Source organism: Paenibacillus sp. IHBB 3054 (assembly GCF_051594305.1).
Classification (GTDB): Bacteria; Bacillota; Bacilli; order Paenibacillales; family Paenibacillaceae; genus Paenibacillus_AQ.
In genome coordinates this window covers 1-57,671 of the sequence record NZ_JBOFBG010000035.1, presented here as the reverse complement: position 1 = coordinate 57,671, position 57,671 = coordinate 1, and the positions used below count along the sequence as shown (strand labels likewise).

Below are 57,671 nucleotides of genomic sequence, written 5' to 3'. Positions count from 1 at the left end.
CAGCTGGTGATGTGTGGTCCGTTCAGCGATGCTCCTGGCGGGATGGTCATTATCCGCGCGAAATCGCGCGAAGAAGCAGTGGCCATTGCCGAACGTGACCCTTACATCCTCTCGGGCGTCCGCAGCTACGAGCTGCGCACCTGGGACCTGTCGCATGAAGGCAACAAGCATATGGGCATAGCTGAGGATTAACGAAAGTGCCGGTTAGATAAAGCTGCGCAGCGAAGGTGCTTTACGGACCTTGTAATTTTGCTCGTACGCATAAGCCAGCTTGATCAGCATAGGCTCCTGGTAGGCCTGCGCCGAGAAGGTAACGCCGAAGGGGGCGCCTGCCGATGTATAGCCGGAAGGCACGACGATGGACGGATATCCCGCTCTTGAGGTAATCCGCGCACCGAAGTCGGCCGGGAACAGCAGAGCATCCAGCCGGTGCTCGCTTATGGTGGCGTCGATGCCCTGTTCCTTGCAGAGCTTAAGGTCAGTGGCGCGGTCGCGCAGGTATTGCGGTTCCGTCAAGGTGCCGGAAGAGGTGTATTCAGCATCAATCAGCGTGGCTTGCCCGAACCTTAGCGTTTCGACCGGATGGGCATGATTGAAGTCGATAATGTCCTTCAGTGTGCGCATCGGAGCGCCTGGACCCAGACGGGCAAGATAGGCATTGATGGAGGTTTTGAATTCATTCAGCACAACGGAGGAGTATTTGATCTCGCGTGCGGTCTTAATCTCAGCCGGGTCGATAATTGTCGCTCCAAGCTCACGCATTCTCTCCACGGAAGCGTTGAACAATGCCAGCTGCTCTTCCGTTAATTCTTCGAAATAATAATCCCGCGGAATCCCAATGCGCGCCCCCTGCAGCCCGTTCGGATCGAGGAAGGCGGTATAATCTTCATGCAGTCTGCCCACGCTTGTTCCCATGGCGGCATCGCCGCTGTCCTTGCCGAGCATTGCATTCAGCAGCAGTACGGCGTCGCGGACGGTTCTTGCCATAGGTCCTGCAGTATCCTGTGTATTGGACAGCGGGAGGATGCCGGAGCGGCTGATCATGCCTACGGTCGGCTTAATCCCAATGATCGAGCCGAGATTACCGGGGTTGAGGATGGAGCCGGAGGTCTCCGTTCCTACGGACACTGTGCAGAAGCTGCAAGCTACCGCAACCGCAGAACCGGCACTGGAGCCGCCTGTAGGTGTGGATATGTTATAAGGGTTCAGCACCTGTCCGCCCCGGGAGCTGTAGCCCGAAGGCATGCCGTTCGTCATGAAATTGGCGAATTCGGTCATGTTGGCTTTTCCCAGAATAACAGCCCCGGCTTCGCGCAGTTTAGTAACGATATAGGCATCCTCCCCGGCAAAAGAATCCGCCAAAGCCAGCGATCCCGCACTGGTATGCATTTTATCCCCTGTATTGATATTGTCCTTCAGTAAGACCGGTATGCCGTGCATCGGCCCCCGGGGACCCTGCTGCGAACGTTCTACATCCAGAGATTCTGCGATGAACAGTGCATCCGGATTGATCTCCAGCACGGAGTTGATCGTCAGGCCATTTTTGTCATGGTCGGCAATGCGTTCAAGATACATGAGCACCAGCTGCTTCGAAGTGATCTCTCCGGCAGCAAGCGCAGTTTGAATCTCCGTTATTGTAGCCTCTACGATTTCAAAACTCATACAGGTTCACACTTCTTTCTCTCTTTGGTTTGTCGTTCTCCTTCATCTAACCATAGTTTGCCGTGTCTTGATAGCGTTCTTTTTACGACTCCCGGGACATGCGGATTTCGGGCTGTTCTAGATAGTGTGGTTAGAGTGTTCCAGATGTTGGGTAATAAATGCTAACAAAAATTTAGCGTATGCTTTCGAAGCGATTTTTGTCGAAGCCAATTCAGTGAAGTAACGCTCACAAAAATTTAGGAGGACAACATCTTGAGAAAATGGACAACATTCGTACTAGGAGTAACGCTGGCAGTCAGCCTGTCGGCCTGTGGTAACAATGAGGCTGCCGAAAAATCAACGAATGCTGCCGCAGCCGCCTTCTCTGCTGCTCCGGCACCGGAAGCAACAGAGAAGGCGGCTGCGGAGCAAACTGCAAATGAGGGGACTCCCACTGTAGAAGAGCTTATTCAGAAGACGGCAGATGCAAGCCAGGAACTGAAGAGCTTTGCGATGGAATCGCAGATTTCACAGAAGATGAGCATGACCCAAGGGGAGACGACCCAGGATCAAAACGTTGAAATGACCATGAAATCAGAATATATGAAGGACCCACTGCAAATGCATCAGCTGATCCAGATAAATCTGGCGGGGCAAGGAGAGCAAAAGATGGAGCAGTACATTACTGATGCCGGTTCTTTTAGCTTGGTCAATGGACAGTGGATAAAAATGCCTGCTGAAATGACTGAGCAAGTAATGTCTGCTATGCAGCAATCGGCCAGTCCAGAGAAGCAGCTGGAACAATTTAAGTCCATCACAGAATTTACAAAGGTCACTGAGGATGGCGAGGATTACGTTCTAACCGCTGAGGTATCAGGGGACAATGTGAAGGAACTGGCGAAAAGCTATATGAACCAGAGCGGCAGCGCGGACCCGCAAATGACGGCTTTAATGGATCAGATGGACATTAAGAGTATGACAATCGTCTATGGAGTTAATCAAAAAACATACCTGCCCACCCGCACGGATGTGGATATGGTCATGGATATGACCGCTGACAGCCAGAAAATCAGCATAGATATGAAGATGAAAAATGAGATCGGGCAGCATAATGAAATCAAGGCCATCGAGGTCCCGAAGGAAGCTTTGCAGGCAAAGGAAATACAGACGCCTTCAGCAACAGCAGCAGCAAAGTAACAACCGCGGCTGCGACAGAGTAAATAATAACAATCGCAAGACAAAGCAAAGCCCGGCAAAGGTCATAAGAACCTTTCCGGGCTTTGCTTTGTTGATTAAATAGGGGCGAATATATGGCTATTCTGCCGGGACAGGGACAAAACCTTCTTCCGCCAGATACTCTTCAGCTTCCTGGATTGTCTCGAAGGCCATCTCGAGCTGAAGCCCGGCGTAGAGGTACCAGAGATCTTCCTCCAGCTTCAGGCTTAAGGTATGGTCGTCTCCATTAACCCAAAGTGAATCGGCAACTGTGGCAGTTTTCTTTTTTCTTTTGCCCGGTGTAGTGACTTCCGGGATATACATGGACAAAGAGGTGATCGACGCATCCAGCAGCTCGCGCAGTTCAGACTCCGAATAGTCGCGGATATTCACAAGACCTTTGTCATCACTTTCGTAGCCTCGCAGGAGCCCGGCGAACACGTAGCCGTTGCCGTTAGGATGTAGGTGGGAAGCGACAGTTTTCTTCTCATGGCGGCTCTGCTCGAAGTGATAATTCACCCGCCCAAGCGATACATTGCGCCGTTCAAGCTGGGGGTAGGAATCAAGAATAGCTATTTTCTGTTCAAAAGTAAGCATATACAGCCTCCGGTTCACGGTTTATTGTAAGTGATTATACCATGTGGAGGAGCGCCGGACTACTTCTTGCACAGGCTCGTGTCAGGGTGTCAGGGCGCCAGCGGTAGTGTCAGCACGAAGCGGCAGCCTTGTTCCTGGCCGCTGCCCAGCACCAGCGTTCCGCCCATCGCTTCGGCGAGTAGACGGCTGAAGGTCAGACCGAGGCCCAGTCCGCGCAGCGTGCTTTGCTTGTCGTTGCTGCGGAAGAAGGCTTCGAAGACCTTATCTCTATTATCATGCGTAATCCCTATTCCATTGTCCGCCACAGTAATTTCGGCGTGTCCGGCTGGAGCCAATAGGAGGCCGATAGTGAGCTGGAGGCTGCTTCCCGGTTTCTTGGCCTGCACGCTGTTATTCAATAAATTGACGATAATCTGCTGGATGCGCAGCGGATCACCCCGCAGGAACAGGGATTTCTCCGGCATGTGCAGCAGAGGTTCGTTGACATCTGCGCTCTGTGTCAGCTTCCATTGATAGATGATTTCCTCGAGCAGCGGAACTGCATCCAGCCTGTCGTGGCGGACAGCGACAATACCGGCAGTCAGAGCGTTGTAGTCGAGCAGGTCAGCGACCATACGCTGCAACCGGCTTGCTTCCAGCAAAGCGATATCAAGAAATTCCCCGGCTTCCTCCCCTTCAACCACACCTTCACGGACGGCATGGACCAGCCCTTTGATCGAAGTGACCGGTGTCTTCAGCTCATGGGAGACTCCGGCCAGCATGACTGCTCGCGACTGCTCGAATTGCTGCAGCTTTCCCGCCATCTCCTGAAAGGACATCAGCAGCTCGTGAATCTCACGTTCCTTGGCCCCTGTCTCCAGAACAATGTTATACTGGCCGCCGCTGATTTGTGCGGCGGCGGCGGCCACATTCTGAATCGGTTTGGCCAGCTTGCTGGAGAGGAGGTAGATGGTCAGCCAGCTTAAGATGATCAGAAAGACGACGAGAATCAAGAAGAAGGTTATCTCTTCCTTCGGGATATGGCGCAGGGAACGTTTGGACTGCAGGACAATGACCTGCCCTAGCGCTTCACCGTCTCCTTGGATTTGGGCAACAGCAGCTTTGAACTCCGGGCTGCGGGAATCGTTTAACGTATCATTGAGCTTATGCCGCATCGCTTCCTCGCTGAGCGGCGGCTCGGAGAACAGCAGTTGTCCCTCCTTATCTGTAATGATCACGCACATTTCCACTGTTAATTTGAAGAAGCGCTTGCGGTCCTCAACGAGCTTGCTCAGAGTCGGACTGATGTTCATGTTTCCGTCCGTGCCGACACTGCGGTCGGCGATCTCCTGGGCCAGCAGACCGGTGGTCTGCATGCGGTTGTTCATCGCTTCCTGCTGAATCCACCAGAAAGTGACGAGTGCGGTGAGCAGCAGTCCGATGCTGATAATCAGCAGGTAGCGGACAGTCCAATAGAAGAGGATGGAGGTGCGTTTCTTCAGGTTGTCCATAATTGATACCCCGTTCCTCTGAGCGTGCGAATCTCCCCTTCATCCGCCGGCCAGTGCGAGAGTGCCTGGCGCAGTCTTTTGATCGACAGATCTACGGCACGGTCGCTGCCCTCATAGTCCATTTCCCATACCTGCTCTATCAGCTGTTCTCTAGTGCAAATTTGATTCGGGCGTTCAGCCAAAAATAACATCACCGACATGTCGCGCGGGCTGAGGCTGACCTCGGCACCGTTCAGGAAGAGGCTTCGTGCCGAAAAGTCGATGAACAGACTGCCGAAATGGCGTTTGCGGCTGCCGTCAGACCACTGGGAAGGGCGGCGCAGCACTGCATTTACGCGGGCCACTACTTCTTCCGGGATAAAGGGCTTGGACATATAATCGTCAGCGCCGCCGTCCAGTCCGGCCAGCCGGTCATTGATGCCGTCCCGGGCTGTCAGCATGATGACAGGGCAGCTGCTCTTCTCGCGGATCAGGCCAAGCAGCTCGAAGCCGTCCATGTTCGGCAGCATAATGTCGAGCAGGATCAGAGCGGGAGGGGAAACTTCAAAGGCTTCCAGCGCGGCGCGTCCGTCGGCGGCGCGGGTTACGTGGAAGCCGGCTTTTTTGAGATAGGCACTAAGCACCCGGGCAATGGCTTCCTCATCTTCAACAATTAGAATCGACTTCATATCTAGTGCCTCCTTGAACACGTCCGGCAGGTTGACTGCCATACGGACAGCGGCTGCAGTTTAATTAAAATTTACGACAAGTTTACCACATTGTGCAGGCATGTGCTTTGACTTATTCCCGACATATTGCTTTGTTAGAATGGGAAACAAGCCTAACAGGGCGCATAGAAAATGGATGGAGGGAATAAGGATGAACAAAAAAACATGGGTCTGGATTGCCACAGGAGTCGTTATCATCGGAGCCGTTACGGCCTTTGCCTTCTTGAACAAGAGCTTGGGCAATAACGTTGAAATCGAGTCTGTTATTCCTGCACAGGAACAGGGAACGAATAGTGCGGGCACGGCTGCCGCGAACGCAAATGCAAATACGAGTGGAGAAACAGCTTCCGGTGCTGCTGTTACAGCGGAACAATTGAACGGGGCCTGGAGTATTGCTGACACTTCCAAAGTCTATTGGTCGGTGACGACCTCCAAAGAGACAGTGAATTTTGTAAATGAAAAAGTTCAGGGAACCTGGAATGTGAATCTTGAGGATGCCGCCGCAATGACCGGGGAAGGGACTCTGGAGATGAGCGCGCTGGATTCCGAAAACGCTCAAAGAGATGAGCATGTCAAAAGCGATGATTACCTCGCGGTAACGCAGTTCCCGCAGTCGACCTTCACCGTGAAGTCGTTCTCCGAACTGCCGGCAGAATGGACGGAAGGCACCGCAGTACCCGTGGAGATGCAAGGGACACTTACGGTCAAAGGGATTGAGAAGGACGTGACTTTCCAATCACAGGCCGTATACAGCGGAGGACAGCTTCTGCTGTCGGGAACAACAACCGTAACGTTTGAGGATTTCGGCATGGTAAGTCCACACTCCATCGTATTGGATACGGAGAACAATCTCGAAGTACGCCTGGAACTTACACTTACTAAATAGAATATACAGAGTCTATCACGACTGCTTGTGCCTATCGCTCTTATAAGTGGAAGTCCACTTCAGTGCAGGGCTATAAAAGGAAAAGAGCAGGGTTTCTCCCGTTATTGGAGAAACCCTGCTCTTTGTTTGTGGTTCAAACACTTGCTTTAAGAAGAGGAGGGGCTCGAACAAGTTCTCAAACTTTGAGAGTCACTTATTCTATCCCCGGAAATTTGCATCGTCCGAAGTGGCGAGTGCTGGAACCCGGCGTGCAGCCCTCCAGCGGAGCGGCGTACGTACAAGCTGGAAACCACACGGATCCCGCTCAATCAAAGGTATTGCTACCTTTGAAATGGCCATTCTGAGCGGATCCCGCTCAATCAAATGTATTACTACCTTTGAATTGGCCCTAACGCGCGGATCCCGCTCAATCAAAGGTATTGCTACCTTTGAATCGGTTCTACCGCCCGGACCGACCTGCGCGTTACGGATATAAGGCCGGGCTGCTCTGACTAATGCCCGTCTTCCGCTGCTTCTCCATCGCCGGTGGTCTTATCAGCCGCATCTTCCTTAGGGGGAATGTTCTTCTTTGGTATGCCGTCCAGGCCATATTCCCAATCGTACGCGTCAAATATTTTCCGTGCAACCGGTGCGGCACTGCTGGAGCCGAACCCGCCCTCCGGAATAACAACCGCTACAGCAAGCTTAGGATTCTCGCGCGGAGCATAGGCAATAAATACCCCGTTATCACGCAATTCTCCTTTACCCAGCTGCTGTGAGGTTCCTGTTTTGCGGGCAAAGTCATAAGGGAAATCATTAAATGCAGTAACATCACTGTTCATACCCTTTTTGATTTCATTCCAGTAAGATTTATTAAAGGTTGTTACTTCATCCAGTACCTCGCGTTTGAACTGTTTAACCACGTTGCCCTTGGCATCGGTGATTTTGCTGACCAGCTGCGGCTTGATCCGCACTCCTTCGTTCGCCAGTGTCGTTACGTATTGGGCGAGCTGCAGCACCGTGTAGCGTCCTTGCTGTCCGAAGGAAGCATACACCAGCGCAGCTTGGTCACTACCGGCAGCCTTGGTATCGGTATAGTTGATCTGTCCGAGATATTCATTGGGTAGTCCGCTTTTTGTAGATACACCGAGGCCGAATTCCTTCATATATTTATCCCAGACCTTGACACCTTTTTCATGGTATTTCTCATAAAGCTTTTTGCCGATCATTTCCACCATGAACGCATTGGAGGATTTCTCAATCGCTTTGGCAGGGGAACTAAAATATCCGTAAGCATGACCGCCGGCATTGCGGACGGTTGTTTCGTGTCCGGCTCTGCCGAAGGTCGCGCTGCCTTTGTCCGTGTAGGTCGTGCTTGTCGTAATGAAACCTTCGTTCAGGCCGATCAATACGGTCAGCGGTTTGATGACGGAACCCAGGAAGACTGTCGAATCGAAGTTGTGTCCGGACCGGCCTGATGCAATCGGCGAAATAGTGCCGTTACGATAGTTAAGCATCATCTTGTTCCACAGCTCATCCGGCATGGTTCCTTTAGTCCACAGATTGGTGTCATAATCAGGCATGCTGGCCATAGCTACAATATTACCGGTATCGACTTCCATGGCAACAGCGTAGCCGGTCTTGGCGTCGGGATGAACCTTTCCCTGTACCGGATTTCTGTGCACCCATTCAATCTGATCCAAGATAGCCTGCTCTGTCTTCAGTTGAATATTTTTGTTGATCGTGGTCCACAGGTCATTTCCTTTGACGGGTGGAACCACTTCCTCAATGCCTTCGGCTATGTTCTGTGCATTAACGCCTACCATCAGATATCCGTTGCGCCCGCGCAGCTCTCTTTGATACTGAAGTTCAAGGCCGTCGTACCCGACGAACTCATCGTCCCTGTAAGCCAGACCGGGGTCTCCCTCATTTTTCATCGCCGCCAGGATATTTCTATAAATATCCATGTCCGTTTTTTTGAACGGCTTGATATATCCAATCGTTTGTGAAGCTACCGTATCCTTGTCATAATGACGTTCATCCTCTTCACTTACCGTGAGATTGGGGTATTTGTCCTTGTGCTCCATGAAGTAGGCCACTTCTTTATTCGTCAGACCGCGTTTGATCGGACGCAGCATAAAGCCGGAATAAACTTTGGAATCCAGGTCCATGGCTTTCAGCACTGCTTCTTTGGTTATTACTTCATCTTTAGGTACCTTGGCCCCATGTGTTGCGAAATCAGCTGCAAGATCGGCTGCAAGACGGTCTGCCTTGGCGACGGCCTCTGGAGTACGGGCAGTTTTTTTGGTCTTCTTGTCCGTCGAGGTTTCGGAATATTCTTTTGTTAAAGTAAAATATAAGGTCTGCACCGACGTCGAATAGGCCAGTTTCTCTCCAGCCTGGGCATAAATAGTCCCTCTGATTGAAGCAAGCGGTACACTTTTCGTATCCCTGCTTGTTTCCTCATCTTTGAGGGTAGGTCCTTCGACAAACTGTAGAATGGCAAGACGGACAATAATAATGCAGAATATAATAAACGTGCTGAAGAAAAACACATTGATGCGCAGACTAAGCGACTGGTTCGTTTTTTGGTCATCAGATAAAGAATCCGATTTGAAAATAGACTTCACATGCAGCCTCCCCTACAGATTAAATTGATCCTGTTTGCAGATAGATTATTGAATGAAAATAAGACTTTACCATATTGTACCACAATATACCATCTAGTTTAAAAACGGATAACTATAGGAGGAAAAACGATGATTGAAGTAGCAGCGGCGATTATACATAATAAAGAAGGGCAGATATTGATTGCCCGCAGGCGGCAGGGCAAGTCGCAGGCCGGATTGTGGGAATTCCCCGGCGGCAAGCTGGAGGCCGGCGAAGATGTCCCGCAATGTCTGCGAAGAGAGCTGATGGAGGAGTTGAATATCACCATACGTCCCACCGGGGCTTACGGGGTCAATGAGCATAACTATGGCAGTGTACAGATCATGCTGATTGCCTGGAAAGCGGAGTTTCTGGAAGGGGAGATCAGTCTCAGCGATCATGATGAGTACAGCTGGGTGCTGCCTGCTGAACTGGAGAGTTTTGTTTTTGCTCCGGCCGATGTTCCTTTTGTAGAAAGATTGCTGGAAGAGTCCTGCTGATGCTGAGCTGAGCCGATATATAATTGAAAGGGAATACTGGAACCCGAAGAATACATAGAATATTTGCGCGCGAAGTTGCGCGAAGAAACGGCGGAGTACTTCAAGGCCGAAAGCGATGAGCATGCACTGGAGGAACTGGCCGATATGCTTGAGGTCATCCACGCTTTGGCACAAACTCATGGAGCGGACAGCGAAGTTCTGGAGAACATTCGTGCAGAGAAGGCGGAGCGCCGCGGAGCATTTAAGGAACGGATTTTGCTGCTGCAGCTGGAGGAAGCACACTAGCGGACAATGAGGGAGTTGCCGCATGATTTTTGGTGAGGAGGTACATCCCATGTTCAAAAAGAAAGTGACTTTTACGCTATGCATTATTTCTGCAATTATACCCATTGTGTTTTACATCTACCTTTACCCGCGGATGCCGGATTTTGTGCCAATTCACTATGATGGGGATGTAGTTGACCGGTTTGTAGACAAAGGGAGCTACGAGGTGCTGTTGATCAGTTTGTTCGGCTGGTGCGGTTTTGTGTTTATCCGGCTGCTGCATTGGCTGCTGCGAAAAGTGTTCATGCGCAGCTACATTGAGAATCTCGCTGTTGTGCACCGGACCTGGAATGCGGCAACGCTGCTTGTGACAGTGGGTTGCTCCGCGACTAGTATATGTGCGCTGCTTGCTATGGCATAGGCGCAACCCTAACTCTTTTACAGGAGAAGAGCAGTTTGATAGAATCAAAGGGACTAGCAATAGTCCCAAGGAGGAGATATTAGTGTCAGTGGATAACGCTTACAAAGTAAAATGGGGCATTCTCAGCACGGGCTGGATTGCCCACCAGTTCGCTACAGACCTGGCTCATGCCAGTAACGGGACCGCTTATGCCGTGGGATCACGTACGCAGGCAAGCGCTGATGAATTCGCCAAAAATCACGGCATCCCCGTGGCCCATGCCACTTACGAAGATTTGGTGAGCGATCCGGAAGTGGACGCCATCTATATTGGCACACCTCATCCGTTCCATAAGGACAATGTGCTGCTTGCGCTGCGCGCCGGCAAAGCCGTGCTGTGCGAGAAACCGTTCACCGTGAACAGCAGTGAATTGGAAGAAATTGTGGCGTATGCCCGCGAGCAGAAGCTGTTCCTGATGGAAGCCATGTGGAGCCGCTATATTCCTGCGAACGTCAAGGTCAGAGAATGGTTATCTTCCGGAAGGATCGGTGATGTTCGTCTGGTAAAGGCAGATCTCGGCTTTCGTTCCGACTGGAATCCGGAAGGACGTCTGCTGAACCCGGCGCTCGGCGGCGGTGCGCTGCTGGATGTCGGCATCTATCCGATTTCATTTGCTTCAATGCTCTTTGGGCCTCATCCAGAAACCATCTCCAGCACCGTACATATCGGTGATACCGGGGTGGATGAGCATTTCTCGCTGCTGCTGTCCTATGGCGACGGCAAAAGTGCTTCGCTGAATGGCGGTATCCGTCTCAAAATGTTGGAGGAAGCCCATGTATTCGGGACAGAAGGCCATATCCTTGTCAAAGGAACACTGGTGAATCCTAAGTCAGCTGAGCTTTACATCGGCGGTGAGCTGGTCGAGACCTTTGAGGATGACCGTACTTCGATCGGATATTCCTTTGAAGCCGAGGAAGTGGGACGCTGTCTCCAGGCCGGACTTACGGAAAGCCCGGTGATGACGCTCGATGAGTCCGTAGCCATCATGAAGCTGCTGGATCAGGTCCGTGGACAATGGGGACTTAAGTATCCTGGTGAATAAGATAGCAATACTGTTATAACAGATTGGCGGCCCCCGGAGAATGTTCACATCACTCCGGGGGCCGCTGTATATCGGGAGGCGGACAGGATCTTCCCTATATTCGGAAAGATCATCGGCAAATATACTTTTTTACATCCTGCACCTTCAGTACCTTAACATTTCCCTTGAGCAAAGATCTATCACTTATTATCCATGTATGATCTTTGGAGTTCCTTCTGCGGATCGCCAGGAAATTGTAAGGACTTCCCGCGTAGATTTTAAATCCTTTGCTGAGGCAGCGGGAGCAGAACTTTACGCATTCATTCCGGTTTAGATCTGGAAAATCCACCTGCTCCAAAACAGCACGCTTGATGAGTAAAGTTGCCCCTTGTACCAGAGAAACATATTGATCAGCCCGTTTGGGATAACGGAGCAGGAGCAGTTTTTTACCGTTCAGGTACATGAAGTGGGCGCGTTTGCCGACAATATCGGCATTGGTATCCACCATGCGGCGGCGGCTGCCGGACAGATAGCCAGGGGCGTAATAATCATCATCGTCAAATTTGGCAATCAGCCCGTATCTGGCCATTTTCACGCCATAATTCAGGCAGGAACCCAGCGAGACATTCCCGGGCAGGCTATACACCCTCACATTAGGATATGGCAACGCGGCCCTGATATAATCGCTTAGCTTCAGGCTTGGATGATTCAAGATCACGATCAGCTCTTTATTCCTGTAATTCTGTCTGTCGTAATTGTGGAAAAGGGTGTCCATATTTTGTCTCCGTTTGGTGCACGTAATGATCGAAACCGCATCCTTCTCGTAAGCAAGATATGGAGAAATCATGAGTGGATATCCTTGGGCTTTTTCTGCACAAACTTTTTGTAATTTTTTACAGACGGAATCGTTTTATGATGAGCAATCAGTTCTTTATCGCTGATGATCCAGGTATGATTAGAGGAGTTTTTCCTGCGGATGGCGACAAAGTTGTATTTTCCTGCGGAATACACCTTGTAGCCCATTTTTTTGCTCCTGATGCAAAATAGATCGTCTTCCCCAACATTTCGATCCGGAAATTTCACTTTGCTTAATACGTTGCGCTTAATGAAAAGAGTAGCTCCCGGGAGTTTGCTTACGGACCGGTTCTCATCATGTGGAAAGCGGAGAATCAGTGTTTTGGAGCCCTGCAGATACATATAATGCGACCGCTTGCCAATTACGTCGGCTTTTGTTCTGCGCAAGGCCTGCAAACTATCCGTCAAATAATAGGGGGCGTAATAATCATCATCATCAAATTTGGCAATATAGCTGTATTTTGCCTTCCGCACAGCGAAGTTTAGACAAGCGCCGAGAGAGGTAGAGGCAGGGATCCGGAAAATGTGTACATTGCGGAGCTTTTTGGCCTGCTTATAGTAGGACTCAAGCGGAATCTTATTGTTGTTCACGATGATGATAAGTTCTTTTGTCCGGTATTTCTGTCTATTGAAATTATTAAACAAGTTACGCAAATAACCTTGGCGGTTCGTGCAGGTGATAATGGAAACTCCCTGCTTGTTTAAAGAGCCTGCGGCACCGGCTTCCATTACATCGCTCCCTTTATCCGTTATCTTCCTTTACTATATATATGTGCACGGACAATGGCGGTAACGGCAGATGACGCGACAATGTACAGCCTACTAGGCATAACGTTAATATTTAGGAAATCATGCAAAGGAGCTACTGCTATGGGATTAGATATGGATCGTTATCAAGGCTGTCTGCAAGGGTTGGCGGTTGGAGATGCACTGGGGACCACAGTGGAATTCAAGGCCCCCGGCACGTTTGTGCCTATGGAAGATATCATAGGGGGCGGCGTGTTTGAACTGCTGCCCGGACAATGGACGGACGATACTTCGATGGCGCTCTGCCTGGCGGAAAGTCTGCTGGCGAAGCAGGGCTTTGACGCTGCTGATCAGATGCAGCGCTATACAGAGTGGTTCCGCGAGGGTTATCTGAGCAGCACGGGGGAATGCTTCGATATCGGCAACGCTACGCGGGCGGCACTGCAGCATTTCGAGGGCACGGGGGAAGCTTACAGCGGATCGGAGGATCCCCGTTCAGCCGGGAACGGCTCGATCATGCGCCTGGCACCGGTGGTCATGTACTATGCGGAGCATCCGGCAGATGCCATAGACTTTGCGGCACGCAGTTCAAGGACAACCCATGCCGCAGAGGAGTGTCTGAGCGCATGCCGCCTGATGGCCGCCTACATCCTCGCCGGGCTGCATGGCTGGCGCAAGGAAGAAATACTGGCCCCTGATGCATTTGCCGAATGGTTTCAGCGGGACCTGCTGACACCGCATCTTGCCGACATTTATACCGGTTCTTATAAGCGGAAGGAACCTCCGCAAATTCAAGGTACAGGTTATGTCGTTGAATCGCTGGAAGCAGCGCTGTGGGCATTTCACAAATCGGCAAGCTTCGCCGAAGGTGCACTGCTCGCCGTCAATCTGGGGAATGACGCCGATACTACCGGCGCAGTCTACGGCCAAATTGCCGGAGCCTATTATGGTCTAAGCGGCATCCCGGCGGGCTGGGCCGGCAAGCTGGCGATGCAGGAACTGATTAGCGACTACGCCGGGCGGCTGTTTACAGAGCGCACGGAGAGATAAGCGGGATGGGCAGGCGTGGAAAAACGCCCCCCTGTCAGAAGGGCAGGGGGGCATACGCATACCTATCGGCATGGGAATTCTTGTTTATATTATGTAATCCTAGATGTAATAGAGCATGTCTTCAAACTGGAAGAGCTCTGGGGAAGCAAGGATTTAGAATTGAAAGTAGGGCCCTAAAAGCCCGCAGCGGGTTCGTTTACTCGTAACGGACTCAGGAGGCGCTATGGAGAGTAAAATCCTTGTTTATTCTCTTTTGCGGACCCAGGTGACCTTATCAGCTCTGCATTCTATCTAAAAACGGCCAGCAGGGAGAAATAACTGCGCTGGAGTCCGTTTTCCTCCTGTAACAGGCTAAAAGCCCCAAATAAGTGAAACTCGGTCCGTTCGTACTCAGAGCCAGGAATACACTTTCCGGACGCACACACACGCCTTCGGAAGAAGAGCGAAGTCTTTGAAACATCGAGACGTAAGCCTCCACCGAAAAAACTACCTAGTGGCGAAACGCCTTTCTCCGCGTGTGATCAGAAAATGGTACTGTACCCATGATTCCTTAGGGCATACAGCGGCAGATTTTGGCGGGGAAGCGGTTTGAAGACATGCCCTAGACTAATTGGTCAATCTGGCTGCCCGGAGGGATTTTTTCCTTATTTGCTTCTGCATAGATCTGTATTTCCGGCGTAGATGAAGCGCCTTCGGCTGCCGGGTCCTTCTTGTCTTGCACGTCCGCAGGAGATTCGTTCGGACTAACTGGCGAAGGGGCTGAATGTACAGCTTCTGTCATTTTATCCTGGGCGCTTTTAGCAATGTTCATGAGTTTCTGATCCAGATTGGAAGCTTTTTGGAATAGTCTTGCAGACTTCACAGGGTTACTGTTTTCCAAGGATTTCGCTTCAGTACGCAAAGTGATTTGCGCCATTCTCACAGAACCGCTTTGCTTTAAATCATTATGGGCGGATATAACGCCGTTCAAGGTGTACGTTGTATAGGCAAGCTGCTGTTCCTCAGGCGTTTGTTTGTCCGGGCTCCACGATTTTTGGGAAAGCTCCTCCTCCTTCTTTTTTTTAGTGTCTTCATCTAAACCTTGTGTCTTGCGTTGGTTTTCGAGAGAATTCATTCGAATTTGCTCGTCCAGCTGCTGAATTTGCTCATCCAGGGAAGCAAGCTCGGCCTGAACCACCTCGGGACTATCCCCTCTTTTAAGGGCGTTGCCCACATACTCGGAACGTCTGTCGATCAGGGACTGCTTTTGCTCGGTCAATTGATTAATTAGCTTTGTCTGCGGATTTGCTGGAATCTTCATGTCTGGACCGGGCTTCTGTTCTGCCCCCTTCCGCTGTAGCCGACCGTGATCGACTAATGGAAGGGGCGAACGCTGAATAGAACGCGATACATTCATACGGAACCGCCAATTTGTAGATGTATATACTAAATAAAGTTAAAGATATGTATATATATCGGTCTTATCTGCCGTTTTGTTAATTAGTAAAGGGGGCTTATAATGAAAGTAGCAGTTCAGGAATAATATGAATCATAATGGCTTAAGCAGGGGATGAGAGGGCGTAAAGTGAAAACAATATTGCTGAAGTATCTGACCAGATTCACATCTCTTAATGAAGAAGAGCAACAGGCAATTGTTGAGGAAATTCATATTGAGGAATACAAAAAAGGGACAACGCTCCTTAGACAAGGAGATGTCCCCACTAAATGTTATTTTGTAATGAAGGGCTGTGTGAGACAGTACTCCATAGATCAGGCGGGAAAAGAGTCTACAACTAATTTCTACACAGAAGAACAAGGCATTTCAAGTTTCAATCGTCATAAACATGATAAGTCATCCGAGTATTCTTTAACATGTCTGGAAGACTCCATATTGGTCGTTGGTGATCTTGATACCGAACAGGACATGTATCATAAACACTCCCAATTGGAGTCCATGACACGCAGGATGGTAGAGGCAAACTTTGGTGAAGTCCAAGAGGAATTCGCTGCATTTATCGGCTCTACACCTGAAGAACGCTACAAGACACTTTTACTGAAACGGCCTTATTTAGTCGATCGTGTACCCCAGCATCAGTTGGCGAGTTATCTTGGGGTTACCCCAGAGTCACTAAGCAGAATAAAAAAACGGATTAATCAGGAGAAGATTTGATCATCAGCCATATCCCAAACCCCAGTTCTCCAACAATCATTGGCACATTAAATACAAATTCAAGGACCGTAATGATCTCATCGTATTGTGGAAGAAACGAGTTGCAGAAGTGAATGATAATATATCCTGCTGCAGCAATTAACAATAAGATGCCGATGACTTTAGGGATGGTGTCAGATCGGAAAGCGACATAACCCACAATCATTAGATGCCCGCCAAAAATGATCAAACCGACCGACCAAATCAATTCAAAAGCTTCCAAAAACAGCATCACATATCCCTGTAGTTGACTGGTTGTAAATAATGATAAATAGTCTGCGCCGTTCGAGAGAAGCATCACTAATAGCAAACTCAGTATGGCAATTCCCAATATAGCCGAATAGATAAGACGGAACCATGCACCGAGTAAGGATAGCTTTTTATCAATGGGCTTCAGGATAAGATAGAATGCCCAGGCAACTACGATGTCACAGATCAGGATAAGGAGCCAGCCAAAGATTTCAGCCCTGAAAAGCATATTGGATGACCTGAGATTGTTCAATGTAGCACTGGCATCGCCTTGTACAACCAGACTTCCATGAACATAACCATAGGAAAAATATGCTGCAATCGCCATGATGATAAGTGATATACCGGCAGTTAGAGCTGTTTTCCGCAGTCCCAATCCTTCTTTAACTGGGGTAGTCATAATTTAACCTCCTTGTTTACATTGTTGATTTCATTGTAAACGGCTAATTATGACGGAGCATTGACTTAAATCAAGAGCTTAATGGAACTGCTTAATCACAACATTTTTAAAGACCGCGGTTCCGCCTTCTGAGAATAAGGTAATGCCTTGATCGTTTAATTCCGGGAAAATGAGACTGGAATGCACGATGATACCCTCATCAATAAAGACTTCGACGCTTGTTTTATCGACAAAAATTTTCAGATGAACCTTCTTCTGGCTGGCATCGAATGGAGACGTGCTTTCCAGATATTGTCCACTCGTGTCAGGATTTCCTGTATAAGCCCGATTGACGTAGGTGTAACCGCCCTCTACAGAAACTCCGACATCTGCATGACGGCTTTTATCGGTGGATTCCCGGAGTCTAAATCCCATATTGTTGAGCTCAGACCAGGACATATCGGCCTCAAGCTCATACGAGTTTCCTGTGAACGGAAGTGTTGTAGAGCCATTTACTTGGATTTCTTTATAGGAGACGGTTGAATCTGCCACCTTACTTAGGGCTTCAAGCGGTTGTGAGGCCAGATGATAATTGCCGTTGCCAGTCTGTTTGAGCTCAATTTGACGAACAATAGAGTCCATTCCGTTAAAGCCTTCGTGCAGCGTCGGCGTATTATGGGGATATTCCCAATTGTTCATCCAGGCTAAAGCGTAACGGTGAGCAGGGGGACCGCTGTTAGTCCCGTCTTCAAAGGTTACAGCACCATACCAATCAAAGCCATAGTCCAGCCACTGTGGTTCCTGCAGATCAGGGACAAATGTCTTTCCGTCAAAAGCTCCTGTCCAGTAAGCGTAGGTGTTCGGCTTCCCTGATGATTTCCCATTGGCGCTGGCCCCAAGCACCCATTTAGAGGTCCCGTCGTCCGCAAGCATCACGTACAGATCGGGACATTCCACAAGCCCGATATTCTCCGTTACAAAACCGCTTGTATAGTGCCAGTCTTTTAAGTTCGGAGACTCGTAAAAGCCTATTTTTGTGCCTTCTGCCAAAGTCATGATCCATTTGCGGGAATGCTCATTCCACATGATTTTCGGGTCTCTAAAATCAGCTGTCCCCGGATTCGGCAGAACAGGAGCGTTGCTGTACGCCTTAAATGATTTTCCCCGGTCGGTGCTATACCATAAATACTGCTCTTGTTCTCCCCCTTCGGAGGAGGGTTGTGTCACAATCGCGACCAGAGCCCCCTTTCCGAAACCTGAGGTACCTGCCTCGTCCACAACAACCGAGCCTGACCAGACATCGCCATTCGGATTACTATATTTGGGGATGGCGATGCCTTCGTCCTTCCAATACACCAGATCTGTGGATGTGGCATGCCGCCATTCCGTGCCATTCCCACTCGGATAATCACCGTTATACAAATAATAGTAATGGTAGGCTCCATCGTAATAAATGGGCCTTTGCGGGTCGTTTTTCCACTTATCTGGTGTTGTGAAATGATAGCTGGCCCGTAAGGTTGGCTTTGGATCAGAATCCTCGTCTTGCTTCAGTGGATTGCTCTTTGCCAAATAATAACCCGCTAATCCCAGAGTGATCACAAAGCTTAAACCAATAATCCCTATAACGAGCTGTCGTGTAAACGTCCGCTTATGGCTGCTCAAATGGATACCTCTTAGTTAACCGTTAATTGTCCTTGTTCCAGAACGCTGTCTTTAACTACCGAGGTCTTCGAGCCTTTAATGTTCAACAGGAAGCTTGGGGCGAAAGTGGATTGCTGGTCCTCATACAAACCTCTGTTAGTCATATAGCTTGTGATTACCACGTTATTTCCTTTAGCTTGCGGGATCGCGAAGTGAGAGTAAGTCCAGGTAACATCACTAGGATCAAGGTCCATATGCAGTACAAGCCCGCTTTTGTTCAACGGTTTGTAAGGACCCGTCAATGAATCTGCTACATAACCGAGCATATATACATCATTAGCGCCGATTCCATCAATGGTCATTTTGGAGCCTCGGGAATCGGTGAACAAATACCATTTGTTATTCATTTCAAATAAGTTCGCGCGTTCAATTTCATCCGTTACGGTATTGGAGGCAATTAGCGGCTTCATCACTTTTTTGAGCGAGTAATCATCATTCAACTCAATAATACCCAGTGCGCCGTTCGCTAAGGTCGCAAGAGATTTCTTAGGACTGGACAACAATTTATTTTTTTCAGCTTCGAAGAAAGGTTTGTTACCTCCATAATAAGTTCTGATGTCTAGCGATTGTTCTCCCTGGTAACCCGTTTCCGTTCCGGTATTGGCTTCAAAAACAAGATATTTATGACCGTTATCTTCCACATAGTGTGGGTCTCTTAACGTGTGGTTATCGTCATAGTTGCCTTCACCGAATGCTTGATCCACATTTTGATAGAACTTGCTGTCTCCGTCAAAGATTGATTTGAGATCTTCCACGCCATCCACTTTCAGCGTATCCGTATCAGGCTTGGACACATTCACTTGAGCAGTCGTCAAGGTTTGCTTGCCGAAAAAGTTATTCGCCGGATCCCAGCCTTGGCGGTTGGTATAGAACAAGCGGACTTTGCCTTCCTTGGTTAAGGTTGCGGAACCGGACCATTCTTCGGCTTGGTTATTTAGAATCGGATCGTTTGAAACGTATTTATCACTATTTTTAAATACTCTGCCGGCATTTTTCCAGCTATCAATCGAGGTGTCGCCTACTTTTTGATAGAACATGTATACGAAGGTGTCCCATCCTTTTTCAGGATCTCCCGCTAAAGCGAACACGATATGGTAGCCATTATATTCGGCAACGGTTCCGTCTGCGTTCTGAAGCGGCCAGCTGTCCCAAACATCCAGATCAAGGGCATTGCCAGACTCATCCACTATTTTTGCAGTAGGAATGTTTTTGATGGTGGAAGCATCAAACGAAGGGATTTGAAAATTCTCGCTTTTTTGTTGTTCCGGTATTTTCATCATGTCAGCGCGGGTAATGTGGGAAAAACCAAAGTCTTCTTTGTAATTCTTGCTGTTATCTTCTTTGGCCAAAGCTGAAGCCCCGCCACCTGTAAGTAAAGCTGCTGTAAAGGTTACTGCTGTTGCTTGTCTTACCATCTTTTTGATATTCATTCTCCCGGTCTCCTTTTGGTTGCTAATTATTGTTGTTTTTAAACAGAAAAAAAGACCTAAAAATACCATTGGGGATACATAAAACGCATCGATTCCCAAACGGATTTTTAGGTCTTGCCTGCTTAACAGTAACAATCCCGACATATTTTGTTGTCGCGTTAATTCTATAATTTTATAACGGGAAATGGCTATAGACTGAAATTCCTATTTTTTTGAGGATAATACTAGGGGTATTCGATATTGTTTTGATATCAAGGGTCTAAAGTCCTGTATTATTTGATTTCAATATATTACCATCCATCGACCGTGTACAGATCCGATTGATTTCCATGGCGATAAATACCAGCTGGCTGTCGATGAAAGTATACCCGTAATCTTCTTCAACCTGATCGCCAACCTCCTTGGCCTGCAAGTAGGCCCGGGCGTAGCGTTCTTTGGCAATTCGTACAATTTCAGGGTTCAACTCATTGAGAAGCTTGCCAGTTTCATCAGATTTCAGGATGTTTTCAAGCTGAGTCACCAGACGCTCGTAATTGGCGGAACCTCTTTTAAGCGTAACACCGGCAGCTTGTTCCACACCTTCAGCAATATCACGGATCATTGCCGCCATTTCGGCATCTGTTCCGTGAGCTCCGGCGTTTTTCCAGGCAGTATGGATATGCATGGCGATGTATCCGACCTCGTCCTCGGGAATTTCGACCTGCAGGGTTTCATGGATAATGTTTTTGGCCTGTTGTCCAATCTGGAACTCTCTCGGATATAAAATGCGGATTTCATCCAGCAGCGTATTCTGGATCATCGTTCCTTTCGCGATCCGCTCCAAAGCGAAGGAGAGGTGATCTGTCAGTGCAATATGAATATGCTCATTAAACGTCACTTCCAGTTCACGTTCAGCATACGAAATAATTTGTTCGGACGCGGTAATCTCTTCTTCAGGCAGTGTCCCCAGCATTTCCTGCAAATGGCCGTATTGATCCGGGTCATCCATAATGAACACTTTTTCAATAAGGGACGGATCTATAATATCGTTTTTCCCTTTCTGAAAAGCAATACCGGAACCCATGACAATCTTTTCCTCTCCAAGGTCGTTTACTACAACCGCGTTGTTGTTCAGAATTTTTTTGATTTTCATGTTATTCTCCTATGCTTGTTTGTTCCTTAAGAAGTCGCTTGTCAACCCCAAGAATCCAGGTGGCCGTAAAGGCTGTTATTGCTGCCAGTAGAAAACCAATCAAATAATGGATAAGATTCATCTGCCCGAGCTGGACGGTAAAGGCGATCATTGGAATCCCGGTTAAGCCGAACGAATCAGCTGCCACCTGATAATAAGCTACATAAGCTCCTCCGGCGGCACCTCCCAAAGCAGCGCCTAAGAAGGGGCGGCCAAGCTTCAGGTTGACGCCGAAGGTGACCGGTTCGGTGATGCCGAGAAAGGCGGTGATTGACGCGGGCAGGGCTATTTTTTTCAATGCTTTGTCACGGGTTCTGGCATACACGGCCAGTCCGGCTGCAGCTTGGCCGATATTCGCCATAGACCAGATGGGAAGCAGGAAATTGACGCCGACGTCCGGATTGGTGATCAATCCGATTTCAATTGCCTGAATGCCATGATGCAGACCGCTCACGACAACAGAACTGTAGATTCCGCCAAGCAGCAGACCGAAAAACAAACTGCCGTATCTGAACACCACTTCCAGCAAGCTGCTAAGAGAGCTGCTCAGTTCGTAGGTGAGTGGACCAATGACCAGAATCGCAATGCTGCCCCCGGCGGCAAGGCTTAAAAAGGGGATCAGCATAACTGCAGTCGATGACGGAAGGATCCGGCGCAGCCACTTCTCAATTAGACTCATTAGCAATACCGCAAGAATCGTAGGAATTACGGCTCCTGGATACCCGAACTGCGGCGTTAATAATAAATTCTCGGAACTTATCGGTGCTCCTCCGAATCCGGTGACCTGCAATATATCAGGACGGGTCATGACAACGCCGATTGCAGCGCCGAGCGTAGGGGTGCCTCCAAACCGCTTGGCCGTGTGATAACCAAACATCACAGCCAAAATCTGAAATGCTGAACCCGTCAACAATGACAAGGTTCGGAACGGGACACTCTCCGGCTGCGCCCAGCCGAAGGCTTCCATCATACTAAGCAGGCCCAGCAGCAGGCCGACCCCGACAAAGAGTGGAATCATGGGCACGACGATATCGGAAAAAAAGCTTACCGCATCGACAATCTGTCTGAACACACCTTTGACCAGGTTTTTCGACTTGGAAGACGAACCATCGGTGCCGGTGGCCGGCATGGAGGTTCTCCGTTTCCGTACTTCAGACAAAACAGGAAGTAGAGCCCGCTTGGACCCGGCAATGCTGTCCGAGCTTATGGGTACTGATGGCCCGGCAGACTGTTCCTCTTCCTGCTGAGTTGGCCCTCCGTCTTGAAGGATGCGGCCAACCTGGCGGTGCACCTTGAAGACATTGGCCGATCCCAGTATAATTTGCAGCTGTTCGGCTCGAAAGAACACGCCCTGAACCTCCTGCATGCCGGAAAGGCCGGCTTCGTCCACTAGGGAACTGTCCCGCAGTCTAAGGCGAAGCCGGGTTGTGCAGTGGATGGCTTCTAATACATTGCCGGATCCTCCGGACAGCCTAATCAGATGTACAGCCAATTCCCTTGCCGAACCGCGGATCTCCTTCGCAGTCTCTCCAGCCTGTTCCGGGCGGATATTCCCTTGCGTCATTACTGTGCCTCCCAACCATTTTGCTCAGCCGCTATCTCAAGAATCTAATTGTGACAATGATCGATTCTAAAATCAATGGTCAGGAATTACCACCTTATCAAGCAAAAACAGGTATTCCGCCTTAGTTTGAAACTTAGTTAGCCGAAAAACTCTTTTTAAAGGGTATTCGACCACGCAAGAAGCACTCACAGCACTTATTGAAAAACTGATCTTAGCGAAATGGCCTTGGGAGATTTAAGCAAATTATTTAATGTGGATGCCACGACGATCCAATGGTTAGCCACAGGGTATTTTCTAACATTAGGGTTTTAGTGCCGGTAACAGGGATTTTGATGCAGACATTCACCAACGCGTCAAATGTTTATGACAGCTATATTGCTTTCGATTATCGTGCTTCAGAAGCTACGGTGATTAACGTCGTATTGTCCTTATTTATCAAAAAGCCCCAAGTATCTAAAGACAACATCTAAAAGGATTTTATGCTGAGAGAATTAGCCTTGCTGTTTTCAAGTGATGTAACTATAATTTTTTTGGAACGAAAAAACACAGTCTGGTTGGTAGTCCAGGCACTAGGATGACTCTATATTTCAAGAGCGCCGTGTCAGTAACCTTCCCCCCTCGGGATGTCCATCGTTTCCGATTTAAATGAGGGGGTTTCATTATGAAGCTTACGGTTTATCACGATGGGCAGTATTGGGTAGGTGTTGTGGAGCAGGAAGACCAAGGGAAATTGAAGGCAGCCAGGTACATTTTTGGAAGAGAGCCTAAGGACGAGGAAATTCTCCATTTTATCCGTGAGGAGATGTGGAGGCTGCTCCGTGGACTCTCACAAGAAGTTGCCGTAAAGTTGTCTGATACGAAGAAGGTCAATCCGAAACGGCTGGCAAGGCAGGCAGCGTATGAATTAAGCAAGAATGGAGTCTCCACCCATGCTCAAAAGGCTATGAATTTGGAGTATGAGAAGAACAAAAGGGAGAAACAGACTTGTTCTAATCAGCAACGGGAAGCCATGAAGGCTCGGGTAAGGGAATTGAAGGAGAAAAAAGCGAAGGAAAAGCATCGCGGACATTAATTTAACCTGCTTACGCACAAAGGGCCCCCGATAGGGGCCCTTTTGAGTTTGGGAGTAGGCCTATTTTGGCAGTCAGTCATTATAACAATTGCTGATTTTTTCTCGCCATAGCAAGACAATCCTGAATAGCCTGTTTGACGATTTCGGGTTCGGAGAGTTGCGGGAAATGGCCGCTTCGGGAAGCCTGAATAAGTCTGCTCTGCTTGCTTAACTGCAAGAAGTCTTGTTGATTGGCTGTTCTTAGCTGATAAGCCTGTTTGGGCATCATAGGCGGTTTCTTAGTTCCGGACACTACCACTAAAGAGACATCCGGGAAAGGGCCGGACTGTGCGATTTGCTGGACGGTCTCGTCTACAAAGTTAACCTCGTCCCACTTTTTATGTGGAGTGAGGGAGTCGGATTTTCGCAGAAGTTGATTAATCCCCCGGATGAACCCACTTTGGGTAGCATTGATGTTTAGATCTAGCGGATGGCTGGATTCCAGCAATACGACGCCCGCTATTTCCTCCGGATGTTGCCTGGCAAACAAGTTGGCATATAATCCCCCCAGAGAGTGCCCCACAAGAATATAAGGAGGACGAAGTCCTGCTAACTGAAGCAATTGCCGGAGCGCGTCTACCACAGCCTGCCCGTGCTGAGGCGTAGAAGGTTTATCACTTTTTCCTACCCCAAACCGGTTATAAGCTAAAACGGCAGTCTCCGCAGCTAGTTCATGAAACAGGTTATGCCAGCCTTCAATAGGACCGCTTCCACCGTTAATCAGAATAATAGCAGGAGTTCCTTCACCCGATTGCGCGTACTCCATGTTGCCGCTCGGCGTATTCATCATTTTCTTGGGGATAGCTTTCATTGTCCACCTCATTTAGTTGATAGTTATACTAGCTGTTACGATTGCAGCGCGAATACGTTTCAGCACATGGATAGGGCTCCCTGTTATCAGCGTTGCTTCTCCATACACTGCTCCCGCCACCTCATAAGCCAATCATGCTGCTCCTCGCAAAATTCGATGCATATGCTCTGCAAGCCCTGACAACGCACGATTCTAGAGACGATTTGAAAATGGCGTACCGCAATAAAATCAAAAATCGCATGAAACTCACTGCTGCTTAGTGTACGTACTTTGCTATAGCCCGAATAAAAGCGTTCGTATAAAGCCAGGGTGTGATCATACATCAATTCATGAAATTGATTAAAGTGGGTGTCGTCAGACATGTATGCGGCATCCATCCCCGGATAATCGCCCGAAGCATCGTCAAAATCAAACAGGACATACTCGCCGCTCTGGTTTCTGATCATATTCCCTGTATGAAGATCCCCGTGGCAGAAGGATTTAGGAAGTTTGGTTATACGTTCCCATAGTTCATCGCCATATTGCTGCAGTTCAAGGATTTTAGCAGGAGCGAAATCCATTTGCCGCATGATGGTGAGGTAGTCGTCGATGTAATCGGTTTTTGTTCTATGGATCAGCTTATGCGGATAGCTTTCCATTAGATTATGGAGTTCCCCGATTTGCTTGCCTATACTCTCCGCTTCCAGCTTGCCGTCCGGCACTGCTCCCTCGATATAATCGTACAAAATCCCGGTGCAGCAGCCTTCGTCACCACTCAGAATGATATGGCTGTCATTCCGGGCAGTACGAACCACAGAAACCGCCGGATATGAATTTGCTTTCAAATAATCAAGAATGCCAACACTCTGCAGTGCGTCTTCCGATTTGAAGCTGCGGTATATTTTGAACATGTACTTTTTTTCTGCAGTCTGCACGAAATACACCTTGCCGATCAGATCGCGATGCAGTTCGATATGCTCTATTTGAATTTGGTATGAACGGTTAAGCTCATGGATCAGGCGGTCATGTTCCATCGGCTAAATTCCCCTTTTGGTTAGTCGGTTGCGATAAAAGCTCCTGTACTGTGTACTTTATAACCAATACGCCATAGATATCGAGAGCTTATATCACATTCTTTGCAATCTGAAATGTCCGGATAACATGGGGAAAAGGAATTATTATATTACTGCCCGATTACGATTTTTATAAAATGGAGGTAATTTAATGCTGAAAAGGTTAAGCTTCAACAAGCTTCTGGCTTACTTTCTGATTGCTCCACTATTGGTGCTTCATTTTCCAGCATCCACATTAGTATCGGCATCCTCTTAGACTTATGAAGCGGAACCAGCAGTACTCTCAGGCGGGGCGACCTCCGCATCCGAACATACCGGTTATACCGGAACGGGTTTTCCAGGCGGGTTTACGGACGGCGATAAAGGAAATGCTTCTGCCAAGTTTACTGTAGGCGCTTCCTATGGCGTGAATTACTCTCCAGCATTAAGGAGAGCCTCTTCTGCTTGTTGACAGATATCCAGCATCTGGATACGATAGACTGAAATATAGCAATTCGAAAAGAGGCTTATGTATGTCACGAGGTTTTCGTTTCATCAAGTTGAGATAAGAAGACGCCTATCAATTTTTTGAATCCTGCAGCCAAGGATTTATTTGATTTGCCGTTTTTCAATCAACTGGTGAGATGGAGGCCTTTTTATGCCCGGATTTAGCGGCAGGGGACAGCTTTGCCTTGTTATAGCAGATGCCCAAGCACCGGACGGCGGATTTTGCCTGTCTGTGGTTTGGGCTGTTTGGTTTGCCCTTATACCTCCGTCTCATCTGATTTCTAATTCTATGGAGGTACACTCGTATGAGAACGAAAGATTCTTTTACCCATCCAATGCTTGAAATCGCAGCCAGTCGTTACAGTATGAGCAGCGGTCAGCTCCGTTACCTTGGAGGCAGCCAGAATATGGTTTATGAGGCCCAGCAGGATAGCCATGACCGCATATTGAGAATCACTCCAGGCTCTAACCGTTCTAAGAACCTGATCCTCGGGGAGCTGGACTGGATTTTGTTTCTAACGAATGAAGGGGTTTCTGTCTCCACACCCCTATTGTCCAGGAACGGTGAATTAGTGGAAGTTATTGAGCAAAGCGATGGATCTTATAGCTGCGTTTGCTTCGAAAAAGCCCGTGGCAGAACAATAGCTACCCGGAATGTCTTCAAGATCATCTGCTGTATGAAAAACTGGGGCAACTGACTGGCAAACTGCATGCCTTGTCCAAAAACTATCAGCCGCAAGATCCTAAGAACCAAAGACAGGATTGGAGCCGGAATTGGTTCCTGCAAAATATGGACCTGATTCCTCCATCCCAGGCAGGGAGCGGCTTCAAATTACTGGAGACCCTTCGCGGCTTGTCCAAAGACCCCAATTCATACGGACTTTACCCTTTTTGATTTTGATGAAGCCCAGTACAGCTGGTTTGCAGAGGATATCGCGGTTCAGCTGTATTATCTCGTCAATGTGTACGGTGGTGAAGAAGGAAAGGACAGCCGGGAGGACCAGGCCCGCCGGTTTTTGGCTCATTTTATGAAAGGCTACACCCGTGAGAATACGCTGGAGGACTATTGGATGGCCCAAATCCCGCTATTTCTAATGCTGAGAGAATTGATCGTCTATATCGGTGTTTTCCGCAATTACGACGTGGATGAATCCTTCAGCAGCTTAAATAATCAGTGGCTTAAGGACTGGATCGCGGAGAGTAAACAGAGGATTGAACAATCCATTCCCATTGTGGACATTTGGAACAGAGGAGAGAATACGAAATGAAATTGAACAACAAAAAACTTATTATTATTGATGGCATGCCGGGTTCCGGGAAAACGACCTGCGCGACGATGCTCTCGGATCAATTGTCCGCGTGGAATGTATCCAACCGGTGTATTCTGGAGCTTGAAGACAACCATCCTTTGTTCATACAGGGCTACAAATTCAGCTCCTTTGAGGATGATGCACAGGCAGATCTATTCATAGAAGGGCTGCAAGCCCTGTTCAGGGCTTTTGTTCAGGATAGGCTGGCCAGTACGCAAGATATCACAATTATTGAAAGTGTATTGTTTCAGGATGCCATTAACTGCGCGTATCATATGGGCATGAATCATGATAAATTGCTCAATTTCTCGTTGGCACTGCAGGAGATATTATCACCACTGGAACTGCTGCTCATCTACTTTTACCAAGTGAATGTTGAAGGGCAATGGCGGTTTATTTGCAGTGTGCGCGGGAACCAATGGGGGCCGGTGGCTCTGCATACGGATGATGACTTTAAGGAAGCCGCTGAGTTGTGGGGCGGGAGTCAGGCGTTTGTAAGAGCAATTGTTGACTCTTGGGACATCCCGAAATTAATTATTGAGAATCAGGATTATTTATGGGATGAATATGCTGACCGCATTAATCAATTTATAAAAGATAACCTTTAGTTTGCATTAGTACGTTTCTACCGCACAGAGGGATCGCGGAACCGGACTCAGTGTTGATGATTTTTTTTCAGGATTTGTGTGCAGACCTCAAGGAGCCTTCTCAGGATGAGAGGGCTCCTGCCTTTATATGGCGGTATGTCTTAACTATGCCAGCTTTGATTGAACCTTGTTTTCCTCCAAAAACTGCCTTATTTCTTCTTGGGATTCAGATGGAAGTAATCCACGTATCACATTATCCTTTGTATGTATCTCCAGCAACAAACGATTTGTGAGCGTATTCAATTTACCGAATTCGTAATAGCTGATAAATTCCCAGGGGATCACGTTTCCCTCTTGGGATATGCCGTATTCTCCGATGTACATAAGCACTCGGTCATGGTTGGCGACAACCGGAAGAACCAGCATGAAAATATAGGAGAACCAGTGATCCTCGATCACATTGCTGACCTTGAACATGTACAACAGCCACAAAACCACAACTGCGCTCGCGTACAGCAGAGTGACCACAAGCAATAATTTATGTGGATTAAGTCTGGCTGGATTATAGACGCGAATTTGCCCGGCTGCCGACCGGTTGGCCTTGTATTGTCTATAGGCATAGTAGAGAAACCACGGGATGATTACACAATAAGTCAAATTTAGCACCATTATAAATATGGACTGAATCGTCATACTACCGCCCCGTTCTTCGGAATCCTGTCTGTTTAAGCCCTGAATTTCCCCATCCAGTCCGTGGCCCAGTCGACCAGAGGTCTTTGCGCTAGCAGCCGGATTTCGGCATTGCCGATGTGATGAATCTTGAGATTGATTTCCTGCTCATATTCATTCCCTAACGTGACAAAATCACTGTCATCCACCGCCTGGGTCGAATAAGTGAGCCACTCCCGCCTGCCGTCCACCAGAACTGCGCTGCTCTCGTCTACCATGTGCTTACCGGGGAAATCAGCCCGGGCTTCGGCCAGATGCAGGGATGTATTCCTGTCGTGGCCGACGCCAACCAAGAGGACATAACCATTTAGCTGATAAATTTTGTCCAGTGGCGATCCGGCACCAAAAATATTGCTCAAATCATGGTCCGCCGTAATATAGGCTGCATGTCTGCCTACTGCCGCTATGGAGCGGGCGGGGTGATCCGATCTTTGGGCTCCCGGCCATTTGCGGAGCATTTCAGCCGCGGCACCCATGCCGATGGCCGGAGTAACCTCTTTATCATAGGCAGGCCAATGCTCCCGTATCACAGGCCACCATTCTGCCGGTTCCTGCCAGTGGACGCCTGTTGAAGGATCGAGGTTTTTCCAGGTTTGCGAAGGCATGACCAAAGTGCCGTCTTCCCCCACTATCTCCAGCAGCGCCCGGATTAAGGTCTCCGCACCTCCTACAACAAAACCCAGCTTGCTTAGCGAGGCATGAACAAACAGGGTTTGCCCTTCTGCCACTCCGCAGCCTTTAAACTGATGGATCAGGTCTTCCTTCGTTAAAATGGCTCTTGTTTCCTGCAGCTCAGTCATAGATAATTCCACCTTTATACAAAAATAACCCCGCATAAGCTGCGGGGTTGTCTCCGGATGCGTCCGGAAAACAGTGCCCTTGAATTAAAAAATTTACTAAATTATACCACGGAAATGCCAGCTGAGAATAGCGGCTTAATGGAGAACCAACATGATAAATTAAAAGGAATAGATTATTCCATGCATTGCCAGGGAGTGGACTGTATGCTAGAATTAAATTACCGAGATTATGAAAAAGGTTCCTATAATCAAATGAATGAAAAGGTGAAATGCTATGAGCGATAATGCGATCAAAATTGGTGTCTCCAACAAAGACGGTCAACTCGGTTTCTTGTCTGGAAGAGGCGGTCTCCGGGAGGGAGCAGGCAGGAAAGGTATCGGGTGCACCAAAAAGGTATCCCTGACATTGCCGGAGGAACTGTGGAACAAGCTTGAAGCAGATTGTACAGCTACAGTATTATCCCGCTCGGAAATGATCCGGAATATCATTACTGCTTATTATTCTTAATCATTCACTACAAGGGACAGGTGAGGGCAATGCTGGTCAATGTGACAAAGGAATCACTGCTTCATGCTCTGCAGCATGTCCTTAAGGCTGTTGTTGCGAATAGCCCAAATCCAATTCTGTCAGGAATACATATTCAGGCTTATGAGAAGGCTCTGGTGTTCACGGCAAGCAATACAAGTATGACCATCCAGTACAGGGTTCCCGAGGATAAGGACTCGATGAATGTGCAAAGAACCGGCGGAATTGTGGTGCCGGCCCGTTATTTAAGTGAGATCATCCGCAGGCTTCATGCCGGGTGGATAGCTTTTGAGAGCGAAAAACCTTTTATCCTAAGCATTACTTCAGGCGATTCGCATGTCCGGTTATGCGGTTTGGACCCTGCGGAATTCCCGCCCGTACACTCCCCTTCCACTGATGCTGAGCCTGCCTGCAAGTTTCACATCCAGAATGACGTATTGCGATCGGCGATAAGACAGGTGTGCGTGGCTGCCTCCACATCCGATTCCAGACCGGTACTGACGGGAGTTTCTTTTGAATTTACCGGGGAAAATCTCAACCTGATGGCAACGGACGGAATCCGATTTGCTTCCCGCACGCTGCATACCGGGTATAACCTAAACAACGGAACGAATGTTATTGTGCCTGCTAAAAATATAAATGAAATCGTAAAGATGCTTAGCGAAGACAAAGCTGCAACGGAAATTGCAGTGAGCCGACATCAAATCAGCTTCACGGCAAATGAGCTGCATGTACAGTCCGTCCTCATTGAGGGGGTCTTCCCCTCAGCCGTAAAAAATGTGATTCCACAATCCTGCAAATCCGAACTGCTCATTGGCCCCTATGGTTTCCTGCAAGCGGTTGAAAGGGTGTCCGTACTGGCAGGCGGAAACATCATTCGGCTTACAGCGACTTCCGGCAAGCTGGTTTTATTATCCGGTACGGCGGACATAGGAGAGGTCCGGGACGAAATTAGCCTGGACGCCATGGAGGGGGATGACTTCACCATCGCGCTGAACGGCAGGTTCTTGCTGGATATCCTGCGCTGCCTGGATAGCGGGTCCCTCAGAGTAAGATACACAGGGAAAGAAAGCCCGGTGGTCATCCTGACTACAGACCCGCTTTCGCCAGCGCTGTTCCTGATCACTCCCGTAAGGACCCATGATTGAGCCGCGCGCATAAACTTCATATCGCTGGCACCTTGACCTTGAAGTGTACTTCAGGGTTTATGCTTTATCCGCAATCATTGCTGTTCTTCATTATGGAGAGCATAGATAAAGTGGAGGTGCTGTATTGTGAGAGTATTAGAAGTCATTGTAATCGTTGTGGTTCTGGCAGCCGCAGCAGGAATTCTGTTTATGCAAAGAGACCGCCGGCTGAATATAGGGCTGCTGCTCAGTGTGATTTTGGTTATGACGCTGCATGGTGCGATAGATCATTACCGTATTCAGATGGTGCCGGCTTACGCTGCGGCGCTGGGCCTCGGCATTGTGTTGCTCCTAAGACTGATTAAACCGGAGAATAGAGCCCGTTCAAAATCATTAGTCAAAAAGAGCCTGCAGTTCACCCTGATATTGATCCTTTCCGGCGCAGCAGTGTATTTGAGCCGGCTGCTTCCGGTGTTTACCATGCCTGAGCCGACTGGCAGCTATGCGATGGGTACTATTTCCCGGCAACTGACAGATGAATCCCGGGAGGAGACCTTAAGCGCTGCTCCTGGGGATAAGCGGGAGATTATGGTGAATGTCTGGTATCCGGTGGACCCGGAAGAGGCTGAGGGGAAGGTGAAGGAGCATTATCCTTCCGAGCTCGGAGAGGCCATCAGTCTGGTATTTGGCCTGCCCAAGCAGCTGTTCAGTCATGTGACCGAAATCCCTACACATGTCGTCGATGGAGCGAAGCTGTCCGCAGCCGAGGCGAGCTATCCGGTTTTACTGTTCTCGCCGGGCATTCGTTCCACCCGGTTTCAGAGCATGACGGCCATCGAGGAACTGGTCAGCCACGGCTATATTGTAGTAGGGATGGATCATCCATATACATCGGCTAAGGTCACATTCCCGGATGGACATTCGGTCTTCTATGAACCTGATCCCGAGTTTGATACCTCTGCAGAGCTTTATGAGTATAATGTCACAGGAGTAGGTATTCGCGCAGCCGATGCCAGCTTTGTACTCGACACGCTTACGGAATGGAATGCGCAGGATCCGAATGGTCTGTTTCAGGGCAGACTGGATCTGGACCGGGCCGGAATATTCGGTCATTCCTATGGTGGGGCGACAACTGCAGAGGCACTGGCACAGGACAAGCGGTTCAAGGCAGGCGTAAGTCTGGAAGGCGGATTCTGGGGGGAGGTTGCCCATACTGGATTGCAGCAGCCGTTTATGTACATGATGTCTGGAGGCACCGCTCAAAGTCTCGATCCGTCAGTGACGAAGAAGGACAAGGTATTTTACGAGGAGTTTGCCCCCGATCTGAAATCCGTTATGACGAAAAGCGCGAGCGACACTTATTATTTGACGGTCGATCATTTTATTCATCAGAGCTTCACGGAGATCGCACTGCTGTCGCCGTCGCTGTTCGCCAAAGAGATAGATCCGGTGCAAAATATTGATATTACGAGATCTTATGTGAGAGCCTTCTTCGATCAATATTTAAACAACGAACCGCAATCTCTTCTGGACGGGCCGTCAGCCGATTTCCCCGAAGTGAAGTTTGATCAAGTGTATACCCGCAAGAGAATGTAATCAGCAGATAAAACTGAGAAGGCAGGGGGGAGCAGTCATGGAGGGCATGACACGCGGAGAGCTGGCGAAATTATCCGGGGTAAGCATGGCAACCATTCGCTATTACGAGGATAGTGGCATCCTGCCTGTCCCCGGACGGGTAGCAAATGGTTACCGGATTTATACGGAGGATTATCTGGTGAAGATCAAGTTCATCAGGGATGCCAAATCCCTGGGGTATTCGCTGAAAGAAATCCGTGAAGTGCTGGGCATGCTCGGTCAAAAGATGGATGCCGAGACGCTGAAGGAACGGGTCCGCAATAAAATACTGGAAATCGATGAAAGAATTGCTGCAATGCGCTCCATTCAAAGCATGCTTGCAGGCCTGCTTGAGACGCCTCAGGAGGATATCCACAATTATTTGCAGTCGTTCCGCATTCACGATAAGGAATAGTTATTTGGACAGCAGTTCGTCAATCGTCACCGGGAATAATGCTTTCACAATCTCAAGTATGGCTTTGGCATAGTCCTGTATTTCCTTCTGGGCGTCATGCTCCAGCCGTTGATTCAGGAAATGCGCTACGGATTGCAGCGAAGCCGTCCAATACCAGCGGACATAGAGTCCATAGGCAGGCAGAAACAGCCTTGCCTGTTCCGCGCAGATTCCGTCTGCCAGCGCAGCCTCATATTTCTGAATCCCCAAATCCACATAGTTCATGAGCTCCCGGGTATATTTCTCTCCAAGCTCCCAGGCTACGATATCACCGCTGCCTTGTTTGGAGTTCGCGGGTGCACTTCGCCACTGCCCGGCGGCAGGAGTATAAAAAGCGGGTTCTTCCGTAATATACCTGCGGCTTGATTCATTCCAGGCCTCCAGGCTGTCACTGGTTCCTTCATAATGGGCCGAGCCGATGACGTATTTCCACCACTGTCTGGCGACCATAAGCGGAGCGTAGATTTCATATTGGATCACGGCATGGCGGAAGGGGGAAGTATGTCCTTCTCTGGCCAGAAATTGAATGAGCCGCAGATCTTTTTCGGTGAGTGCATCCGACTGTTTGGCAAAGGATACCCGCGCTGCATTAACAACGGTGAGATCGGAACCCATATGATTCACCAGCCGGACATAACCTTTATCGAGAACATCAATATTCAAGAGCAATTACCTCCATTTTTTTTCTCTTAATTCTTATTCCTCTGTGCAGGTGGCATTTCCTGCAAACAAGGCACCCATAGGGTGTCTTTTGTGTTGCGTTCGTCCGTTATCACTTAATCTGAAATCACTAAAGATACATTCTCCATTGATTTGAAGTCCAAGTTGCTGGTATGGTGAGAATGAGTATGTAAATATTTGGAGTGCTAGGATGCTCTTCATAGCGCATAAATCAGGGAGTGGTTCTGGAGGATGTACAAAATAGTGTTTTTTGATGTGGATGGCACGCTCTTAAGTGAAGTTGACGGATGTATGCCGTCCAGCACCAAAGAAGCGCTTGGAAAGCTGACTGCGAAAGGAATAAAGGTCGTGGTCGCTACAGGAAGGCCGTACAGTCTGTGCGAAGAGTTCAGAGGGCTTGGTGTGGATACCATTATTTCCGCGAACGGAGCACTTGTCCAAAGCAATGGGGAAGTGATTCATAAGTCGCTGCTGAAGAGTGAGACGGTCCGCGAGCTCTCGGCATTTGCCGGAAATAATGGACATGGCTTATCTTATTTCACCGGTTTGCTCACGATGAACGGCCTCGGCTTCGAAGATGACCGGATGAAGAGGGCGCTCCAGGAGACTTTAAGTCTTACGGAATATCCTGAAACTATGGGTTCGTTGTCCGAAGAAATATATTGCATGTGCCTATATGCGGATGAACATGAAGCCCAAAAATACATAGAGCAGTTCCCGAGGCTCCGGTTTGTCCGGTTCCACGGTTATGTGATGAATGTGCTGGAAGAAACAGAGGTCTCCAAATCAACGGCGATCCGCAAGGTGTTGGAGCACTTCGGGCTATCTCCTGCCGAGGCTGTCGCCTTTGGAGACGGGGGAAACGATATCGATATGCTGGAATATGTAGGCTTAGGAATTGCCATGGGCAATGGGGGAGAACAGCTCAAGCAGAAAGCAGACTTCGTCACTAAAAAGGCGAGTGAAGGAGGGATTGCTTACGCTCTGCAAAAGTATGGTGTCATTTAAATAGGGTTCATTTAGGGGAGAGATGATGGTGCGGATTAGACCAATGGCAGTAGCTTTCTTATTTAATGATAAACAGGAGGTGCTGCTTCTTCAAAAGCGGTCTGGCAGCTCTTTTCTACCCGGATATCTGGTGCCCGTCGGCGGGCATATGGAAGCCCATGAAATCAATGATCCAAGGCAGGCCTGCTTACGGGAGGTTGAAGAAGAAACAGGATTGACAGAACAGGTGATGGACAGCCTGGACCTCAGATACATTATTCATAGAATCAAGGATGATAAAGAAATTCGTATACAGTACATATACACCGGAAACGTTCGGGCAGATAGCACCTTAATTGAAAGTGAAGAAGGCCGGCTCTTGTGGGTGGATCGCAGTGCAATTGCCGATCAGCATGTAACCGCCTCAACGCAAGAAGTGATGCGGCATTACCTGGAGACAGGGATTCATAACAACCATGTTTATGTAGGCTCGTTGCACTCCTTCCATGGAGAACCTGCGATGGGCTGGAACGTGCTGGAGGACTGGGAGGGAACTAATTTATGAACGATATCGTTTCGATTCTAGGTGTTCCATTTTCCAAGCTGACGCTTGAGGAAACTACGCTTCGGTTAGCCGAGCAAGTTCAGAAAAAACAGGACAGGCTCTTTCATCTAATAACGGCCAATCCGGAGATTACGTTAGCCAGTCAAACCGATGAGCTGCTTCAGGAAATCATCAGTTCGGCGGACTTAATCGTGCCTGACGGGATCGGCATCGTACTGGCTGCCAGAAGAAAAGGCCAGCCGATCCCCGAAAGGGTAACAGGCTATGACCTGCTGCTCAGGATGCTGGAGAAGGGCAATGAGCTGGGCTGGAGCTTTTATTTCCTGGGAACCGATGAAATCACCAGCAGACAGGCGGTAGAGAAGATTAACACCTCCTATCCGCAGGTGAAGATTGCCGGCAGGCATCATGGATTTTTTAATGCAGCAGAGGAGCAGGGGATACTTGCAGACATTCAGCGCAGCAAGCCGGATGTTCTCATTCTTGCCATGGGCGCACCGTATTCGGATAAATGGCTGTATAAGCATAAGCAGGAGCTGACTGGCGTTAAGCTTGTTTTTGGAGTTGGCGGCAGTCTGGATGTACTCTCGGGAAAAGTGAAGCCGGCACCGGTGATCTGGAAGAAGCTTAACCTGGAATGGGCGCACCGGTTGTTGTTCGCTCCCGTTGCCAAAGGACAGAAATCCCGCTGGCGCAGGCAGTCCGCGTTGCCCAAATTTGTGTACCGGACAATGCTCAGAAAGTGACAGGGGATTCGTAACGACAACAGATTGTGAGGGCGGAAGGAATATGGATAAGGCGGAATGGACCAAGATACTACAGCTAATTTCAATGATTTCGTCGGGAGCGGAAGGTTATGTTAGGGCTGCTTTTGCCGATGGGGCTGTGTCGGTTATGTACTATGGGGAATCAGGTCCCAATCAAGGTGTCTTCTGTCTGGTGGAGGGAGCAGATTGCGTCATTGCCTATGCGGTGTTCAGGCAGTGCGGCCAGCCCGATGTATTATTGGAGGTGATGGAGAGCAAGATTAACCCCTATTTACAGGCAAGCGAAGAGAGGGAGATCTGCTTTAATGTATACGGGAGAAATACGGAGATCGTTCAGTTCGTGAGAGGGCTGGGGTTTTCACCAGACATCGAAGGTTATCAGCTGAGGTATGCCGGGAACCATCCGGTTGAAGCGGAGCCCGCTTCTTTATTGCAGGAACGGGGATTTACGCCGGAGATGCTGGAGTCCTTCATTGCCTTGTTTGATGGGGCGTATGAGCAGTTGAATAGAGATAACGGTTGGGACACGGACCAGTACCGGCGGGAGCCGGAATCCTTTTTGGCGACTCTTGCCGCTTACGAAGCGGAGTCCCGGGTCCGTTCGTTTTGGATACGAGACTCTTTAGTGGGTGCTTATATTACGGAAGGGGAATATATCCGCGATATTGTTGTAGCGCCGGAGTACCAGAACCGCGGGTATGGCGGAATTATTCTGAATCACTGCATCAACCGTATGAGAGCGCAGGGGGACGGGAATATTTTTTTGCGGGTGGCCGGAAGCAATGCCGGAGCCAAGAGACTCTATGAGCGAAATCACTTCGTTAAAACCGCCTGTTTTGCCGAGCATACCTACCGCCGCTAGAAAGAGCTTTTGTTCATGATTACCGCTATTGTATTCGTTGCAAAGGAAGATGACCTATGAGTATAGATAATATTAAATTGACCGAACTGATAAAAGATACAATATACTGCTTCATTTCCCCGGATATTCAAGTACTGGGTATTGAGAATATTCCTGTAGGCGCGGGATCACAGGCAGTTGGATTGTCGCGGCATAAAATAAATTGGAAAATGACAGCAGAAAATGCAACCGATGCAACCGATCCTACCGGAACCACAACAACTATCTCTCTTGAGGTACCGGGCATCTACCTGTATTCCAAGCAAGCCACCTTTATTGAGCGGTCGGCACTGTCCAGATTATATTCACAGGCAGCGAATGTGCCGTACAGCTTGTCGAACTATCCGCTGAACGAGGGCCGCAGTTTGCTGGTTATTCAGGACGTGGACGTTGATACGGATTACGCCAAGCTGGATATTGCACCAATTCAGGATAGAGAAATGTTGGCGCTGGCCTATATTCATCGGGCCAATATGGGATGCAGGGAAGATTTGCCGTGGCTGCCTATGGTTGATGAGGCCTATATAGCAGAAATAATAAATGAGCAATGGAGATATTCTTGGAATATCGCTAAGGACAATCCGGCATTTGAGAGGATGTTTGGGCAGGATGTCATCTCCGGAATAGAGGAAGCCGCCGATGGCATCGTTGAGGAGATGTCTGCTGTGATCAATGATGCAAGTACTCATACGATGATCCACAATGATCTTAATCCCGGCAACGTATTGGTGCATAACAATGAGAACGTGTATTTTATTGACTGGGAGGAGGCCCGCTACGGCTCACTGTTCATGGACATTCCGATGCGGTGCGGCAGCTTGCAGCAGGCCAGTGCTTACCGGACCTATCTGGGCAATTTCGGCTTAGACATTCCAGAGCCGCGTTATGCAGAGCTGTTCTCCATAGCTTCCCGATACCTGGGACTTCGTTTTATGTGCTGGAACCTTGGGGTGTGGGAGCATAATGAACAGGCAAAAGCGGATTTGCTAAAATACATGAAGATGGTGACCCAGCCTTTATTCAGTTCATAAGCAGCAGACGGTGAATCCTCCTTAACCGTTCTGGGTAAGTATTAGTTATATAAATTGAACTTAAAAACTTGAGATAAAGGAAAGGAGCAACGGAGGGGGATTTTGGAACTGGAGGAGCGGTAGTGTCCGCCTTTAGGTTTGGATTTCTACCGCTATTGGCGGTTAAATTCAGGAAATCCAAACCTAACAGCGGCCGGAAGTCCAAATATTCACCGTAGTTGCGACTGATCTTGTACTCTAAAACCTTAAGTTCAATCTGTATATAAGTTCAATTTATATAGAGGGAAATGAGGAGGGATACGTTTGGGTAATCCGTTGAAAGAACTTAAGAAAAGTATCGACGGCTTGAAGCAGTCGCTGGATGGTGTCAAACATTCGGTGGACGGCTTAAAGGAGCCGGTGGATGAGATCAAGGCCAATATTCAGGAGACTAAGGATGAGGCGAAAATGCGGTCAGATAGTGTGAAATCCGAGGTGCAGCGGATGAAGGCATCTGTAGGGGAGACCAAAGAGGTGCTCGGCGAGGTTAAGGAAACGATTACGTCGGCCGCCGATGTTCTGTATACGCAGAAGCGTTATAAACGTCTGCTGAACCGGAAAAGAAAAGTAGGAAGCGGGAGCGCAGCACGCCGTAAGAAGGCGGCAGCTGTTTGGCGATCATAGAATTTTTTGGACAACCCCCGAAAAAGAAGACGTAAGAGACTAACGGCAATCCTCCGTTACTTTCTTACGTCTTTTTAATAGAAGTATTATTGGCAGCTTAAGGGAGGACTACACTCATGCTTTCCAAGGAGTCCGCCACGAACACGGGCAAGTATTGCATTCCTGCATCGGTCTCTACATATTCGAAACTGTTCAAGAACTGACCGCTCACCAGGGCTAGCCCCGTAACCGATCCGGTATTTCCCTGAAGGACAATAAGACGTCCATCGGAGCTTGCAACGGATCTGCCCGAAGAATCAATATAGATATCGCAATGCAGGGTAACCTTCTCAAAGGGATGAAGCTCCAGCTCGGTAGCGGAAATCTGTGGATATTCCTGTTCCTGATGAATCTCGGAGAACTGGTAGACGCCCTCTGTTAATCGGTATACCGCGGTCAGGCCGTCTCCACCATTTTCTACAATTGGATTTTCAACGAAAATAGCATGATCATCATCCGGCTGCAGCGTATAGCTGTTTCCGGCAAACGAGAAGAGCTGGGAGATTCCCTCCGGCTTAATCTGATAGGCGGTAAAAGAGGTGCGCCCATCCTCACGGCTGCTCTCGGCGACGACCACCGGCACTTCGGAGAGGGCAGACAGCGTATCATCAAAAGCAAGACTGCGGAGATTCTCGAAGCCCGCAATGACTTCGCCGGTCCTTGTCGAGACAATTCCGTCCTCGCTCATATCCGCGAAGTAGAGGACTCCGCTACTGTCTGTTCCGGCTACAGCTACCTTGGCTCCGTATCTTCCGGTGACGGAGACGACATGGGCGATTTTGCCCTGCTCCTCACCGCCCGGCAGCAGGCGGACAGGCTCCGCAGCATTCCAGGCGATCCTGGCGGCGGCAATGTCTTCTGTAGTGTCCTGAAGTCCGGTGAGGTCGCTGTACAGCTGGATCGCTTCAGCATATTGGCCGCCGCGGACCAAACGTGCGGCGCTCTTCATTAGCTTCGCTAAGCTGCTGTCTATTAACGTAAGCACCTTGGATGAATCCATACCGGCAGAGGCAGCATATTTGCGGTAGCTTACGGCATGCCCGGTAAAGGTGGCATAGGAATCACTGTCCAGATCGCCGCTGAGCATCTTCTTTGCACTGGCCTCAGCTTGCTCCTGTACCCATGAGGCATTATAGGTGTGGCTGTTGTAGGCATCCATCATGGACAAGGCGGAATTCAGCAGAGCATCGAAGCTTCCGGACGCCGCCAGCTCCTTGAGCTTAACCGTATCATGAGTTTGGAAGGATCCGGCCAGCAGCTTCTCCTTGGCTGTGCTCCCTCCATAAAAGGCATCGGGAATCCGCAGCAGATTCCACTTGAAGCTGTCCCCGCTGTCTTCTTTGCCGCTGCCGTTTTGACTGGCCCCCAGTTCGGTAAGAAACTGGCTCTTGAACTGCTGGAACCCGGCTGAGAACTGGCCGGAAAGGCCTGAATCCGCCGACAACTGGCGATAATAGGATTCATAAGACCCTCCCGGCTGCATATACTCAGTTTTCAGGCTAAGCAAAGCAGCATAACTCTCCATGAACCCGGTAAAATCCTTTGTATCCAGCTGCTGGGACACTTTTAATACCAGTGTCTTGAGCCCGCTGCGGATCGCTGTTATGGGAGCCAGCTCCTTGAGCTTCGCAGCAACCTCTTCTTCCTTATAGAGGATAGAAGGATTCGCGGCGGCCTGGCGGTACTGGTTCTCTGCGGCAATCAGATCGCCGGCGGCATACAGCCGGTCGCCTTCATGCACCGCCTGAATCTTGTCTTCGATTCTAAATGCCTTCTGTCCAAGCAGAATAAGGATGAATGTACACAAAATGATCAATATATTCCGCAGGGATATGGCTTGTTTAAACGTCATATTATAGTAGCCCCTTTCTCGCGGAGCCGGTACCGTCCTGACTTTGGACGGTGCAGCCGCTTCTTCTTGTTTAAAGTACTATTAGATATTGCAGTACTTTACTCAAGATTCAGGGTCCCACCGGTATTTGGCTTCACGGACTTCCGCCACCTTAAGATCCAGGCCGTTCCAGGCTTCATAGGGGCTGGCGGAGATCAGCCTGGATAAGCGCAGGAAACGGTCCTTGGGCAGATCCTGTATGTATCTTCCGATCATTCCGGAGTAGAGCAGCGCGTAACGCTTCAGGCGTACAGCCGCTCCGGCGACACCGACCAGGATGGCCGCACCTTTATCCATTTCAAGAATCTGAGCTTCATAATTCTTCACATAGCGCAGCGTACGGTCTTTGATAAGGTCAGGGCGGACCTTGGCGATTTCGCCGATATATTCTGCGAGCAGCGGCTCGAAATCCTTCAGCAGCAGCTGTTCAAGCTCCAGGTACATATCTTTACGCAGCTGAAAACCGTGCAGAAGGGCAATACGCTGGCGGGCAATCCGGTCGCCGCGCAGCAGGATGGAAATTTCGCGCAGCTTCTCGTAGGCCAGCACATCATTCTCGCGCAGTACGGATACAGCCTCCTGGCGGTTGATTTCCAGGCCCTCCTTGATGTTAATGATATTTCGTCCCAGCAGTTCATTGAGGGCATAAAGATTCTGGTTCTGCCTTACCTTCCGCTGCGTATAGAATAGAAGTCCGGCTAGAACGACTCCTCCTGCAGCGCACAGCACCATCTGCTGTAAGCTCTCGCCGAAATAGACCGAGACTAGGGTGAACAGCAGGATGAGCAGCAGACGGGTGTGCATTTTGCGTCCGGCGATGGAGGTGGCCTGCTTCTCCACCGGAGTCAGGGCGGCACGTCCGCATTTGCCGCAGCGCTCTTCGCCTAGTGCGGTATAACGGCCGCAATGGCGGCAGACGCGCAGGTTGTCATGCGCATAACGCGGAGCCTTGAAGGGCCGGAATGTTACGGGTTTCTTCTTATTCACGGGCAGGATCGCCTCCATTCAGTGCGGCGAGCAGCCTCTCGTCTATGTCGTCACGGGTAAGCGGCTTGCGCTGGCGTGAAGCATACAAGGAGATCTGAATTACGGCATATAGAAACGTAATCCCGAGAATGACGTATGAAATCATGGAACTCTTCCTTTCTTCTTGGAAGCACAGCGGTCTATGAGGGGCTGATAGAATGACGATTCTATGCACCCGGTTGCCGGTCCTGCGGTCCTAAAGTTGAAGTTTACAAGGTTTAATTATATCATAATGGCATACTATTTACAGATTTTAGCTATACCGTTACCCTGCCGCATAACCCGAATATAACACAAGAGGAGCCATCTTTATGCTTCGTACACATTTACACCTAAGAAGAACAAGTCCAACGATGCTGCAGCGTATTGTATCTTTACTGCTGCTAATTCTGTTCGTGACCGCTGCGCCCTTTGCGTCATTGCAGGCCAGCGCTGCAACATCTGCCGCGCCATCTCATATTGACGCCGTACTGCTGATTGATGTCAGCAACTCCATGAATAAGAGTGACAAGAACAAGATCGCGAACGAAGCGATGAAAATGTTTATAGATATGCTGTCTGCCCAAGGCGACAAGGTTGGTATCGTAGCCTACACCGATAAGGTGCAGCGGGAGAAGGCGCTGCTGCAAATCAGCTCTGCCGGTGATAAGCAGGACCTCAAGGATTTCATCGACGGTTTAAGCCGCGGAGCGTACACGGATATCGCCGTAGGGATGGAAGAGGCTGTCAAGGTGCTGGAGAACGGAAGTGACCCGGGTCATGAGCCAATGATCGTCATGCTGGCTGACGGCAACAATGATCTGGATGAGTCAAGCGGCCGGACCCAGAGCCAGTCGGATCAGGAACTGGATGCTGCCATAGAAACAGCCAAGCAGAAAGGATACCCGATTTATACTATAGGGCTCAATGCTGATGGCAAGCTGAATAAAGAAATTCTGGCAGGCCTGTCTGACAAGACAGGCGGCAAGGCATTCACAACGGATTCGGCTGATGATCTGCCGCAGATCCTGAGTGAAATTTTTGCCAGCCATTTGAAGCTGAAGGTCGTGCCTGTACAGTCGATTACGGCGAACGGAAGCTATCAGGAGGTTACGGTCAATGTTCCTAACAGCAGTGTGCTGGAAGCGAATATATCCATTATGTCCTCCCAGCCGGTTACCGCGAAGCTGACGGATCCTTCGGGAAAATCTATAGCTATTCCGTCGGACGATGTCCTGCTGTCCAAATCGAGCAGCTATAGCCTAATCAAGCTGATCTCACCGGAGCAGGGGGATTGGAAGCTCCAGGTGAAGGGTGTGCCGAAGGATAAGATCGATATCAATCTCGTATTCAACTATGATCTGGAGCTTAAGATCGATGCGCTGCCTTCCGCCGCAACTTACAAGAAGGGCGATAAAGTTGAGATTTCCTCGCACCTGTTCAGCAATGGTGCTCAGGTAACACTCAGTAATTTGTATCAAGATATGAAGGCGGTACTGCTCGCCACGGATCTGGATACAGGCGATGTGCAGGAGATTCCGCTGGATAACTCCGCAGCGGTCTTCAAAGGCACCTTTGAACTCAAGGACAGCCATGAGTATGAGCTGAAGGTCCGGGCGGAGGAGAGCAGCTTCTACCGTGAGAGTGACGTGCTCAAGATCAACGCCAAGACGGGGACGGTTGCTACAAGCGCACCGGCAGCGGGAACAAAGCCGGGTGGTGAAGAACCTGCTCTGGAGAAGTCTTCCTCAAAGACGCTATATTTTATCATTGGGGGCATCGTGCTGCTGCTCGCTGCGGCTGTTGCGTTCTGGCTGTTGCGCAAGAATTCGACCCGAGGTTTTGTAGGGCAGATGGTGGTGGAGGTACTCGACGGGAATACCGGAGAGAAGACCTATCCACAGTATAAGAAGCTGTCGGCGTTCCGGGGGAAATTCACCCTTCACCAATTGCTGCAGCTGGCACCGGAGCTGAAGGAGAGCGAGAAGCTCGTCTTCACACCGGGCAAGAATGACCGCTTGCTGCTGCGCGGCGGGGAAGGCATATCCGTGGAAAGATCAGGTCGTGTGGCCGATACCTCGCGCGGACTGGAATTGAAGAGCGGCGACCGTATTTCCGTGGCGCTGCAGACGGTAGATAAGACGATTTTGCTGGAGTATTTAATATAAGGCTGAGAAGTTAGTGGTATGGGGAGTTCCTGTAACTGGAATTTTTCAAATTGACTAGGGGGAAAACCTATGAAACCGGTAGTAAGAGAGCATATTCAGCAATTGGATGTATCGCTTGGCGGAGGGATCGTCAGTGACAAAATCAGAGTAGACACGATCGATAATCCGATCCTGATCATCGGCCTCGGCGGCACGGGCATTGATGCCCTGCTGCGCTTGAAGTACCAGATCAACCGCCGCTTCAAGCTGCCGGAAGATCCGCTCTCCAAGAAGAAACGCGACAAGCCGGACAATGTGGAGTTTTTGGCATTTGAGACCAATGAGCAGGACCGCGGTAAAAAATACAAAGGCATCGGCCTCGATCCGCAGAATGAATTTGTGCTGCTGGCCAATGCCGAGATCGGCGGACTGCTGCAGAACCGCAGCATTCTCGACCCGTATATTACAGAATGGCTGTCACCTGAGCTGAGCATTACCGACGGAATGAACGGTGCCGCAGGGGTACGCCAGGCTGGACGGCTGCTGCTGTTTACGAAGATCAATCAGGTTGTGGGAGCCATCGACAAGAAGATCAAGACGCTGTCTGTCGGCACTAGCAAGAAGCTGATGGTATTCCTGCTCACCGGTCTGTCCGGGGGAACAGGAAGCGGCTCGTTCCTTGATATTGCTTATATCGTGCGCGGGATTATTGAACGCGACTACGGCGCGGCCGGTGTTGACCGGGTGAACACACTGGGATATCTGTTCACGCCGGACGTGAACCTGGCAAACAAGAGCCTCAGCGAGCATACGCGCGAATATATCCGCAAGAACGGGTATGCGGCGCTCAAAGAGCTGGATTACTGGATGAATGTGGACAGCCGGGGTGAACGGTTCCGCCAGCAATACGGCAATATACTGACGGTCAATTCGCCGCTGCCTCCTTTCAATCTGTGCCATCTGATCTCGGCGACCAATACCGAAGGCAAGCTGCTGGAGAACGCCTACGATTATTGCATGAATGTAACCGCGGAGAATATTACGAACTTTATGGCCAGCGAGGAAAAGCAGTCGGGTGAGGAATTTGCGATCCACGACTATATCAGCAACATCCGCACGAACATTGCGCAGATGAACAAGACCTATCCGGCCAACTATGAATACAACATTATCGGAGCCTCTTCCGCCGTTCTGCCGATTGAGGAAATGACCACCTATCTGGCTTTCCGCCTGTTCGACAAGATGGACAAGATGTTCCAGCAGGCACCGGGGCAGGAGGATGTGGAGAAGCTGGCCCGCAAGCTGGGCATCGACCTCGACACCATGATCAAAACCTTTGAATCCCGTGTGCCGGAGCCGCTGCCCGGCTACCAGAACAGTGAACGTCTGGGCCATGCCAATGTGATCAAGAACCAGGTCGTCGACATGGATACGGAGCTGGAGCAGAACTTCCTGTCCCGGGCGCGTGAAGAATATATCAAGGCCAAGAAGCAGCTGCCGGGCGAAATCACCGGACGTTTCGGTGAGGAGCTGGAGCGTATCTTCCTTCATCCTGAACAGGGACCGTTTTATGTCTCTCGCCTGCTTTATACCGAGAAGGGCTTCTGTATTCTGAAGCTGATCCAGTCCTACATCGAAGCGCTGCGCGAGAGCCTGCTGAGACTTCCGCGCGATATCGAGACGGCGCAGGAGAGTGCGGAAGAGAAGCTGGGAGATGCGCGGAGCGCTTTTGTCTCCAAGGAAAAGAAGAAAAACGCCTATATCGAAGCCAAAATCAACGAGTACTGGCTGCATGCCGATGTGGAGCGCACGGAGCAGATGATCGAATTCTACGAGGACCTGTTTGAGCTTCTGAATGAAGAAAACAACCGGATTTATGGTGTGTTTACGGAGATTCTCAGTGCGCTCAGCACGATCTTTGAGAAGAACGGCGATATTTTGATTAACGGTGAAGAGCAGGCCGACCATAAAGGCAACAAAACCTACTACTGGAATATCGTCAATGTGCCGGATATTTCGGCGACGATCTCGAAGGTAATGGACCAGAAGGACGGCGATGACCTGATCCGTGACTTCACGCGGGAAATGCTGAAGCATTCCGGCCGCTGGGTCAAAGAACAGGAGATCGACATTGTGCGTTCCATCTCCGAATTCCTGAGTGATAAGTTTGGCGATCTCATTACCCGTTCGATGGAGGACTTCCTGGTCATGAAATACGGCCGCGAGGAGCCGCTGGATAAGTTCGTGGAGCGGATTATCGCCGGACGCCTGGATGAGGACGCCGTGCCGATTTTCCATCTCAGCAACAGCTCCGGCAGCCTGCACTTCCCGTCGTGGGGATTCGTATCTGTGCCGGTTAAGGCACCGGGCATCCTGAAGGGAATCCGCAATTATCAGAATAATGCGCTGGGCAAATCACAGTTTACGATCAAGGAAAGCCAGGTGAAGAACCGGATTTTCTGGCTGAATACGCGCAATGGGGTACCGCTGTTTGTGTATACGCCGCTGCGGGTGTTCGAGGAGAACTATGAGCGGACCATCCTCGACAAGGAAGGCATTGGCCGCCATCTGGTGATGACTGACAAGAACAACTGGACCTACCTGCCGTCTCCGATTCCGGAAAAATCATGGGGCGATACCTATGTCAACGCCCGTGTGCGTGATTACAACGCCAGAGTTCGCGCGGATTTCGCGAAAGCACTGGAGAGCGGAGTTATTATCGAAAAAGGGCTGGATGAAAATACGAGCAGCCGGTTTTCGGTCGTGTTCACCAAGCCGTTCGACTTGGCTAAATTCCTGAGCGGTTATGATCTGCAGCTTGACTCCTCGCGTCCGAATCTCGGTGAAGTGAAGAAGGCAACCGACGAGTTGAAGTCGCTGCGCCAGAATGGGCTGGAGCGCGAAGGGGTCAAGGATATTTTTGGCAGCATTAATAAGGAACTGGCCCAGGAGAATCTGATCCGTTCCCCGCAGCTGATCACCCGTGTGCGTGAAGAGCTGGCGAAGTACGAGGCGCTGACCGCGAAGGCGGCTGAGCTTGAGGCACTGCTGCATCAATATATCGACGAAGACAAATGGCTGGATCAGTTCATCGAAGCCCTGTACACCGACACGATCACCAAAAAAGGCGCGCTTTACGTCTATGACCGTGACGAGGACGAAGATGCCTGGGAACCCTTCGCCAACTTAATGAAGGAACGCAGCTATGTGGAGTATGCGGTATACCGCCATTTCCGCTCGCTGGATGAGAAGAGCCGCAGTCTGCTGCTGCGCAAGGCGGCCCGCCGCGCCGGTGAAATGACCGCTGCGGAGGATGTCACCCCGCTGCTCTACAAGCTGGAAGGCATGTATGTCTCCTTCCTGGAGGCGCGTGATAGTCTGGAATATGAGCGGGTGGAGCATGCGGACGGCGATGAAATGTACAGCTTCTACAAGAGCCTGACCGGCAAGCTTGGCAGCATCCGCAGAAAGCTGAAGTAAGCCTATGATTAAAACACAAGCATTAAGTTATGCCCAGCAATATGCGGCGCAGGAAGAAGCGCAGCGCAGCAAAGGGGATGGACGCAGCAGCATCCATTACCCGGCCTTATTTCTGTTCCTGGGCGACAAGGTATCACCGGCCATCGGACCGGTGCTGGACAGCTGCGAACGGAAATGGGATAATGCCGGCGGCGTGATGGCACTGCATGCAGCGCCTGCAGGAGGCAAGGAACAGAGCCGCAGTCAGATGCAGGGTGGTGAAGGCGGAAGGGAGCGGGTGATGAGCATGGCCCTGCCGGAAACGGCGGGACGTGATCCCCGCACGGTCCGCCATGATATCTACCGCGAATTTCACGAAGACAGCCGTTATTTGGCTGGGATGAACCGGACACTCCGGCAGCTCGGCAACAGCATAGCGGATTATGGGCGGCTGTATTCTTCCTTTGACGTCATCCATTTGTCCATCATTACGCGGGTCGATGATCCGCTTAATGTGCTGCTGCCGGAAGTTGCCCTGCTGGCCCGCGCAGTGCTCGGGCAGTCGTTCAAGTCGGTGCAGACCGACCTTTACGCCCTGATCAACGAGCGGGAGCAGGGGGAGAATTTCGGTTATTCCAGCTCGGTAGGGCTGGCTTTTCTGCGTGAGCTGGACGGGATGCAGCTTACGGACTATACGTTCAAAGCGCCGCTGCTTGTAACCGAAGAAGGGCTGTCGATTCCGGTCGCCCATGGCCCTTCGGCCTTGTTCGATCTCGTCTATCTGCTCTCTGACAAGAACGAGCGGGGGATGATGTCCCCGCATGGCATGGACGATAATTATGAGATTATCGCCCATATCAGCCTGCTGAAGAACCGGGTGCGGCCCTCCACGGACCACGCCACCGGACATGGCGGTTATAACAATATGACCTTTAAGAGCGGCATCAGGGGCAGTACGGGAAGGCAGGGGTATGCGTCCGCCGGCTTTTCCGCTGTTCGCAGACCCAATAAGCAGATTGCGCTGACGGTGCTGTACCACGCTTTCCGCTATCTTGCGGAAGAACTGCGCAGAGGCGGCGCTGCATGGAGTCTGCGTGAGCGGCAGTCGCTGCTTGGGTTAAACCCGGAGGCCTTGCGTGAACGGGCGGCGGCATTGCTGCCGGATGAAGCCGGAATTGCGGAAATGACCGGGCTGATGAGCCACGGCCGGCCGTCCTTCAGCGAACTGAAGCAGCTGTCACTGCGCGAAGCGGAGGACCTGCTCTTCGGTGACGGCGGGCAGGCTTATTTCCGCCGCAACTTTGCGGAGGTATCCGCCGGGCGCACAGCCGCCGTAAATCCTGTCCGTGAATGGGCGGCTGTTCTGGCGGCCCAGGAGACGGCTGTTCTGCCAGTGACGTTCTATCAGCTGGCGGAATGGACTGCCGGGCAGGGCGAAGCCGGCGGCAGTGTGCTGCATGCGCTGCGCCAGCATATGAACGGCCTGCGCTCAGCGCTCTCCTCCGCACAGGAGGAGCTGGAGCGGCTCTACGCGGAAAGCGTGGAGCGCCAGCCGTTCCAGCGGGTGCCGCTGCTGGACAAACGGACGGTGCGCAATTTCATTCATTATTTATTTGAACGGGTCTATGGCGGAAAGTACGAGATTCTGCGTCTCGAGAGCGAGCTTGCGCTATGCCTCCGATATGATGCCGCACTGGAACAGCTGCACCTGGAGAGCAAGGCTAAGGTGCAGACGATGGAGGCGCTGGAGGAAGAGTTGCACAGCCTTGCGCTGAATAGCATCGGCCGCAGCAACGAGACGGTGGACCGGAACATTATGGAGTATTACCGTACCGTCACGGAAGAGGTCATGAAGGACATGGAAGCGCGCCGTGGTGCCGGCATCTTCTTCAGCGAGCGTTTTATGGGCAGCCTCTCGGAATTGCTCAAGCAAGGCGGAGCGGCAGTCGCCGAACGGCTGATTGAGATCTGCCGGAGGGAACTGCTGGCGGCAGAGCCGTTCGCGCTGCCTTTTGAGGAAGAGCTGCTGCGGCGGGCCAACGTCGCGGCGGCTTATGAGAACCGCGAGATCGTGTCCAAGGAGGAGCTGTTCAAGCGGCTGTACCGGAGCCTGGAAGAGGAGGCGAACATCAATGTCCGCCTGTTCGAATATACGCAGGAGCACCGGCATGAGGAGAAATATTTCTTCGGCGACAGTGCATCCGAGTTCCTGCGCTACGCCTTCGGTGCAGACGAGACGACCCGCATCTACCGGCTCGGCTTTGTGCATGAGCAGCGCCGGAGCGGAGTCGAGAAGCTGAACCTGATGGGCGGTTTCCATCTGGAGGACCTGCTCTATTACCGCAACGGCAAGGTCTACTATGAGACCTACGCCACAAGCGGCTACCGGCTTCACGGCGTTGAAGCTGAGCAGCTCCCGGAGTTGCGCTAAGGCACAGGCATAGAATGGATGGCTGTGTGTGCTTCTCTTCTCGGATGAGCGAGCGTTTCTATTGTAAAAAGTGCAGCAGAATCGGCTCGGTTGACTCAAGTAAGGCGTTCTGTTGCACTTTTTACAGCAGATTTTGGTGAAATCGGGGTTTGAGGCGGTTTCTACTGTATTCTACTGCAGAAAGTGCAATAGAATTGGATTTCCAGCGTTTTGGCGGTAATTCTATTGCACATAGTGCAGCAGAATCGCTTGTGTCATCCCTTTACTGAATCAATCCAAGAAGAGAACGTTAGGAATATGCTCCAGAGTATACTTTTTTTAAAAAGATAAGAATTTATATGCTTCACGCTATAAACTATCCTTCTATTTCTCGCTGAAACGGATACCGTCCTTTTGAGGACGGCGAAGCCGTTTCCACTTGCTAATACTGTAATTTCATAGCCAGGCTCATTGAGTATCATTACAATAAACAAAGGGAGTTCCTTCGCCGCCGTTTTTCCATGGATTAGAATGCCAACAGCATGACCGGCTGGCTGCTCCGGTAATTATAAATATCAAATTTTAGTTGTTCCCGGAAAGGATGAATAACGATGCAGCGAAAAATCAATCTGCTCCTGTTCTTCTTCAGCCTGCTGGGCGGTGGAGTGGCCTTTGTTCTCGGTGAGCTGCTGCTTAGCCGCAGGCCCTATGACCTGCCGTCGATTGTGCTTGTCGGAATCTATTTTGCCATTGTGGCACTTGGGGTTGGGCTTGGCTGTCTGATTGCGGAGATGATCTCTCCAAGGCTGAACGGCTTGTCCTGGAAGCAGCGTTATCTGGGCTTGTCCTGGAAGCTGCTCCCGCTGACGCTCGTTCTGATGCTTGGAGTAGGCGTGTTAACAGAGTTTGTGTACGAGCTGAACTTCGGCGGAATCAAGCCGATCAAAAATGTTGTAATGGTCATTGATGACTCCGGCAGTATGATGCAGAGTGATCCTGACAACAGCCGCTATGCGGCTGCGGATGCGCTGGTGCGGCAGATGGACGAAGATAATCAGGTGGCTGTAGTAACTTTCAGCGACGAGTCTTCGGTTGTTCAGCCGTTGATTTCACTCTCCAGTTCGGCGAACCGCGAGAAAGTATCGGCTGTAATCAGCAGTTTGCAGACGACGGAGGGCGGGACGAATATCAGCGGTGCACTCACAGAAGCTATGAACGTTATTAACAGTGACGACAAAGCCGGCCGCGGAGCAATGGTAATCCTGCTGTCCGACGGATTCAGTCAGTTCAATACCGCTACGGAACTCAACGAGTACTTGGAGCGCGGCATCGCGGTTAATACTATTGGGCTGGCGCTGGACGATACATCTGGCTCCAATTTGCTGCTAGACATCGCTTCCGTCACCGGCGGGCAATACTATGATGTTACAGATGCGAACCGGCTGGGTGATGTGTTCCAGCAAATTTATGACCGCTTGGGGGACCGGACCTTGCTCACTGAGCGCAGTGATGCGACCGCTGACAGTCCGTATTATGCAGTAGTTCGTATTTTGGCGCTTATGCTGATCGGCATAACTCTGGGTGTTGGCCTTGGTATTGTGTTCGATAACCGCCACCTCGCAAAAAGCTTCGGAGTAGGCGGCGCAGTGTCCGGTCTATTCGCCGGTCTGATCCTTGAATTCGGCCTCAGCGGGCATTCTTACTGGGATGCAATCATTCGCCTGATCGCCCTGCTTGTTCTGGCTGCGATTATCTCCTTGTTCACCTTTGTTGTGCCGGTTGGGGAGGGACGATTATCCCGCAGAGGTGAAAGAAATGCTGCAGCCTCAGCACCGTCATCGGAGGGCTTCCACTCACCGCGCAGAAACAGGGGCAGCAAGGGATTCTAAAAGTATGGACAGCAGATAGTGAATATGCAAAACGATAGGGATAGTGAAAGGAGTTTACAGTCATGAGGTACGCCGAGGCTCATTCCTCCACGTCGGTTATTGCGGATGTGGTTTCCCGGGTGGAGGACCGGTTCTGTACGCTGCGATGGCGCTGGCCGGATGGCGTGCAGGCGGTCTGTATTCACAAGGCGTCTACAGAAGTGCCGGATAGCGGAGAGCTTCCGCCCTCCGGCATGAAGCTGTATACGCGCGAGGAGTACAAAGCGAATAATGGATACCGCGACAGGCTGGATGATATCGGCCAGGTGGTTTATACCATATTTGTCCGGCTCACCGAGAACGGAGAGACCCTGCTGGTGCGCCAGCCGGATGGCGAGAACCGTGCCTTGGTCAGTGCAGGCAAGGCGCGGATTTATTATTCCATCCAGCAGAAAAAAGCACTGTTCGGCAAGCTGAAGACAGTACATATGACGATTTCCGCCGAAGTGCCGGTGCCGAAGGATGTACTGTGCTATGTCAAGAAACGGGGCGGGCATCCGGCTTCTAAAGAGGACGGCATCCTTTTTCCGTTTGTGCAGGATTTCCCCGCCGGGAGAAGCGTCCTTCCGCCGATTGAAATCGGCAAGGAGGATTTTGTACGCATCTTTTTCACGGATGGCCGTAAGTACGGATTGTATTATGAGCTGGTGCCGGAGTAATCCGGTGTTAAGCTTGTAATTATGAGTCCGCAGCTTGCTTGGATCGTAGTTTGTTGGATCGTAAGCATCCTTAGGTGCAAGCTTCGTACATCTTGGGGTGCTCATGTTTGTGGGATTGTAAGTAAGTCTAAACGGCCTGCATTTTGGAGTCTGAAGCGGCAGTAATTGCATTTCGTGCAACTAAAACGATCGATTTCTTCTACTGGGCAGGCTTAATTGTATTTTGTACATCTATATTTCGGGAAATCCGATAAAGTATGCCATTCGCTCTTCTATAATTGCATATAGTGCAGGTAAAAGTGGAATGGCGGGCCTGAGCGTTGATATAGCTGTACAAAGTGCAGTTATCATTATGCTGCATGCGGAAGCAGAGCGAGGCAGAGAAGAGTAGAGTAGAGAAGAATAGAGTAAAGTAAAGCGGAGCAGTTACAGTAAATTAGACTACAGCAGGTCATAGTAAATCAAATTGTTGGAACTTAGTTTTGTAGGCACTTACTAACAAGTTATGCAGACAGAACTTTTAGGAGGATGAGAGATGTCTTTTTTCAGCCGATTTAAGAAGAAAAATCAGCCGCAGGCGCGGCCGCTTTTTTATGATATTGTCTGTCCGTACTGCTTCACCAAGTTTTCGCCGGAGGACGTTGTTTTTCGGGCCATGCACAGCCGTGAGGATGATGAGAATTATGCGCTCGGTGAAGATGATGCACTGAATAAATACCGTGAGCGTTTCGGCCTCGATACTGTCGATGATATGGAGGCTGTACTTAATCCGGCTGATATTCCCGAGGAATATCACCACTATACTGATCATGTGCTGACCGGTCTCACCGACCGCTATGGTGTGCTTACGCGCAGACGGCTGTGTCCGTCCTGCCATAACGAGCTCCCCGTGACCGCCGGCAAGGTGCCGAGCAACATTATCTCGATCATCGGCGCTTCCCAGGTCGGGAAGTCGGTGTACATGACTTCGCTGATCCATACGCTGCAGCATACGACTGCTGGGCATTTCGACGCGGCCTGCATGCCGCTGAATGCCGAAATCAGCCGCAAGTTCCGCACCCTGTACGAAGAACCGCTGTTTGAGCGCGGCGATTTGCTGGCCTCGACACAGAAGGAGAAGATGCAGGAGCCGTTTATTTTTCAATTTGTGTTCAAGGATGAAGAGAAGCCGCCGCTGACACTGGTGTTCTTCGATGTTGCCGGTGAAGGCATGGTCGATCAGGATTACCTTGGGCTGCACGGCCAGCATATCAAGAACTCCGCGGGAATCCTGTTCATGGTCGACCCGCTGCAGATCCGCTCTATCCGGGAGAAGATCAAGATTAATTACGGCGACCGTCCCGGGGAATGGGTCTCGCAGTATGATGAGCCGCGTGATGTGGTGCTGACGATGTTCGGCGATTTCATCGCCTACCAGGAGAAGAGCAAGACCGATATCCCTACGGCCGTCGTGCTTGCCAAAAGCGACATGCTGCATTCGCTGAAGGATGAAGATGGCGACTACATCAAGTCCAACAGCAATGTATTCAACAATTATGTGCACCGCAACACGCTGAACCTGGATGAATTCCAGAACATCGACGGTGAAATCCGCCGCTTTATCGGCAAGGTAGACCGTCCGTTCAAAGATACGATGGATGTGTATTTTGCCAATACGGGGTATTTTGCCGTCTCCGCGCTGGGCAGCAATCCGGTCAACCAAAAGATAGAGGGTGTCGTCAGCCCGATCCGTGTGGACGAGCCGTTTATCTGGTTGCTGCATAAGCTGAACTATATTGAGGGGAGCGACGGGCCGTGAACAGATTCTCAGGGTCCAGGATCACCCAGCAAATGTATACCCGCGAGCGGCGGGGCGTATACCGGGCAACCGAAGGATTCGATACTGTAGCGAAGTCGGAGAGCCTGGACAATAATTTTGTCAAAAAAATCATTCATCCTTTCTGCCTTTATGATGCCCCGGCTGAGCTGGCGGCGCGCGGCGAAAAAAATGAGGAGCTGTATCCGGCCGCGCTGCATTTATTCCATACGGAAACAAACGACACGGTGATCGGGAAAAGCCGCTATCAGGCGACTGACTTTACCGGGCAGCGGAGTGCTTTTTTTGCCCATAACTTTGTAGTGCCTCCGACACGCGCCGAGGAAATTATTCAGGGCTATGGGGATTGGCTGCATGCCGATTTTGCCGGGAGCTATGAAGGTGAGCCTGGAGGAACCTTGCCGGAGCTGGCCGATATTCCGGCCCTACAGCGTGAAGGACAGGCTGATCCGCTAACGGTGCTGCGCAGTCTCGGGTTCAGCGAAGCATTGTTCAAGGCGCTGCTGCAGGCGGTCATGATCTCTGTGGCAAGCAAGAAAAAAAGTTATGTTGCCCTCGATGTTCCCATCGCAGAGCTGTCGCAGCGGGCGCTGGAGCTTACGGAGATTATTTACGGGGCTTTGCCGTATGATTTCCGCCGCAGGCTAGGGGTGCTCACCTATGCAAACGAGCCAAAAAGCCGCAAATATATCGATCTTACCTTTGTAGAAAAAGGCTCGCTCCGCCCCGGAGACCGCAGTATCGAGAAGGATTTCATCTTTGATCTGGCTTCAGGCCGGACCCTGAATGCTGATTTCGGCGACTCGCAGCAGCCTTATGCCGATCTGGTATGGAAAACGCTGAAGAACAAGGGCAGTTTAGATGACTTTGCCCGGTTTGCCGATTCGCTGCTGCTAGGTGAGAATGTGGACCGCAAGCTGCAGCTGGCGCTCTATAATGAGCTGGCGGTTTTTTATGAGATTGAGCAGGGCAATGAAAGCTTGTACACGGAGAACAAAAATGCTGTGCTCAGCGGCCTGCTGTCCTACCTCAAGCCAGAGGGGGCGCTGGAGTCCCGGGTACGGCTGAACGATATGTTCCTGGAGCGCTTCGACCGTGAGTATGACCTGATCCGCCAAAAGGGGATTCCACAGCCGGAGATTATGGAGCGTTTTATGGAGTATTTTGTGCTGAAGGGCCATCATTACCGGGTCAAAGTGGTCGATTATTTCATCAACGGTATGCTGAATGCCCGGTCTGCGGGCCGGGACGATACATTGGCGGCGGCTTACACTATCATTGAGAGCAATGACGAGCTGAGTGCAGCCTTTTTCAAAAGAGTGCTGGCCCAGCCTATTTTCCGCAAGGCGCTGCTGGAACCGTATATGGAATCCCGGCTGGCTGCCGCAGCCCAATCGTCTGATATTTTACGGTTTGTCGCCCACTGGGGCCGGTTTCTTCCGGAGGCGCTGCAGCAGTCGTTTGTCCGTGATACAATCAGCGATTATTTGCTGGAGAAGCTGCAGTGTGACAAAGATCCGGTTGCGGCGGTGGCCTCGATTCACGACTCTGTAGAGAAGGCGGAAAAAGAGCGCCGCAGAGGCAGTGGGTTCAACCCTGAGGCGCTTTCGCTGCTGAAGGAGCTGATGGCGGCAGCGGACCGCTTTCTGCTGAACCGTGTATCGCTCAGCGAGCTGACACAGGAGCAGCTGCTGGAGATTTCGTTCCTGCGCTACCGGGATACGGCCGACTGGCAGCCGCCGCTTGATTCCATCAGCAGGCAAAAATCCAATGCGCTGCGCGCTGCCTACCGCTGGTTCGGGGAGGAGAATCCGGATGAGGAACTTTTTGCCGGATTGTCACCAAAGGAGCTGGATGATGTACAGCTGCTCGGACGGCGCTGGCTGAAGGAATCGCGAAGTGTAGAGCCGTTCGAGCGCTTGCCGCTCGCTTTCTATCACAATAGTGACCGCGAGAGCGGCCCGCTGGATTATGACGCGCTGCTGGATCTGGTGAAGCGCAAAGCGGACGGCGACAAAGAAACGGTATACCGTTTCCTGGCCTGGTCACAGAATAACCGGCTGTTCACGGTGTCGAAGAAGAAGCTGTACCCGGGCTACCGCCGGGCGATTCTAAAGTATTTCCTGAACAGCGACCGTGAAGCCTTCAAAAGCAGGGATTTCCGCAAAAGCTATGTCTCCGCTGCCGGGCCTGCTCTGCAAAATGTATATAACGAAGCCCGTTCCCAGCTGGCTTCGCCGCTGGCGCGGTGGGTTAGCCGCAGCCGATTTCAACTCCTGATCTCCGGCTCCATTCTGGGGATCGTACTGATTGGCGTTATTATCGCCATCAGCCTGCTGCGGCCGGACAGCCCGGACACGGCTCTGCCGGAGGGCAGTGCAGCACCGGACGGCGGCCAGCCGCCTGCTGCCGTGTATCTTAGCGGCAGCGGAGAAGGCACGGGCAGCAGGCTGGTGTTCACCTTTGCTGACGCTGAAGAATGCACCGCCTTTACTCCGGCGGAGATCAGTGTAGCAGCCTCCGGTGGGGATCCGGAGGTCTACAAGGTCAAGGCGACGTCGAGCCGATGTCTCGCTCCGTCCCCGGATGCGGGAGCCGCCGGCTTGAACGGCGGCAGTGGAACGGCAACGCCGGATGCGTCAGCCGGAACAGAAGCCGGCGCGACAGGGAACGCGGACGCCGGAACGGAAGTTGACGCGACGGGTAACGCGGACGCCGGAACGGAAGCCGGCGCGACAGGGAACGCGAACGCCGGAACAGAAGTCGGCGCGACGGGTAACGCGAACGCGGGAACGGAAGTCGACGCGACAGGGAACGCGAACGCTGGAGCAGAAGCCGGCGCGACGGGTAACGCGAACGCTGGAACAGAAGTCGGCGCGTCCCCGGCTGTGTCATCCGCGCCTTCGCCGGGCGTGACCGGGGGAGCTTCGTACCAAGTCACTGTGGATCTGGAACCGGGGGCTAAGCTGGCCGAGGGCAACATGATCATCGCAGGCGATTACAAGCTGACTCTGCAGTCGGATCCAGCACTTACGGCAGCCCCTACACCGAGTGCCCAGCCTACTGCAACTGCGACTCCAACGCCTACGGATGATGGCGGAACAGCAACCGATGCTCCTGAGTAAAGCGATATAAATAGACAAAATCCTGAACCGCATGTTTTGCCCGGAGAGAGTAGGGCAGATGCGCGTTCAGGATTTTTTTCTTTACACTGAGCTCCGGTGTTGGTTATTGCAGATCATACCCAGTAAAGGGAAAATTACCCTCTAATATGGACCGTAGATTGAGAATGAGTTGTATAAGACGAAATATTACCGCTAAATTATCCGGTTGAGCCACATGAGGCATTTTACGAAATAATAGCGGGTGTAA

The 57,671-nt window shown here is 50.5% G+C and carries 52 protein-coding genes (1 of these 52 running past the window's edge); 31 read left to right on the top strand and 21 right to left on the bottom strand.

Annotated features, from left to right (window positions below):
* A protein-coding gene (locus ACQ76X_RS27245) for a YciI family protein (RefSeq protein WP_438496920.1) crosses the window boundary here: on the top strand, window positions 1-192 show its 3' portion. The gene continues 54 nt to the left of window position 1, outside the view; the window shows 192 of its 246 coding nt (coding positions 55-246); the start codon falls outside the window, past its left edge; its stop codon occupies window positions 190-192.
* A gap of 12 nt (window positions 193-204) precedes the next feature.
* Here ACQ76X_RS27245 and ACQ76X_RS27240 read toward each other — a convergent pair whose 3' ends face one another.
* Window positions 205-1,662 carry an amidase family protein gene (locus ACQ76X_RS27240; RefSeq protein ID WP_438496919.1) on the bottom strand — a complete coding sequence of 486 codons (1,458 nt, stop codon included), beginning with the start codon at window positions 1,660-1,662 and terminating at the stop codon, window positions 205-207.
* Window positions 1,663-1,914: 252 nt separating this feature from the next.
* Here ACQ76X_RS27240 and ACQ76X_RS27235 point away from each other — a divergent pair, with 252 nt between their 5' ends.
* A complete protein-coding gene (locus tag ACQ76X_RS27235; protein ID WP_438496918.1) occupies window positions 1,915-2,838 on the top strand; it encodes a DUF6612 family protein in 924 nt (307 codons plus the stop codon).
* A 117-nt stretch (window positions 2,839-2,955) separates the two neighbouring features.
* Here the strand turns inward: ACQ76X_RS27235 and ACQ76X_RS27230 are convergent, their stop codons facing one another.
* The 3 genes from ACQ76X_RS27230 to ACQ76X_RS27220 all read right to left on the bottom strand — a co-directional run bounded on the left by ACQ76X_RS27230 (window position 2,956) and on the right by ACQ76X_RS27220 (window position 5,611).
* Window positions 2,956-3,453: a hypothetical protein gene (locus ACQ76X_RS27230; protein WP_438496917.1), complete on the bottom strand. Its 498-nt coding sequence runs from the start codon at window positions 3,451-3,453 to the stop codon at window positions 2,956-2,958.
* Between the two features lie 89 nt (window positions 3,454-3,542).
* Complete coding sequence (locus ACQ76X_RS27225; protein WP_438496916.1) at window positions 3,543-4,943, bottom strand: ATP-binding protein; 1,401 nt, start codon at window positions 4,941-4,943, stop codon at window positions 3,543-3,545.
* Window positions 4,931-5,611, bottom strand: coding sequence for a response regulator transcription factor (locus ACQ76X_RS27220; RefSeq protein WP_342438471.1), 681 nt, complete (start codon window positions 5,609-5,611; stop codon window positions 4,931-4,933). Before ACQ76X_RS27220 ends, ACQ76X_RS27225 begins: the two co-directional genes overlap by 13 nt.
* 190 nt (window positions 5,612-5,801) lie before the next feature.
* Here ACQ76X_RS27220 and ACQ76X_RS27215 point away from each other — a divergent pair, with 190 nt between their 5' ends.
* Entirely contained in the window at window positions 5,802-6,536 is a 735-nt protein-coding gene (locus ACQ76X_RS27215) for a YceI family protein (protein ID WP_438496914.1), read from the top strand.
* Window positions 6,537-7,027: 491 nt separating this feature from the next.
* On the opposite strand, the gene ACQ76X_RS27210 is transcribed toward ACQ76X_RS27215, so the two are convergent.
* Complete coding sequence (locus tag ACQ76X_RS27210; protein ID WP_438496912.1) at window positions 7,028-9,145, bottom strand: peptidoglycan D,D-transpeptidase FtsI family protein; 2,118 nt, start codon at window positions 9,143-9,145, stop codon at window positions 7,028-7,030.
* A 129-nt stretch (window positions 9,146-9,274) separates the two neighbouring features.
* On the opposite strand from ACQ76X_RS27210, the gene ACQ76X_RS27205 reads away from it, so the two are divergent.
* The 4 genes from ACQ76X_RS27205 to ACQ76X_RS27190 all read left to right on the top strand — a co-directional run bounded on the left by ACQ76X_RS27205 (window position 9,275) and on the right by ACQ76X_RS27190 (window position 11,430).
* Window positions 9,275-9,664, top strand: a complete 390-nt coding sequence (locus tag ACQ76X_RS27205) for a (deoxy)nucleoside triphosphate pyrophosphohydrolase (RefSeq protein ID WP_379143944.1) — start codon at window positions 9,275-9,277, stop codon at window positions 9,662-9,664.
* A 63-nt stretch (window positions 9,665-9,727) separates the two neighbouring features.
* Window positions 9,728-9,949 (top strand): nucleoside triphosphate pyrophosphohydrolase, encoded by a 222-nt coding sequence (locus ACQ76X_RS27200; protein WP_438496910.1) that lies wholly within the window; start codon window positions 9,728-9,730, stop codon window positions 9,947-9,949.
* A 49-nt stretch (window positions 9,950-9,998) separates the two neighbouring features.
* Window positions 9,999-10,349, top strand: coding sequence for a DUF1648 domain-containing protein (locus ACQ76X_RS27195; protein WP_076110362.1), 351 nt, complete (start codon window positions 9,999-10,001; stop codon window positions 10,347-10,349).
* 82 nt (window positions 10,350-10,431) lie between these two features.
* A complete protein-coding gene (locus ACQ76X_RS27190) occupies window positions 10,432-11,430 on the top strand; it encodes a Gfo/Idh/MocA family protein (RefSeq protein ID WP_438496908.1) in 999 nt (332 codons plus the stop codon).
* Between the two features lie 109 nt (window positions 11,431-11,539).
* On the opposite strand, the gene ACQ76X_RS27185 is transcribed toward ACQ76X_RS27190, so the two are convergent.
* Together ACQ76X_RS27185 and ACQ76X_RS27180 are read right to left on the bottom strand one after the other, a co-directional pair.
* Window positions 11,540-12,256 carry a glycosyltransferase gene (locus tag ACQ76X_RS27185; RefSeq protein WP_438496906.1) on the bottom strand — a complete coding sequence of 239 codons (717 nt, stop codon included), beginning with the start codon at window positions 12,254-12,256 and terminating at the stop codon, window positions 11,540-11,542.
* Complete coding sequence (locus tag ACQ76X_RS27180) at window positions 12,253-12,993, bottom strand: glycosyltransferase (RefSeq protein ID WP_438496905.1); 741 nt, start codon at window positions 12,991-12,993, stop codon at window positions 12,253-12,255. Before ACQ76X_RS27180 ends, ACQ76X_RS27185 begins: the two co-directional genes overlap by 4 nt.
* 141 nt (window positions 12,994-13,134) lie before the next feature.
* On the opposite strand from ACQ76X_RS27180, the gene ACQ76X_RS27175 reads away from it, so the two are divergent.
* Window positions 13,135-14,061 carry an ADP-ribosylglycohydrolase family protein gene (locus ACQ76X_RS27175; RefSeq protein WP_438496904.1) on the top strand — a complete coding sequence of 309 codons (927 nt, stop codon included), beginning with the start codon at window positions 13,135-13,137 and terminating at the stop codon, window positions 14,059-14,061.
* A gap of 601 nt (window positions 14,062-14,662) precedes the next feature.
* Here the strand turns inward: ACQ76X_RS27175 and ACQ76X_RS27170 are convergent.
* Window positions 14,663-15,457 (bottom strand): muscle M-line assembly protein unc-89 Uncoordinated protein 89, encoded by a 795-nt coding sequence (locus ACQ76X_RS27170; protein ID WP_438496903.1) that lies wholly within the window; start codon window positions 15,455-15,457, stop codon window positions 14,663-14,665.
* A 168-nt stretch (window positions 15,458-15,625) separates the two neighbouring features.
* Between ACQ76X_RS27170 and ACQ76X_RS27165 the strand changes: the two genes are divergently transcribed.
* Complete coding sequence (locus ACQ76X_RS27165) at window positions 15,626-16,210, top strand: Crp/Fnr family transcriptional regulator (RefSeq protein WP_438496902.1); 585 nt, start codon at window positions 15,626-15,628, stop codon at window positions 16,208-16,210.
* Here ACQ76X_RS27165 and ACQ76X_RS27160 read toward each other — a convergent pair.
* The 5 genes from ACQ76X_RS27160 to ACQ76X_RS27140 all read right to left on the bottom strand — a co-directional run bounded on the left by ACQ76X_RS27160 (window position 16,191) and on the right by ACQ76X_RS27140 (window position 22,743).
* Complete coding sequence (locus ACQ76X_RS27160) at window positions 16,191-16,898, bottom strand: DUF4386 domain-containing protein (protein WP_438496901.1); 708 nt, start codon at window positions 16,896-16,898, stop codon at window positions 16,191-16,193. The two genes, ACQ76X_RS27165 and ACQ76X_RS27160, sit on opposite strands and share 20 nt — an antisense overlap.
* Before the next feature lie 78 nt (window positions 16,899-16,976).
* Window positions 16,977-18,446, bottom strand: a complete 1,470-nt coding sequence (locus ACQ76X_RS27155) for a glycoside hydrolase family 32 protein (RefSeq protein ID WP_438496935.1) — start codon at window positions 18,444-18,446, stop codon at window positions 16,977-16,979.
* A 104-nt stretch (window positions 18,447-18,550) separates the two neighbouring features.
* On the bottom strand, window positions 18,551-20,008 hold the full coding sequence (locus ACQ76X_RS27150; RefSeq protein WP_438496900.1) for a glycoside hydrolase family 68 protein: 1,458 nt from the start codon (window positions 20,006-20,008) through the stop codon (window positions 18,551-18,553).
* A gap of 259 nt (window positions 20,009-20,267) precedes the next feature.
* On the bottom strand, window positions 20,268-21,140 hold the full coding sequence (locus ACQ76X_RS27145; protein ID WP_438496899.1) for a PRD domain-containing protein: 873 nt from the start codon (window positions 21,138-21,140) through the stop codon (window positions 20,268-20,270).
* A 1-nt stretch (window position 21,141) separates the two neighbouring features.
* Window positions 21,142-22,743: a PTS transporter subunit EIIC gene (locus ACQ76X_RS27140; RefSeq protein ID WP_438496898.1), complete on the bottom strand. Its 1,602-nt coding sequence runs from the start codon at window positions 22,741-22,743 to the stop codon at window positions 21,142-21,144.
* A 661-nt stretch (window positions 22,744-23,404) separates the two neighbouring features.
* Between ACQ76X_RS27140 and ACQ76X_RS27135 the strand changes: the two genes are divergently transcribed.
* Entirely contained in the window at window positions 23,405-23,815 is a 411-nt protein-coding gene (locus ACQ76X_RS27135; RefSeq protein WP_438496897.1) for a YjdF family protein, read from the top strand.
* A gap of 79 nt (window positions 23,816-23,894) precedes the next feature.
* Here the strand turns inward: ACQ76X_RS27135 and ACQ76X_RS27130 are convergent, their stop codons facing one another.
* Both ACQ76X_RS27130 and ACQ76X_RS27125 read right to left on the bottom strand, forming a co-directional pair.
* Window positions 23,895-24,665: an alpha/beta fold hydrolase gene (locus tag ACQ76X_RS27130; protein WP_438496896.1), complete on the bottom strand. Its 771-nt coding sequence runs from the start codon at window positions 24,663-24,665 to the stop codon at window positions 23,895-23,897.
* An 86-nt stretch (window positions 24,666-24,751) separates the two neighbouring features.
* Complete coding sequence (locus ACQ76X_RS27125; protein ID WP_438496895.1) at window positions 24,752-25,678, bottom strand: phosphotransferase enzyme family protein; 927 nt, start codon at window positions 25,676-25,678, stop codon at window positions 24,752-24,754.
* Between the two features lie 830 nt (window positions 25,679-26,508).
* Here ACQ76X_RS27125 and ACQ76X_RS27120 point away from each other — a divergent pair.
* From ACQ76X_RS27120 to ACQ76X_RS27110, 3 genes are all read left to right on the top strand, one after another.
* Complete coding sequence (locus ACQ76X_RS27120) at window positions 26,509-26,901, top strand: hypothetical protein (protein WP_438496894.1); 393 nt, start codon at window positions 26,509-26,511, stop codon at window positions 26,899-26,901.
* Between the two features lie 264 nt (window positions 26,902-27,165).
* Window positions 27,166-27,471 carry a hypothetical protein gene (locus tag ACQ76X_RS27115; protein ID WP_438496893.1) on the top strand — a complete coding sequence of 102 codons (306 nt, stop codon included), beginning with the start codon at window positions 27,166-27,168 and terminating at the stop codon, window positions 27,469-27,471.
* Window positions 27,468-28,121 carry a hypothetical protein gene (locus tag ACQ76X_RS27110; RefSeq protein WP_438496892.1) on the top strand — a complete coding sequence of 218 codons (654 nt, stop codon included), beginning with the start codon at window positions 27,468-27,470 and terminating at the stop codon, window positions 28,119-28,121. Before ACQ76X_RS27115 ends, ACQ76X_RS27110 begins: the two co-directional genes overlap by 4 nt.
* Window positions 28,122-28,265: 144 nt before the next feature.
* Here ACQ76X_RS27110 and ACQ76X_RS27105 read toward each other — a convergent pair whose 3' ends face one another.
* A complete protein-coding gene (locus ACQ76X_RS27105) occupies window positions 28,266-28,793 on the bottom strand; it encodes a DUF5673 domain-containing protein (protein WP_438496891.1) in 528 nt (175 codons plus the stop codon).
* 32 nt (window positions 28,794-28,825) lie between these two features.
* Window positions 28,826-29,629: an aminoglycoside N(3)-acetyltransferase gene (locus tag ACQ76X_RS27100; protein ID WP_438496890.1), complete on the bottom strand. Its 804-nt coding sequence runs from the start codon at window positions 29,627-29,629 to the stop codon at window positions 28,826-28,828.
* A gap of 57 nt (window positions 29,630-29,686) precedes the next feature.
* On the opposite strand from ACQ76X_RS27100, the gene ACQ76X_RS27095 reads away from it, so the two are divergent.
* The 5 genes from ACQ76X_RS27095 (at window position 29,687) to ACQ76X_RS27075 (ending at window position 33,311) form a co-directional block, all read left to right on the top strand.
* Window positions 29,687-29,914, top strand: coding sequence for a hypothetical protein (locus ACQ76X_RS27095; RefSeq protein WP_438496889.1), 228 nt, complete (start codon window positions 29,687-29,689; stop codon window positions 29,912-29,914).
* Window positions 29,904-30,137, top strand: a complete 234-nt coding sequence (locus tag ACQ76X_RS27090) for a ribbon-helix-helix domain-containing protein (protein WP_438496888.1) — start codon at window positions 29,904-29,906, stop codon at window positions 30,135-30,137. The genes ACQ76X_RS27095 and ACQ76X_RS27090 overlap by 11 nt, the downstream gene beginning before the upstream one ends.
* Window positions 30,138-30,166: 29 nt before the next feature.
* On the top strand, window positions 30,167-31,303 hold the full coding sequence (dnaN, locus tag ACQ76X_RS27085; RefSeq protein ID WP_438496887.1) for a DNA polymerase III subunit beta: 1,137 nt from the start codon (window positions 30,167-30,169) through the stop codon (window positions 31,301-31,303).
* Between the two features lie 126 nt (window positions 31,304-31,429).
* A complete protein-coding gene (locus tag ACQ76X_RS27080; protein ID WP_438496886.1) occupies window positions 31,430-32,878 on the top strand; it encodes an alpha/beta hydrolase family protein in 1,449 nt (482 codons plus the stop codon).
* A 37-nt stretch (window positions 32,879-32,915) separates the two neighbouring features.
* Window positions 32,916-33,311 (top strand): MerR family transcriptional regulator, encoded by a 396-nt coding sequence (locus ACQ76X_RS27075; protein WP_076110337.1) that lies wholly within the window; start codon window positions 32,916-32,918, stop codon window positions 33,309-33,311.
* Here ACQ76X_RS27075 and thyX read toward each other — a convergent pair whose 3' ends face one another.
* On the bottom strand, window positions 33,312-34,019 hold the full coding sequence (gene thyX / locus ACQ76X_RS27070) for an FAD-dependent thymidylate synthase (RefSeq protein WP_438496885.1): 708 nt from the start codon (window positions 34,017-34,019) through the stop codon (window positions 33,312-33,314). It abuts the gene before it with no gap.
* A 243-nt stretch (window positions 34,020-34,262) separates the two neighbouring features.
* On the opposite strand from thyX, the gene ACQ76X_RS27065 reads away from it, so the two are divergent.
* The 6 genes from ACQ76X_RS27065 (at window position 34,263) to ACQ76X_RS27040 (ending at window position 38,945) form a co-directional block, all read left to right on the top strand.
* On the top strand, window positions 34,263-35,039 hold the full coding sequence (locus ACQ76X_RS27065) for a Cof-type HAD-IIB family hydrolase (RefSeq protein ID WP_438496884.1): 777 nt from the start codon (window positions 34,263-34,265) through the stop codon (window positions 35,037-35,039).
* Between the two features lie 43 nt (window positions 35,040-35,082).
* On the top strand, window positions 35,083-35,583 hold the full coding sequence (locus tag ACQ76X_RS27060; protein WP_438496883.1) for an NUDIX domain-containing protein: 501 nt from the start codon (window positions 35,083-35,085) through the stop codon (window positions 35,581-35,583).
* On the top strand, window positions 35,580-36,329 hold the full coding sequence (locus tag ACQ76X_RS27055) for a WecB/TagA/CpsF family glycosyltransferase (RefSeq protein WP_438496882.1): 750 nt from the start codon (window positions 35,580-35,582) through the stop codon (window positions 36,327-36,329). Before ACQ76X_RS27060 ends, ACQ76X_RS27055 begins: the two co-directional genes overlap by 4 nt.
* 43 nt (window positions 36,330-36,372) lie before the next feature.
* A complete protein-coding gene (locus ACQ76X_RS27050; RefSeq protein WP_438496881.1) occupies window positions 36,373-37,212 on the top strand; it encodes a GNAT family N-acetyltransferase in 840 nt (279 codons plus the stop codon).
* Between the two features lie 56 nt (window positions 37,213-37,268).
* Window positions 37,269-38,282 (top strand): phosphotransferase, encoded by a 1,014-nt coding sequence (locus ACQ76X_RS27045; RefSeq protein WP_438496879.1) that lies wholly within the window; start codon window positions 37,269-37,271, stop codon window positions 38,280-38,282.
* 303 nt (window positions 38,283-38,585) lie between these two features.
* The gene (locus ACQ76X_RS27040; protein WP_438496878.1) at window positions 38,586-38,945 is read left to right on the top strand and encodes a DUF948 domain-containing protein; all 360 of its coding nucleotides are present in this window, start codon (window positions 38,586-38,588) and stop codon (window positions 38,943-38,945) included.
* A 97-nt stretch (window positions 38,946-39,042) separates the two neighbouring features.
* On the opposite strand, the gene ACQ76X_RS27035 is transcribed toward ACQ76X_RS27040, so the two are convergent.
* The 3 genes from ACQ76X_RS27035 to ACQ76X_RS27025 all read right to left on the bottom strand — a co-directional run bounded on the left by ACQ76X_RS27035 (window position 39,043) and on the right by ACQ76X_RS27025 (window position 42,007).
* On the bottom strand, window positions 39,043-40,836 hold the full coding sequence (locus ACQ76X_RS27035) for a hypothetical protein (protein WP_438496877.1): 1,794 nt from the start codon (window positions 40,834-40,836) through the stop codon (window positions 39,043-39,045).
* Window positions 40,837-40,938: 102 nt separating this feature from the next.
* On the bottom strand, window positions 40,939-41,862 hold the full coding sequence (locus tag ACQ76X_RS27030) for a hypothetical protein (protein WP_083675581.1): 924 nt from the start codon (window positions 41,860-41,862) through the stop codon (window positions 40,939-40,941).
* Window positions 41,855-42,007 carry a hypothetical protein gene (locus ACQ76X_RS27025; protein WP_156130813.1) on the bottom strand — a complete coding sequence of 51 codons (153 nt, stop codon included), beginning with the start codon at window positions 42,005-42,007 and terminating at the stop codon, window positions 41,855-41,857. The genes ACQ76X_RS27030 and ACQ76X_RS27025 overlap by 8 nt, the downstream gene beginning before the upstream one ends.
* A 205-nt stretch (window positions 42,008-42,212) precedes the next feature.
* On the opposite strand from ACQ76X_RS27025, the gene ACQ76X_RS27020 reads away from it, so the two are divergent.
* The 7 genes from ACQ76X_RS27020 (at window position 42,213) to ACQ76X_RS26990 (ending at window position 57,424) form a co-directional block, all read left to right on the top strand.
* Complete coding sequence (locus tag ACQ76X_RS27020) at window positions 42,213-44,048, top strand: vWA domain-containing protein (protein ID WP_438496876.1); 1,836 nt, start codon at window positions 42,213-42,215, stop codon at window positions 44,046-44,048.
* Between the two features lie 69 nt (window positions 44,049-44,117).
* Entirely contained in the window at window positions 44,118-47,507 is a 3,390-nt protein-coding gene (locus ACQ76X_RS27015) for a tubulin-like doman-containing protein (protein ID WP_438496875.1), read from the top strand.
* A gap of 4 nt (window positions 47,508-47,511) precedes the next feature.
* On the top strand, window positions 47,512-49,917 hold the full coding sequence (locus tag ACQ76X_RS27010) for a transcription initiation factor TFIID (RefSeq protein ID WP_438496873.1): 2,406 nt from the start codon (window positions 47,512-47,514) through the stop codon (window positions 49,915-49,917).
* Between the two features lie 590 nt (window positions 49,918-50,507).
* Window positions 50,508-51,785 carry a vWA domain-containing protein gene (locus ACQ76X_RS27005; protein ID WP_438496872.1) on the top strand — a complete coding sequence of 426 codons (1,278 nt, stop codon included), beginning with the start codon at window positions 50,508-50,510 and terminating at the stop codon, window positions 51,783-51,785.
* Window positions 51,786-51,847: 62 nt separating this feature from the next.
* Window positions 51,848-52,483, top strand: coding sequence for a beta-mannanase (locus ACQ76X_RS27000; protein ID WP_438496870.1), 636 nt, complete (start codon window positions 51,848-51,850; stop codon window positions 52,481-52,483).
* Between the two features lie 535 nt (window positions 52,484-53,018).
* Window positions 53,019-54,281, top strand: a complete 1,263-nt coding sequence (locus ACQ76X_RS26995; RefSeq protein ID WP_038586374.1) for a hypothetical protein — start codon at window positions 53,019-53,021, stop codon at window positions 54,279-54,281.
* A complete protein-coding gene (locus ACQ76X_RS26990) occupies window positions 54,278-57,424 on the top strand; it encodes a glycosyltransferase (protein ID WP_438496869.1) in 3,147 nt (1,048 codons plus the stop codon). The genes ACQ76X_RS26995 and ACQ76X_RS26990 overlap by 4 nt, the downstream gene beginning before the upstream one ends.
* Window positions 57,425-57,671 lie beyond the last annotated feature (247 nt).

Coding starts and splice junctions, on each gene's coding strand:
- ACQ76X_RS27240 (WP_438496919.1), bottom strand. CDS start 1,662: ATGAGTTTTGAAATCGTAGAGGCTACAATAACGGAGATTCAAACTGCG.
- ACQ76X_RS27230 (WP_438496917.1), bottom strand. CDS start 3,453: ATGCTTACTTTTGAACAGAAAATAGCTATTCTTGATTCCTACCCCCAG.
- ACQ76X_RS27225 (WP_438496916.1), bottom strand. CDS start 4,943: ATGGACAACCTGAAGAAACGCACCTCCATCCTCTTCTATTGGACTGTC.
- ACQ76X_RS27220 (WP_342438471.1), bottom strand. CDS start 5,611: ATGAAGTCGATTCTAATTGTTGAAGATGAGGAAGCCATTGCCCGGGTG.
- ACQ76X_RS27215 (WP_438496914.1), top strand. CDS start 5,802: ATGAACAAAAAAACATGGGTCTGGATTGCCACAGGAGTCGTTATCATC.
- ACQ76X_RS27205 (WP_379143944.1), top strand. CDS start 9,275: ATGATTGAAGTAGCAGCGGCGATTATACATAATAAAGAAGGGCAGATA.
- ACQ76X_RS27195 (WP_076110362.1), top strand. CDS start 9,999: ATGTTCAAAAAGAAAGTGACTTTTACGCTATGCATTATTTCTGCAATT.
- ACQ76X_RS27185 (WP_438496906.1), bottom strand. CDS start 12,256: ATGATTTCTCCATATCTTGCTTACGAGAAGGATGCGGTTTCGATCATT.
- ACQ76X_RS27180 (WP_438496905.1), bottom strand. CDS start 12,993: ATGGAAGCCGGTGCCGCAGGCTCTTTAAACAAGCAGGGAGTTTCCATT.
- ACQ76X_RS27175 (WP_438496904.1), top strand. CDS start 13,135: ATGGGATTAGATATGGATCGTTATCAAGGCTGTCTGCAAGGGTTGGCG.
- ACQ76X_RS27170 (WP_438496903.1), bottom strand. CDS start 15,457: ATGAATGTATCGCGTTCTATTCAGCGTTCGCCCCTTCCATTAGTCGAT.
- ACQ76X_RS27160 (WP_438496901.1), bottom strand. CDS start 16,898: ATGACTACCCCAGTTAAAGAAGGATTGGGACTGCGGAAAACAGCTCTA.
- ACQ76X_RS27150 (WP_438496900.1), bottom strand. CDS start 20,008: ATGAATATCAAAAAGATGGTAAGACAAGCAACAGCAGTAACCTTTACA.
- ACQ76X_RS27145 (WP_438496899.1), bottom strand. CDS start 21,140: ATGAAAATCAAAAAAATTCTGAACAACAACGCGGTTGTAGTAAACGAC.
- ACQ76X_RS27140 (WP_438496898.1), bottom strand. CDS start 22,743: ATGACGCAAGGGAATATCCGCCCGGAACAGGCTGGAGAGACTGCGAAG.
- ACQ76X_RS27135 (WP_438496897.1), top strand. CDS start 23,405: ATGAAGCTTACGGTTTATCACGATGGGCAGTATTGGGTAGGTGTTGTG.
- ACQ76X_RS27130 (WP_438496896.1), bottom strand. CDS start 24,665: ATGAAAGCTATCCCCAAGAAAATGATGAATACGCCGAGCGGCAACATG.
- ACQ76X_RS27125 (WP_438496895.1), bottom strand. CDS start 25,678: ATGGAACATGACCGCCTGATCCATGAGCTTAACCGTTCATACCAAATT.
- ACQ76X_RS27120 (WP_438496894.1), top strand. CDS start 26,509: ATGAGAACGAAAGATTCTTTTACCCATCCAATGCTTGAAATCGCAGCC.
- ACQ76X_RS27110 (WP_438496892.1), top strand. CDS start 27,468: ATGAAATTGAACAACAAAAAACTTATTATTATTGATGGCATGCCGGGT.
- ACQ76X_RS27105 (WP_438496891.1), bottom strand. CDS start 28,793: ATGACGATTCAGTCCATATTTATAATGGTGCTAAATTTGACTTATTGT.
- ACQ76X_RS27100 (WP_438496890.1), bottom strand. CDS start 29,629: ATGACTGAGCTGCAGGAAACAAGAGCCATTTTAACGAAGGAAGACCTG.
- ACQ76X_RS27095 (WP_438496889.1), top strand. CDS start 29,687: ATGCGTCCGGAAAACAGTGCCCTTGAATTAAAAAATTTACTAAATTAT.
- ACQ76X_RS27090 (WP_438496888.1), top strand. CDS start 29,904: ATGAGCGATAATGCGATCAAAATTGGTGTCTCCAACAAAGACGGTCAA.
- dnaN (WP_438496887.1), top strand. CDS start 30,167: ATGCTGGTCAATGTGACAAAGGAATCACTGCTTCATGCTCTGCAGCAT.
- ACQ76X_RS27075 (WP_076110337.1), top strand. CDS start 32,916: ATGGAGGGCATGACACGCGGAGAGCTGGCGAAATTATCCGGGGTAAGC.
- ACQ76X_RS27065 (WP_438496884.1), top strand. CDS start 34,263: ATGTACAAAATAGTGTTTTTTGATGTGGATGGCACGCTCTTAAGTGAA.
- ACQ76X_RS27060 (WP_438496883.1), top strand. CDS start 35,083: ATGGCAGTAGCTTTCTTATTTAATGATAAACAGGAGGTGCTGCTTCTT.
- ACQ76X_RS27055 (WP_438496882.1), top strand. CDS start 35,580: ATGAACGATATCGTTTCGATTCTAGGTGTTCCATTTTCCAAGCTGACG.
- ACQ76X_RS27050 (WP_438496881.1), top strand. CDS start 36,373: ATGGATAAGGCGGAATGGACCAAGATACTACAGCTAATTTCAATGATT.
- ACQ76X_RS27045 (WP_438496879.1), top strand. CDS start 37,269: ATGAGTATAGATAATATTAAATTGACCGAACTGATAAAAGATACAATA.
- ACQ76X_RS27035 (WP_438496877.1), bottom strand. CDS start 40,836: ATGACGTTTAAACAAGCCATATCCCTGCGGAATATATTGATCATTTTG.
- ACQ76X_RS27025 (WP_156130813.1), bottom strand. CDS start 42,007: ATGATTTCATACGTCATTCTCGGGATTACGTTTCTATATGCCGTAATT.
- ACQ76X_RS27020 (WP_438496876.1), top strand. CDS start 42,213: ATGCTTCGTACACATTTACACCTAAGAAGAACAAGTCCAACGATGCTG.
- ACQ76X_RS27015 (WP_438496875.1), top strand. CDS start 44,118: ATGAAACCGGTAGTAAGAGAGCATATTCAGCAATTGGATGTATCGCTT.
- ACQ76X_RS27010 (WP_438496873.1), top strand. CDS start 47,512: ATGATTAAAACACAAGCATTAAGTTATGCCCAGCAATATGCGGCGCAG.
- ACQ76X_RS27005 (WP_438496872.1), top strand. CDS start 50,508: ATGCAGCGAAAAATCAATCTGCTCCTGTTCTTCTTCAGCCTGCTGGGC.
- ACQ76X_RS27000 (WP_438496870.1), top strand. CDS start 51,848: ATGAGGTACGCCGAGGCTCATTCCTCCACGTCGGTTATTGCGGATGTG.
- ACQ76X_RS26995 (WP_038586374.1), top strand. CDS start 53,019: ATGTCTTTTTTCAGCCGATTTAAGAAGAAAAATCAGCCGCAGGCGCGG.